Annotated in this window: 43 protein-coding genes and 1 riboswitch (2 of these 44 only partly in view); of the genes, 29 read left to right on the top strand and 14 right to left on the bottom strand. The window is 29.4% G+C overall.

Annotated elements, in window-relative coordinates; translation table 11 throughout:
* Together BR69_RS0102160 and BR69_RS0102155 are read right to left on the bottom strand one after the other, a co-directional pair.
* Window positions 1–564, bottom strand: partial view of a lactonase family protein gene (locus tag BR69_RS0102160; RefSeq protein ID WP_027631710.1) — the 5' portion only. 486 nt of this gene lie to the left of the window's left edge; 564 of the gene's 1050 nt are visible here — the first part of the coding sequence; the start codon lies at window positions 562–564; its stop codon lies beyond the left edge, outside the window.
* 110 nt (window positions 565–674) lie between these two features.
* Window positions 675–1400, bottom strand: coding sequence for a lysophospholipid acyltransferase family protein (locus BR69_RS0102155; protein WP_027631709.1), 726 nt, complete (start codon window positions 1398–1400; stop codon window positions 675–677).
* Window positions 1401–1884: 484 nt separating this feature from the next.
* Between BR69_RS0102155 and BR69_RS0102150 the strand changes: the two genes are divergently transcribed.
* The 3 genes from BR69_RS0102150 to BR69_RS0102140 all read left to right on the top strand — a co-directional run bounded on the left by BR69_RS0102150 (window position 1885) and on the right by BR69_RS0102140 (window position 6179).
* Window positions 1885–2343, top strand: a complete 459-nt coding sequence (locus BR69_RS0102150; protein WP_027631708.1) for a MarR family winged helix-turn-helix transcriptional regulator — start codon at window positions 1885–1887, stop codon at window positions 2341–2343.
* Between the two features lie 237 nt (window positions 2344–2580).
* Complete coding sequence (locus BR69_RS0102145; RefSeq protein WP_027631707.1) at window positions 2581–4308, top strand: ABC transporter ATP-binding protein; 1728 nt, start codon at window positions 2581–2583, stop codon at window positions 4306–4308.
* Window positions 4305–6179 (top strand): ABC transporter ATP-binding protein, encoded by a 1875-nt coding sequence (locus BR69_RS0102140; protein ID WP_027631706.1) that lies wholly within the window; start codon window positions 4305–4307, stop codon window positions 6177–6179. The genes BR69_RS0102145 and BR69_RS0102140 overlap by 4 nt, the downstream gene beginning before the upstream one ends.
* A gap of 286 nt (window positions 6180–6465) precedes the next feature.
* Here BR69_RS0102140 and BR69_RS0102135 read toward each other — a convergent pair whose 3' ends face one another.
* The 3 genes from BR69_RS0102135 to BR69_RS0102125 form a co-directional block, all read right to left on the bottom strand.
* Window positions 6466–7041: a hypothetical protein gene (locus tag BR69_RS0102135; protein WP_027631705.1), complete on the bottom strand. Its 576-nt coding sequence runs from the start codon at window positions 7039–7041 to the stop codon at window positions 6466–6468.
* A 35-nt stretch (window positions 7042–7076) separates the two neighbouring features.
* Window positions 7077–7679 (bottom strand): hypothetical protein, encoded by a 603-nt coding sequence (locus BR69_RS0102130; RefSeq protein ID WP_027631704.1) that lies wholly within the window; start codon window positions 7677–7679, stop codon window positions 7077–7079.
* 61 nt (window positions 7680–7740) lie between these two features.
* Window positions 7741–9081, bottom strand: coding sequence for an aminotransferase-like domain-containing protein (locus BR69_RS0102125; RefSeq protein ID WP_027631703.1), 1341 nt, complete (start codon window positions 9079–9081; stop codon window positions 7741–7743).
* Window positions 9082–9523: 442 nt separating this feature from the next.
* On the opposite strand from BR69_RS0102125, the gene BR69_RS0102120 reads away from it, so the two are divergent.
* Window positions 9524–10864 carry a 6-phospho-beta-glucosidase gene (locus BR69_RS0102120; protein WP_027631702.1) on the top strand — a complete coding sequence of 447 codons (1341 nt, stop codon included), beginning with the start codon at window positions 9524–9526 and terminating at the stop codon, window positions 10862–10864.
* A 330-nt stretch (window positions 10865–11194) separates the two neighbouring features.
* Here BR69_RS0102120 and BR69_RS19705 read toward each other — a convergent pair whose 3' ends face one another.
* On the bottom strand, window positions 11195–11671 hold the full coding sequence (locus BR69_RS19705; RefSeq protein WP_034849093.1) for a threonine/serine exporter family protein: 477 nt from the start codon (window positions 11669–11671) through the stop codon (window positions 11195–11197).
* Between the two features lie 2 nt (window positions 11672–11673).
* Entirely contained in the window at window positions 11674–12441 is a 768-nt protein-coding gene (locus BR69_RS0102110; protein ID WP_027631701.1) for a threonine/serine exporter family protein, read from the bottom strand.
* A 307-nt stretch (window positions 12442–12748) separates the two neighbouring features.
* Here BR69_RS0102110 and BR69_RS0102105 point away from each other — a divergent pair, with 307 nt between their 5' ends.
* Both BR69_RS0102105 and BR69_RS0102100 read left to right on the top strand, forming a co-directional pair.
* Window positions 12749–13294, top strand: a complete 546-nt coding sequence (locus BR69_RS0102105; protein WP_034849090.1) for an HD domain-containing protein — start codon at window positions 12749–12751, stop codon at window positions 13292–13294.
* Between the two features lie 434 nt (window positions 13295–13728).
* Window positions 13729–13935 (top strand): hypothetical protein, encoded by a 207-nt coding sequence (locus tag BR69_RS0102100; RefSeq protein ID WP_027631699.1) that lies wholly within the window; start codon window positions 13729–13731, stop codon window positions 13933–13935.
* 67 nt (window positions 13936–14002) lie between these two features.
* Here BR69_RS0102100 and BR69_RS0102095 read toward each other — a convergent pair whose 3' ends face one another.
* Complete coding sequence (locus BR69_RS0102095) at window positions 14003–14947, bottom strand: ABC transporter substrate-binding protein (protein WP_027631698.1); 945 nt, start codon at window positions 14945–14947, stop codon at window positions 14003–14005.
* 137 nt (window positions 14948–15084) lie between these two features.
* Between BR69_RS0102095 and BR69_RS0102090 the strand changes: the two genes are divergently transcribed.
* The 6 genes from BR69_RS0102090 to BR69_RS0102065 all read left to right on the top strand — a co-directional run bounded on the left by BR69_RS0102090 (window position 15085) and on the right by BR69_RS0102065 (window position 21854).
* On the top strand, window positions 15085–16089 hold the full coding sequence (locus BR69_RS0102090) for a FecCD family ABC transporter permease (RefSeq protein ID WP_027631697.1): 1005 nt from the start codon (window positions 15085–15087) through the stop codon (window positions 16087–16089).
* Window positions 16089–17117, top strand: coding sequence for a FecCD family ABC transporter permease (locus tag BR69_RS0102085; RefSeq protein ID WP_027631696.1), 1029 nt, complete (start codon window positions 16089–16091; stop codon window positions 17115–17117). Before BR69_RS0102090 ends, BR69_RS0102085 begins: the two co-directional genes overlap by 1 nt.
* The gene (locus BR69_RS0102080) at window positions 17117–17887 is read left to right on the top strand and encodes an ABC transporter ATP-binding protein (RefSeq protein WP_027631695.1); all 771 of its coding nucleotides are present in this window, start codon (window positions 17117–17119) and stop codon (window positions 17885–17887) included. Before BR69_RS0102085 ends, BR69_RS0102080 begins: the two co-directional genes overlap by 1 nt.
* 360 nt (window positions 17888–18247) lie before the next feature.
* A complete protein-coding gene (locus BR69_RS0102075; RefSeq protein ID WP_027631694.1) occupies window positions 18248–19870 on the top strand; it encodes a SulP family inorganic anion transporter in 1623 nt (540 codons plus the stop codon).
* A 179-nt stretch (window positions 19871–20049) separates the two neighbouring features.
* Complete coding sequence (locus BR69_RS19700; RefSeq protein WP_051623448.1) at window positions 20050–20907, top strand: N-acetylmuramoyl-L-alanine amidase; 858 nt, start codon at window positions 20050–20052, stop codon at window positions 20905–20907.
* Between the two features lie 545 nt (window positions 20908–21452).
* Entirely contained in the window at window positions 21453–21854 is a 402-nt protein-coding gene (locus BR69_RS0102065; RefSeq protein ID WP_242840637.1) for a DUF2500 domain-containing protein, read from the top strand.
* 158 nt (window positions 21855–22012) lie between these two features.
* On the opposite strand, the gene BR69_RS0102060 is transcribed toward BR69_RS0102065, so the two are convergent.
* Complete coding sequence (locus BR69_RS0102060; RefSeq protein ID WP_027631692.1) at window positions 22013–23092, bottom strand: YecA family protein; 1080 nt, start codon at window positions 23090–23092, stop codon at window positions 22013–22015.
* Between the two features lie 522 nt (window positions 23093–23614).
* On the opposite strand from BR69_RS0102060, the gene BR69_RS0102055 reads away from it, so the two are divergent.
* From BR69_RS0102055 to kdpC, 5 genes are all read left to right on the top strand, one after another.
* Window positions 23615–23992, top strand: a complete 378-nt coding sequence (locus BR69_RS0102055) for a RidA family protein (RefSeq protein ID WP_027631691.1) — start codon at window positions 23615–23617, stop codon at window positions 23990–23992.
* Between the two features lie 529 nt (window positions 23993–24521).
* Complete coding sequence (kdpF, locus tag BR69_RS22425; RefSeq protein ID WP_084315201.1) at window positions 24522–24599, top strand: K(+)-transporting ATPase subunit F; 78 nt, start codon at window positions 24522–24524, stop codon at window positions 24597–24599.
* 27 nt (window positions 24600–24626) lie between these two features.
* On the top strand, window positions 24627–26279 hold the full coding sequence (gene kdpA, locus BR69_RS0102050) for a potassium-transporting ATPase subunit KdpA (RefSeq protein WP_027631690.1): 1653 nt from the start codon (window positions 24627–24629) through the stop codon (window positions 26277–26279).
* A gap of 16 nt (window positions 26280–26295) precedes the next feature.
* Window positions 26296–28347, top strand: a complete 2052-nt coding sequence (gene kdpB, locus BR69_RS0102045) for a potassium-transporting ATPase subunit KdpB (RefSeq protein WP_027631689.1) — start codon at window positions 26296–26298, stop codon at window positions 28345–28347.
* A gap of 12 nt (window positions 28348–28359) precedes the next feature.
* On the top strand, window positions 28360–28959 hold the full coding sequence (gene kdpC / locus BR69_RS0102040) for a potassium-transporting ATPase subunit KdpC (protein ID WP_027631688.1): 600 nt from the start codon (window positions 28360–28362) through the stop codon (window positions 28957–28959).
* A 305-nt stretch (window positions 28960–29264) separates the two neighbouring features.
* On the opposite strand, the gene BR69_RS0102035 is transcribed toward kdpC, so the two are convergent.
* The 3 genes from BR69_RS0102035 to BR69_RS0102025 form a co-directional block, all read right to left on the bottom strand.
* The gene (locus BR69_RS0102035) at window positions 29265–30398 is read right to left on the bottom strand and encodes a universal stress protein (protein WP_027631687.1); all 1134 of its coding nucleotides are present in this window, start codon (window positions 30396–30398) and stop codon (window positions 29265–29267) included.
* 454 nt (window positions 30399–30852) lie between these two features.
* A complete protein-coding gene (locus BR69_RS0102030; RefSeq protein ID WP_027631686.1) occupies window positions 30853–31113 on the bottom strand; it encodes a hypothetical protein in 261 nt (86 codons plus the stop codon).
* 5 nt (window positions 31114–31118) lie between these two features.
* Complete coding sequence (locus tag BR69_RS0102025; protein WP_051623447.1) at window positions 31119–32990, bottom strand: LTA synthase family protein; 1872 nt, start codon at window positions 32988–32990, stop codon at window positions 31119–31121.
* Between the two features lie 840 nt (window positions 32991–33830).
* Here BR69_RS0102025 and BR69_RS0102020 point away from each other — a divergent pair.
* The 8 genes from BR69_RS0102020 (at window position 33831) to BR69_RS0101980 (ending at window position 43961) form a co-directional block, all read left to right on the top strand.
* On the top strand, window positions 33831–34745 hold the full coding sequence (locus BR69_RS0102020) for a glycoside hydrolase family 73 protein (RefSeq protein ID WP_034849087.1): 915 nt from the start codon (window positions 33831–33833) through the stop codon (window positions 34743–34745).
* Between the two features lie 494 nt (window positions 34746–35239).
* Complete coding sequence (locus tag BR69_RS0102015; RefSeq protein WP_027631683.1) at window positions 35240–35461, top strand: DUF3006 domain-containing protein; 222 nt, start codon at window positions 35240–35242, stop codon at window positions 35459–35461.
* Window positions 35454–36014 carry a signal peptidase I gene (gene lepB / locus BR69_RS0102010; RefSeq protein ID WP_034849084.1) on the top strand — a complete coding sequence of 187 codons (561 nt, stop codon included), beginning with the start codon at window positions 35454–35456 and terminating at the stop codon, window positions 36012–36014. The genes BR69_RS0102015 and lepB overlap by 8 nt, the downstream gene beginning before the upstream one ends.
* A gap of 14 nt (window positions 36015–36028) precedes the next feature.
* Window positions 36029–37411, top strand: a complete 1383-nt coding sequence (gene pepV / locus BR69_RS0102005) for a dipeptidase PepV (protein ID WP_034849082.1) — start codon at window positions 36029–36031, stop codon at window positions 37409–37411.
* Between the two features lie 143 nt (window positions 37412–37554).
* Window positions 37555–39423 (top strand): ATP-dependent zinc metalloprotease FtsH, encoded by a 1869-nt coding sequence (gene ftsH / locus BR69_RS19695; RefSeq protein WP_034849193.1) that lies wholly within the window; start codon window positions 37555–37557, stop codon window positions 39421–39423.
* A gap of 329 nt (window positions 39424–39752) precedes the next feature.
* Entirely contained in the window at window positions 39753–41891 is a 2139-nt protein-coding gene (locus BR69_RS0101995; RefSeq protein WP_027631680.1) for a HelD family protein, read from the top strand.
* Window positions 41892–42153: 262 nt separating this feature from the next.
* Window positions 42154–42753 carry a GNAT family N-acetyltransferase gene (locus BR69_RS0101990; RefSeq protein ID WP_207640746.1) on the top strand — a complete coding sequence of 200 codons (600 nt, stop codon included), beginning with the start codon at window positions 42154–42156 and terminating at the stop codon, window positions 42751–42753.
* Between the two features lie 341 nt (window positions 42754–43094).
* Window positions 43095–43961, top strand: coding sequence for a polysaccharide deacetylase family protein (locus tag BR69_RS0101980; RefSeq protein WP_051623446.1), 867 nt, complete (start codon window positions 43095–43097; stop codon window positions 43959–43961).
* Between the two features lie 250 nt (window positions 43962–44211).
* Here BR69_RS0101980 and BR69_RS0101975 read toward each other — a convergent pair whose 3' ends face one another.
* Window positions 44212–45291 (bottom strand): PRK06851 family protein, encoded by a 1080-nt coding sequence (locus BR69_RS0101975; protein WP_027631677.1) that lies wholly within the window; start codon window positions 45289–45291, stop codon window positions 44212–44214.
* Window positions 45292–45710: 419 nt separating this feature from the next.
* Between BR69_RS0101975 and BR69_RS0101970 the strand changes: the two genes are divergently transcribed.
* Window positions 45711–47540, top strand: a complete 1830-nt coding sequence (locus BR69_RS0101970; RefSeq protein ID WP_034849074.1) for an LTA synthase family protein — start codon at window positions 45711–45713, stop codon at window positions 47538–47540.
* Window positions 47541–47766: 226 nt separating this feature from the next.
* On the opposite strand, the gene BR69_RS0101965 is transcribed toward BR69_RS0101970, so the two are convergent.
* Window positions 47767–48945, bottom strand: coding sequence for a cation diffusion facilitator family transporter (locus BR69_RS0101965; RefSeq protein ID WP_027631675.1), 1179 nt, complete (start codon window positions 48943–48945; stop codon window positions 47767–47769).
* Between the two features lie 376 nt (window positions 48946–49321).
* Window positions 49322–49567, top strand: a riboswitch (Lysine riboswitch).
* Between the two features lie 148 nt (window positions 49568–49715).
* Between BR69_RS0101965 and lysA the strand changes: the two genes are divergently transcribed.
* The 3 genes from lysA to BR69_RS0101950 all read left to right on the top strand — a co-directional run.
* Complete coding sequence (gene lysA / locus BR69_RS0101960) at window positions 49716–51020, top strand: diaminopimelate decarboxylase (RefSeq protein WP_027631674.1); 1305 nt, start codon at window positions 49716–49718, stop codon at window positions 51018–51020.
* Between the two features lie 146 nt (window positions 51021–51166).
* Window positions 51167–52468 (top strand): M18 family aminopeptidase, encoded by a 1302-nt coding sequence (locus BR69_RS0101955; protein ID WP_027631673.1) that lies wholly within the window; start codon window positions 51167–51169, stop codon window positions 52466–52468.
* 231 nt (window positions 52469–52699) lie between these two features.
* A protein-coding gene (locus tag BR69_RS0101950) for a glycoside hydrolase family 94 protein (protein WP_027631672.1) crosses the window boundary here: on the top strand, window positions 52700–57671 show its 5' portion. 3599 nt of this gene lie beyond the right edge of the window; the window shows 4972 of its 8571 coding nt (coding positions 1–4972); the start codon lies at window positions 52700–52702; the stop codon falls past the right edge of the window.

Raw genomic sequence — 57671 nt, 5'->3', positions numbered from 1 at the left:
AACTGATACAAGATCACCTATTTTTCCATCTGTAAATCTATAGGTAATTAGTTTGTCTAAGCCAAGATCCACAGAGAAGATATAATTTCCATCATTACTTATACTAGAATAATGAACATGAGAAGTAGAATTATAAATAATGTTATGATTTTTTATAGAGCTTTCATTACTTATACATCCATTCTCATTTAAATTAAATAATTCTAAGGTACCCCTATGATAATTAGAACATATTATATTTTTTTTATTATTATCTAAGAAAATATGACAGGGAGGGGCACCTAAAGAGATATTATTATTTAAGCTTCTTAGAGAATAATCATTAGTCTTTAAAGAAAAGGATGCTATGCCGCCTTTAATATTCTCAGAAGATTTAGAGTCTTTCATTACAGAGTAAAGAAGTTTCTTATCATCACTTAGTGCTAAATAAGTGGGATTTTCTATTTTATATGCTAAAGATATCTCTTTAAATTTAAGAGATTGTATATCTATTAACACCTTATAAATACCCTTACTTTCTCCTTTAGTATAGGTACCAATAAAACATGTTATATATTTTTCCATAAGGAATACCTCCAGATTAATAAAACTTTAAACTATTGAAAAGATTGATTTTAGTATAGGAAAACCACTGTAATACTTCTATTATTACAGTGGTAGACTTGTTTTTATAATTAATTGATTTTAGGTAATTTACTTTTGATGATTTCTTTAACCTTATTAGGAAGTAAGGTTTCATCTTCCTTAGTTAAATCTTTAGTTTCTACCATAGGATGAATATATACATTAACTTCTCCTGGTTTTATCTTATTGCCATTGGCCTCCATTAGTTTATAAGATCCATCTATGGTTACTGGAACTATAGGAACCTTAGATTTTGTTGCAAGTTTAAAACTTCCTGCCTTAAAGTCCCCTATATTATCTCCTTTGCTTCTTGTTCCCTCAGGAAAAATTACTAAGGAATAACCAGATTTTAAAATTTTAACCCCATCTATAATTGCAGATGCAGATTTTCTAAGATTATTTCTGTCCATAAATATACAATTCATATATTCCATCCAAGTTTTAAGAATAGGAACCTTTTGCATTTCAATTTTAGAAATATATCCTTTAGGTTTATCAATATAACTCATAAATATTGCAATATCAAAATTACTTTGATGATTACTTACAAAGAGTACGGGAATGTCTTTTGGTATATTCTCTGCACCAAAAACATTTATTTTTGCTCCACTGAGTTTTATATGAGACATGGCCCATTTTGATGTTACTTTATGTACATACTCTTCCTTTTCCTTAGTAAGCCCTTTTTTATCCAAGGATTTTACCTTATATATACCAGGGATTTTTCCAATAAGGCTTGTAGCAAAATGAGTATACCATGCTATAGTTCTTAACATAAAATATTTACCTCCACAAACTATTAACTCCATTATATTTAAAAGTATATTACAAACCTTGGTAATATTAAAGTATATTTTAGTATTAACCTGGTAGTCATATAAATTTGTACTATATGTTTATAAAATATAATCATAAAATATAAAAAAATTGTAACAAAAGTAATTAAGAAAAGGATTAAGAATAGGTTTTCATTTATAGAATTATGGAAGAATACAAATAGGAGTTTTAAATAAAATATAAGTTATAAAATGAACAAAAGAAAAATAGAAAATATAATTAGGCGACTAACTAATTACTATAGCATATCTAATAATATGAACCATATTCATATTAATCTAATTCTCTATAAGTCAACATATATGTTAATAAAATAATAGTTAAAACTTTATTAATAAAACTAGAGAGGGACCATATTGACTATAATAATTTTAAGATGGTATTATATTTTTAGTTAGCTGACTAATTAAATGAGGTGAGGAAATGGAATTTTATAATTCAGATTCTTTGTACTATATTTTTGGAGAGGTTATAAAACTGCATTATTATAGAGCTCATAAATCCCTTGAAAAGGTAGGGCTTTATCCAGGGCAGCCTCAACTTTTATTTTCTTTATTAAAAAAAGATGGTCAAAGTCAAAAAGAATTATCAGGAAAATTGAAAGTAAAACCAGCCACCATTACAGTGATGATTAAGAGAATGGAAAAGGCAGGACTTATTTATAGAAAATCCGATGAAGAAGATCAAAGGATATCGAGAGTTTATTTAACGGATAAGGGGAAAGAAGTTTCTGGAGAAGTTAAGGAGTTATTTAAAACTATAAATAAAGAATGTTTTAGTAACTTTACTGATGAGGAGCAAGTTATACTTCGTAGATTACTACTTCAAATAAAGGAAAATTTAAAAATAGGATTAGAAGATGAAAAGTCTAATAAACTTTAGTTGTTTTTCTTAAAAGTATTTATGATGTAAAAGTAAAAATTATAGTTTAAGGAATTCCTATATACCTGGGTAATTATATTAAAGCTAAAATTTTATTAAGATTTAATATAAGAAAAGCTCATAATGAGAATAATAAGATTTAATGTCTTATTAGAAAGTATGGTTTTAAAACTTATGGATATGGGATAAATAAGAAAGATTATATGAAGTAAACAATAAATAGAAAGGAAGATGACCATGGGAAAGCTATTTAAACACTTAAAAGATTATTGGTATCTTATAGTTGCTATATTGGTATTAGCGTTTTTTCAAGCAATAGCAGAACTAAATTTACCTAATCTTATGTCAAACATAGTTGATACAGGAATAGTAAAGGGTGATGTGAACTATATATTAAAAATTGGAGGATACATGCTTCTAGTAGCACTAGGGGGAACTATATGTGCTGTATTTGTAAGTTTCCTTGCATCTAAGGTTGCATTAGGATTTTCAAGAGATCTTCGTGAGAAGGTGTTTAAGAAGGTGGAAAGTTTTTCATTAAATGAATTTGATGAACTTGGAACTTCTTCTCTTATAACAAGAACCACTAATGATATAAACCAGGTTCAACAGGTAATGGTAATGCTTCTTCGTATAGCGTTATTTGCCCCTATAATGTTTATTGGAGCAATGATAATGGCCCTTTCAAAGGATGTTTCACTGTCATCTGCATTTTTAATTTCAATACCTTTACTTTTAATATTAATTGGAGTCATAGGTAAGATGGGGCTTCCTCTATTTAAGAGTATACAGAAGAAAATAGATAGCTTAAATAAGGTAGTCAGAGAAGGTCTTATAGGAATTAGAGTAGTTCGTGCTTTTAATCGTACTGAATATGAAGAAAAACGATTTGATGATGCAAGTAAAGATTTGATGGAGACTTCCATAAAGGTTAATAAAATAATGGCAGTTATGATGCCAATGATGATGCTTATATTTAACTTTATGTCTATAGCTATAATATGGTTTGGGGCGAAAAGAGTAGATGCAGCAGCTATGCAAGTTGGAGATTTAATGGCCTTTCTTCAATATGCTATGCAGGTTATGATGGCAGTAGTTATGGTTTCAATTATATTTATAATGATACCTCGTGCTTCAGCTTCAGCAGAAAGAATTAATGAGGTTTTAAACTTAGAACCTGTAATTGTTGATAATGAAAGCACTAAAACTGCTAATGAGAAAAGAGGATATTTAGAATTTAGGAATGTAGCTTTTAGGTATAAAGGAGCAGAAGAGCCGGTACTAAGTAATATATCTTTTAGTACAAAACCAGGAGAAACTACAGCTATAATTGGTAGTACTGGATCAGGTAAGACTGCCTTAGTTAATCTTATACCTAGGTTTTATGATATAGAAGGTGGAGAAATTCTTATAAATGGAGTAGATATAAGAACTATGTCTCAAGAGGATCTTAGACATAAAATAGGAGTAGTTCCTCAAAAGGCAGTACTTTTTTCTGGAACCATAAAGGATAATATAAGATATGGAAAAGAAGATGCTACAGATGAGGATATTATCCATGCAGCAGAAATAGCTCAAGCTACAGAGTTTATTTCAAATATGAAAGATGGATATGATTCAGAGATAACCCAGGGAGGAAGTAATGTATCTGGTGGACAAAAACAACGTTTATCAATAGCGAGGGCTATAGTTAGAAAACCAGAAATATATATATTTGATGATAGTTTTTCAGCTCTTGACTTTAAGACTGACGCTAAGCTTCGTGGAGCTTTAAAGGCTGAAACAAAGAACTCCTCAGTTATAATAGTCGCTCAGAGAGTTAGTACTGTAATGGATGCAGATAGAATAATAGTTTTAGATGAAGGAAAAATCGCTGGCATGGGAACACATAAGGAACTTTTAGAAGAATGTAGTGTTTATAAAGAAATTGTGGCATCTCAGCTTTCAGAGGAGGAGATAGCATGAGTTTAGGAGAAAAAAAGGGATCATCAGGACATGGAAAAGGACCTATGGGACCAGGGGCAGGAGCTATGCCTGTTCAAAAAGCTAAGGATTTTAAAGGCAGTGGGAAGAGATTATTAAAGTATATAGGAAAGTATAGAGTTAGACTATTTCTAGTCCTTGTTACAGCTATAATAAGTACCATATTTAGTATTGTAAGTCCTAAGATAATGGGTAAAGCAACTACAAAACTTTTTGAAGGATTAGTTGCTAAATTCATGAATGTTCCGGGAGCTACCATTGATTTTGATTATATATGGCAGATAGTTATAATCCTTATAGGGTTATATATTGTAAGTTCAGCTTTTAGTTATATTCAGCAATATATAATGGCAGGAGTATCTCAGAAAACTGTTTATGATATGCGTAAAGAGGCTGAGAATAAGCTTGGACGTATGCCACTTAAGTATTTTGATTCAAATCCTCATGGGGATACCTTAAGTAGGTTTACTAATGATATGGATAATATAAGTGCAACACTTCAGCAAAGTATGACTCAGCTTATAACTTCTGTGGTAACTATAATTGGAATCCTTATAATGATGCTAACTATAAGTCCACTTATGACATTAATTGCTTTAGTTGTACTGCCAGTAGCTATATTTTTGATTAGACCTATACTTAAAAAATCACAGAAGCATTTTGCAAATCAACAAAAATATTTAGGTGATTTAAATGGTCATATTGAGGAAATTTACACAGGACACAATATTGTAAAAGCCTTTGGCCAAGAAGACAAAGCTATAAAGGAATTTAAAGAGGTAAATGAGAAACTTTATAACGTAGGATGGAAGGCTCAATTTATCTCAGGGCTTATAATGCCTTTAATGAGCTTTATAAATAATATGGGATATGTAGCAGTATGTGTAACTGGTGGATATTTAGCAACTAAAGGAAGGATTAGCGTTGGAGATATTCAGGCATTTATACAATATATGAGACAATTCTCTCAGCCTATAAACCAAACAGCTAATATTGCCAATATTATTCAGTCTACAGTAGCATCAGCAGAACGTGTTTTTGAAATCTTAGATGAAGAGGAAGAAATACCAGATAGTGAAGATGCAGTGATACTTGAAAATCCAAAGGGTGAGGTTAAGTTTAACCATGTTAATTTTGGATATAAAGAGGGTGTTACTCTTATAGAGGATATGAATATAGATGTTAAGAAGGGGCAAACCATTGCCATAGTTGGACCTACAGGAGCAGGTAAAACAACTCTTATAAATTTATTAATGAGATTTTATGAAATTAATAGTGGAGAAATAACTATTGATGGAGTAGATATAAGAGATATGAAAAGAGATCACCTTCGTCATATGTTTGGTATGGTACTTCAAGATACATGGTCCTTTAATGGAACCATAAGGGATAATATAGGATATGGTAGGGATGGAGCTACTGATGAAGAAATCGTAGAAGCTGCAAAGGCTGCTCATGCGGATCATTTTATAAGAACTCTTCCAGAAGGATATGATACCATATTAAATGAAGAAGCTTCAAATATTTCTCAGGGACAAAAACAGCTATTAACTATAGCAAGGGCAATCCTTAAAGATCCATCTATATTAATTCTTGATGAGGCAACAAGTAGTGTTGATACAAGAACAGAGGTTTATATACAAAAGGCCATGGATAATTTAATGAAGGGTAGAACTAGTTTTGTAATAGCACATAGACTGTCCACAATTCGTCACGCAGACTTAATTCTTGTAATGAATAAAGGAAGCGTAATAGAGCAGGGAAATCATAAAGAACTTATGAGTAAAGGTGGTTTCTATGCAGATCTTTATAATAGCCAATTTTCTAAAGGAAATATAGAAGAGGCAATTTAAATAGAAGAAATCTTCCTTAAGATGGTGTGTTCTTTCCACCATCTTAAGGTTAGATAAGCTCATCTAGGATTGTGGCAACTGTTATCTCCCACCTTTTAGAGGATGAGGGTGTTACAGATTATATCCATCAGATAAAATTAAAATTAAGCTGAAGTTTTTGCTCCAGCTTAATTTATTTAAAACAATTTAATTAGTCTTAATTTTTATATAGCTATAAAGGAATAGATATTATTTGGATTATAAAATATATAAGGTACTATAAATTTATTTTAAGTTTATAGTACCTTTATATATTATTACAGTAAAATTGAATGTTTTGAGCTGCTAAATCTAAGTTTATAGGATCACTTAATGCAAAGGAATTATTACCAAAGAACAATGCAGGATCATTTTCAAGGGCATGGAGTATTAAAACTATATAAAAGCTAAGAGGACTTATTGCTATGGTTTCACTGTAAGCTGGTAATATGGCATTAGTGTTTCCAAGGACAAGGATTAAGTAAGGGGTAGAATTTGAAATAAAGTTAGGCTCACTTTGTAGTAATTTATGAATAATATTATTATATTCACTATTAGGATGAAGGGTTGAGTTTTCATCATAGGGAATTGAACCCTTTTGAATTTCATCTATAAATAAGCCAATAAGAAAATTAGTTTTACTAATTTGCATGTTTATAACTATAGAAGGAGGAGGGGGTTCATTAGAGGTAGGGGTATTTGATGTACTATTTAGAAAATAGTACAACCTATTAAAATTACGATAAATTATTTTTCCGTCCTTTATAAAAGGATTAGGATTATTTAAAAACTCACTTAAGGAAGGTATTTTACCACCTTCATAAGGATCTATAAAATTTGACATGGAAAATCACCACCTAAAGTAAATAATTAAACTCCCTATTCTTCCCCAGCACTAAGGTTTGTACCTGTAAGTGGTTGATAAAACTTTAGTAGTTCAATTACACCAGTCTCTCTTGAAAGCCTACTTAATACAAAGATTCCATTGGAGGTCTCTACAGCATTAGCCTCAAGTTTATGTAGGGCAAGAACTATAAAAAAATTTAATGGAGTAATATTTATAACTTGAGTATAAATAGGAAGAACAGCAGCTGCATTACCATAAACGAAGGTTAAATTAGGTATTGTCTCCATAGTCCTTGGGACATTTTCTTGAAGAGTGTTATGAATAAACTCATTAACTTCTTCACTAGGATGAAAAGTTTCATTCTCATTATAACTACGCTTTCCCCTTTGAATTTCATTTATTATTAATCCTATAATAAAGGTATTTAGACTTATCTCTAAGTTTATAAATGTGGTAGATAAAATTTCTAAATTATCAGTGGTAGTGGTAGAGGAATCAGCAGATGAAGTATCTCTACTAATAGAAGTTGTGGTGATATAACAAAATATTTTATTAGATATATCCTTTTGACCAGTAGTTCTTCTATTAATATTAGGATTAAATGGCCCAAAGTCTGCACGATTAAAGAAACCCATAATAGCCCCTTCCTTATATAGCTTATACCTTTATGATATGCCATAAAAAGTAAAAAGTGAATTATTTTACCGTGGAACTTAAATGATCAATTATTATATCCATACCTTTTTCTATGTCTTCACTATTAGATTTAGCTATGCTAATTCTTACCCCATTTTTTTTATTCTCAAAATAGCAAGAGTCTGTAGAAGATAAAATGACTCCCTTAGATTTTAATGATTTTATAAAGTCAGTATTTTTAATTTTAGTAGGGAGCTCTATATAAGAGTAAAATCCACCTTCTCCACCTAAAGTTTCTATGGAAAGAGAATTAAGTTTAGATAATTTATTATTAAGTACCTTATTACGTTTTATATATTCCTTAGTCAATATATTTATATGCTTCTTTAACAAGTTACTTTTTAAATAAATCTCAAGTGTGGCTTGGGAAACTAAAGAAGCTGAGAAGTAAGAGGAGTAATAAGAAAATTTTCTATATTGATTAAAGGTTGAAAGAAGACTATCGGGCATAACAGTTATACCTATCCTTATCCAAGGAAGAAGTTTAGAAAAACTTTTTAAATATATATGATGGCTATAGTCACCAAAAGAAAATATAGGATCATACTTAGGATCAGTAACAATATCTCCAAAATAATCATCCTCTACTATGTAAACATCATATTTAGATGCAAGATAAGCTATGGACTTTATATAATCTTTTTCATAGGTAGTACCTAAGGGGTTATGAAACCTTGGTACGGTATAGAAAAACTTAATTTTTTCATTTTTAAATATATGTTCTAGCATATTAAGATCAATTCCCTTAGAGGCTCTATCAATACTCATAGAATTTATATCAAAGAACTTTAAATATTGTAGAAAATATTTATAAGTAGGATTTTCAACAAGAACTATATCCTTATTATTTGGAAAGGGCATTGGAGATAATATACTAAGAAGCTGTTGAATACCAAGGTTTAAAAATATATTATTAGGTTTAGTAAATACATGAAATTTGCTAAGATAGCTTGGAATTAGATTTCTAAGGGAGTCAACTCCATAGGTGTTATCATTTAGGGAATTATTGCTATATATATCAACTGCTATATCTAGACTATGTTTAAGGTCAGGAATATTCATATCACCTATATTAGGATTACCTGTAGAAAAATCAATAAATGGAGAATTAGTAGTATTTTTAACTAGGGTATTTTCTAGAACATAATATCCACTTTGAGGGATTGAGTATATTATGTGATTATTTTTTAAGGTTTCTAAGGCTTTTACCACAGTACTTTTACTGCAGTTATATTTGGCAGCTAAAAATCTTATGGAGGGAAGTTTTTTATTAGATTTATAGGTGTTATTTATTATACTCTTTTCTATGTCATCCATAATTTTTTTATATATAAGACTCATGGTATATCACTTCCTTAATTAGTTAAATAATTTTATATATGAATTCACTTTATAGTTTTTTTACATAAACACTTAACTTACCCATTAAAATATAATTGATTTGTTTTGCTTTAGCCAGATGTATAAATTAATTTTAAGACTTAAAATCCTATAATATTCTTATTTCCATAACATATAGTCTTAAGAGAATCGAATATTAGAACTATATGTTTAAGAAGAAAAAAGTTAAACAGTCAAATAGAAATATATATAATAGATAGGTCTCAATAGTACTATTATAGGATATAAAAGAGAAATGTACTAGTACAGTTCATGTTTTAAAATTTGAGTAAAAAAACACCTCTGTATATAATTAAGTCATAGATTAAGAAAAGGTTTTAATAAATGATTAAATATTAGAATGTTTTAAGATTACACTGTTTATATAAAGGAGGATTTAGTTATGAAGGGATTAAAAATTGTAACTATAGGTGGAGGATCAAGTTATACACCAGAGCTTGTGGAAGGTTTTATAAAAAGATATGATGAGCTTCCAGTTAGAGAACTTTGGCTTGTGGATATAAAAGAAGGAGAAGAAAAGCTTAATATAGTTGGAGACCTAGCAAAAAGAATGGTAAAAAAAGCTGGAGTTCCTATGGAAATACACACTACTTTAAATAGACGTGAGGCCTTAAAGGATGCTGATTTCGTAACTACTCAACTTAGAGTTGGTCTTTTAAATGCAAGGATAAAGGATGAGAGGATACCTTTAAGCCATGGATTAATTGGGCAAGAAACCAATGGAGCTGGGGGAATGTTCAAGGCTCTTAGAACTATACCAGTTATTTTAGATATAGATAAAGATATGGCAGAACTTTGTCCGAATGCTTGGCTTATAAACTTCACTAATCCAGCAGGAATGGTTACAGAAGCACTTTTAAGACATGGAAATAATAAAAAGATAATAGGACTTTGTAATGTGCCAATAGGAATGGAAATGGCAGTTGCAAAACTTTTAGATGTGGATCATAGCAGAATAAGAATAGATTTTGCAGGACTTAACCATATGGTATTTGGAAACAACATTTACAAAGATGGAATAAACGTTACAGAAGAGGTTATAAATAAAATAGCTAATGGAGAAATGGGAGGAGTAGTTAAGAATATTAAAGACTTTGATTGGATGCCAGAATTTATCAAAGGACTTAATATAATGCCTTGTCCTTATCATAGATATTACTTCCAAACAAAAGAAATGTTAGAAGATGAATTAAAGGAATTCTCCAAGGGAGAAACAAGGGCAGAGGTAGTTAAAAGATTAGAGGATGATTTATTTGAATTATACAAGGATGAAAACCTTAATGTTAAGCCACCTCAATTAGAAAAAAGAGGAGGAGCTTATTATAGTGATGCAGCATGTAGACTTATAAGCTCTATGTATAATGATAAAAAAGATATTCAACCAGTTAATACTAGAAACAATGGAGCTATTAAAGGAATAGATGAAAATTCAGCTGTAGAAATTAGCTGTATAATAACTAAAGATGGTCCAAAGCCTATACAAGTAGGAGAAATGAATGTTCAGGTTAATGGATTAGTTCAACAAATTAAGTCATTTGAAAGATTAGTTATAGAAGCAGCTGTTACAGGAGACTATAACAAGGCGTTAGTAGCTCTTACTATAAATCCTTTGATACCATCAGATAAAATGGCTAAAATAGTTTTAGATGAATTATTAGTTGCCCATGAAGATTATCTTCCACAATTTAAAGAGGTAATAGAAAAATTAAAAAAGGAAAAATAATATAAGATAAAAACTAAAGTAACTTATTTTAATAGAGTATATAAGTTGTATATAAAGAAAAGCACTAAGAGGGTAATTAAATTTACATACCACCTTAGTGCTTTTTTATTTTTAGATATAGGATTAAAAGCTTTTATAGTGTTTTAGCATAAACTCTTAACTTATTTATTAAAAATATACTTAGTTTCTCTTTCTTTGGATAGATGTATAAATTAAGTTTAAAACTTAAAATCCTATATATAGATTTAATATTCAAACCTAAAATACTATAAATATATTTGTATATTACATATAAATGCTAAAAAATTTTATTGTTAAAACTTTCTAGTACTATTTATTTTTAAAATCCATTAAAAGCTTTTTAAGCTTTGTAGCTCTTATAAGCTTTTTAGCAGAGAAAAATATTTTAAGCAAAGTAGATACAACAATTATTCCAAAGGCTAAACTCCCTGCACAAGCTAAGGTATCCATGGTCATATAAAGAGCTGTACTTGCATTACCATCCACAGCTTCATACATGGTATAATACATGGCACCACCTGGTACTAAAGGTATAAGTGCAGATATTATAAATGTTGTAACAGGAGCTTTATACACCCTGGCACAGGTCTCAGAGTATACACTTATTATTAAAGAGGAGATAAACATGGAAGTAACTTTAGTAAGTCCATGGCCTAGAAAAAATTTATAAGAAAGCCATCCAAGGGCTCCTCCTATGGAGGCTATAATAAGATTTTTTCCACGAATATTAAATATTATAGCTATTGCTAAAGTACCTACAGCAGCTGCTAGAGTTTCTATGAACATAATTATATACCCCCAAAAATATTTATCCATATGGTAAATACAAAACCAGTACCCACAGCTATAGATATAGCAATAAGGAAGGCTTCAGCAGCCCTAGTTAATCCAGAGAGTAAGTCCCCAGATATTGTATCTCTTATGGCATTCGTTATTACAAGGCCAGGAACTAAAAGCATTATAGAACCTATGGTTACCTTATCTACATGATCCCCAAGGCCTAAGTTTACAGATACTATGGCTAAAAAAGCTCCAAGAGCGCCACTTAAGGCATTCATGAAAAAACCATTTATGGATAATAAGCCCCCAACATATCCCAATATACTTACAAATATACCTATGAAAAAGGTGCATATAAAATCTTTTAGATTACTTCCAAATAATACGGAAAAGCATGCAGCAGCCACAGCCCCTGATAATGTCCTTACAAGACCACTATATCCCTTTGTATTACTAATGATCTTTAATTCATCACTTACCTCATCTATTGAATAATTTTTACTTTGAAGAGATCTTGATAAGTTATTTACTTTAGCTACCTTTTCAAGATCCCAAGTTCTTTTTTCTACTCTTTTTACCACAGTATTAGTGGGAAGATTAGATACTTGAGTTGAAATTACTATGCCTCTAGGAATAACTAAAGATTGAATATTATGTAGTCCATAAGCACTACATATTTTACACATGGTTTCTTCAACTCTATAGGTTTCTCCGCCACTTTCAAGCATTATTTCCCCAGCATAGGCAGCAAGGTGAAGAATTTTATCTACATCCATAGCTAAGCCCCCTTATTCTTATGTTTTATGTTTATAATAAGATAATAAACATAAAGAATATAAAAGTTCAAGAAAAATATTTTAAATAAAGTAAAATTATTAAAATATATATGAATTCATAATTTTAATTTCATTTTTCGTAAATAATACTTATGGTATTAACTAATTTTAAGTGAGGATTTATAGACAATTAATAAGAATTTTCCATAAATAAGTGTTATAATTATAAAGGTAGAAATATTAAACCAAGGATAAAATATTTTAAAGTTTAATTAGTTAATTTTTCTAGAATAAGGATGGTGACATTATGGACAGAGGAAATTACATGGTTACATATACAGGAACAAAGTTTTATCCCTTAGATCCTAGAAAGGAAGAGATAAAGGATAAGGATATAAGTCATTCTTTATCTATGCTTTGTAGAGGAAATGGGCACTATAAGCATTTTTATAGTGTAGCTCAACACTCTATATATTGTGCAAGGGAGGCAAAATCTTTAGGATTTTCAAAAAGAGTTCAACTAGCTTGCCTTCTTCATGATGGATCAGAGGCTTATATATCTGATATTACAAGACCGGTAAAGGCTTATTTAGATTCCTATAGAGAGATAGAAGATAAACTTCAAAGTTTAATATATAGGTCCTATGGCTTAGAACTTACAAAGGAAGAACTAAGTGAAATGGCCAAGGTTGATGATATAATTCTTAGCTACGAACTTAAAAATTTATTAACTACAGAAAGCATGCTTAAAACTCAGGATGATGTATCTACAAACTATGATTTAAGTTTAAGAGATATGAAAGATGTGGAAGAAGAGTTTTTAAGACTACTTAAAGAATTAACAGCAGAATAATTATAAAATTAAAATCTCCTTTTAGATTGTAAGAGGCATTAATACTCTTCTTAACTTTCTAGAAGGAGTTTTTTATTTTTTAACAATAGTTATAATACTTTAATAATAAATAAAGAACTAATATTATATTTTAAGTTTAATAGATTTGTTTAGTGATTTCTTTAATCCATGAGTTAATATGTTAAAAGTTATATATAAATAAAAATTAAATTATTATGAAAAAAATTCTAAAACCTTTATTTTAAGGAGTACTATCATCTAATTGTATAGGTTATTATTTTTCCTTAAGGACAAAATAATATAGAAAGATATAATCTTTTTAATTAAATTAATCTTAAATATCCCTAAAGCTTTATAGTTCTTAGTTTTATTCTTAATATAATAAAAGATTAGAATTATAAAGTCTTAATATTAATAATTGAGGAGTGATTTACATGCCATGGAAACAAGGGAAAGTAACCTTAGATGATGGAAGTACTTATAAAGCAGATTTCTTAATTAATGAAAATAATCAAGTTCTAAATATGAAAGTATATAAAGATGGTAAGGTGCTTAAAGAAATAGATGCTGGAGCCTTCGCAGGGAAGCTAGGAAAAGAACCAGATGAAGTATATCCATATAAAATTCACTTAGAAGGTTAAAATCTAAAATCCCTCTTAAAAGAAATTTTTAAGAGGGATTTTTCTATTAACAAGGAGTATTAAACTTTTATATTTTACCTTCTTTTAAAAGAGCTTCTAAATCATCAAGCATTATATTTGCAGCTTTTATACCACCTGCTGTATTCCAAGTAGTATCATTTACCTTAAATGCTTTATTATTTTTAACTGCACTTAGAGAATTAAATAATGGATCTTCCACCCATTCTTTTTCTCTAGCAAGTCCTTTACCATCACCAATTTCATATGTAAAGTAGAACATTACATCTCCATCAGCTTCCTTTAATCTTTCTTTACCAATTTCATTAACAAATTCTGAGCTTTGCTGAGACTCAGGTCTTGCAAATCCAATCTCTCTAAGAATAGTTCCAGCGAAGGTATCTCCAAGATAAATTCTAGTTTTTCCAGCCATAAATCTAACAAGAGATATTTTAGTGTCTAACTTATCCTTATAAGTTTCTTTAATAGAATTTATTCTATTATCGAAGTCTTTTATAAGCTTATCACCTTCAGCTTCCTTATCTAAGACCTTGGAGTAGAATTTAAAGTTATTTTTCCATTCTCCTCTTAAAGTGTCTGATAATACAGTTGGAGCTATAGAAGTTAATTGCTCATATATCTTTTCATGTCTCATTTTATTTCCTATTATTAAGTCAGGTTTTAAGGCAGCAACAGCCTCTACATTTACACTGGTTTCTTTACCAAGAGGCTTAACCCCTTCTAATTCATTCTTAGTATGATCATACCAGTCACCAGAGAATCCAGTTACAGCCCCTGCTGGCTTAACGCCAAGGGCAAGAAGTGCTTCCGTTCCTTCGTTAGTTAAAATAACTACTTTCTTAGGATCTTTAGGAACATCAGTTTTACCCATAGAATGTTCTATAGATATTGTTTTACTGTTATCAGGTTTATCTGAGGTCTTACCTGAACATCCCATAAGTAAACCAGTAGTCATTACCGTTGCTAAGATAGCAGATACTACTTTTTTTGTCATAAAATATAACCTCCTGTAGTGGTTTATACAAATTTGTTAGTTTATGTAGATTTATTAACAAAAATATGATACCATAAATGAATGAGTTTATCAATTGTTAATAATAATTATTTTCATTTGTTTTGGAGGAAATAGCTATGAATAAATTTTTGAAAAGTAATAGAAATAAGGCTATTGCTCTTTTCTTATTACTAATGGTGGTTTTAATATTATGTTACTTAAGTATTACCAAGGGATTTATTAAAACCTCATATAATATGATTTTAGAAGCCTATAGAAATTTTGACAATTCACAGGACCATATAATTATAAGAAATTCAAGGGTACCAAGAACTTTAAATGCTCTTTTAGTTGGAGGAGCATTAGGAGTTGCAGGATTATTAACTCAAGGTATAACAAGAAATAAGCTAGCATCACCTAGTATATTAGGTATTAATTCAGGAGCGGTGTTTACTCTAGTTCTGGCTATAACCTTCATACCAGATATATCTACTTTAGGCCTTGTATGGGTATCATTTTCAGGAGCATTAATTGCTGCTACTTTAGTATATATATTATCTGGAGGTCTTGGAGGAGATATAAATCCTATGGATTTAACCTTAGGAGGAACAGCACTATCTGCATTACTATTTTCTTTAACCCAAGGAATCCTATATAAAAACGATACCGCTTTAGAGGAAGTTATTTATTGGACCACAGGAGCTGTGGAAGGAAAAAAATTAGAGATTATAGTTAAGTTTATTCCTATTATAGTAATTGTAATAATTTTAACTTTAATCATAGGAAAAAAGCTTAATGTGTTTTCTTTAGGTGAGGAGATGGCAAGGTCTTTAGGAATGAAAACATTGTATCTAAAGATGGTTATTATAGTAATAATATCTGTACTTTCAGGTATATCTGTAGCATTAGCGGGTCCTATAGCCTTTGTTGGTCTTGTAACCCCTCATATAGTAAAGAAGCTTATAGGGACAGACTATAGATGGCTTATACCATTTTCTATATTAACAGGTTCTTCAATATTATTAATGGCAGATATACTGTCAAGATTTATAATATATCCAAAGGAGGTTCCAGTTGGAGCATTAACTGCACTAATAGGTGGACCATTCTTTATATATGTGGCTAAAAGGAGGGATAATTAGTGATTAATATAAGTAAGAAAACTCTTAAACTAAGTGGTATTTTACTAGTTATAACTTTATTAATAATGCTACTATCCCTAGGAGTGGGGGAGGTAATGGTAAGCCCCCTAGAAGTCTTTAAGAGTATAATAGGTGCAGATAAAGGTTTTTCCTCTGTTTTAGTTAGAAATATAAGATTACCAAGGGTGTTAGTGGCTTTCTTTGTAGGGTCATCCCTAGCCTTAGCTGGAGCTATATTACAAGGGGTGGTTAAAAACCCTTTAGCATCTCCTAATATATTAGGAATAGTAGATGGAGGAGCAGTAGGAGCATTAGTATTTTTAACTATATTTACAGATCCTAAAAATAATTCTCTAAAAACTTCCATATTATATATGCCAGTATTCACTTTTGTATTTTCTTTTTTAGCTTTAATATTTATATATTTTATTGCAGGAAAATCTTCTTCAACAAATAAGCTTATTATAATAGGAATAGGGGTTTCTGCTATCTTTAAAGCTTTAACTAATATTCTTATTGTAAATGGACCAGTGGTATTTATAAAGGAAGCTAGCACTTGGATAACTGGAAGTATATATGGAGCTAATTGGACTCATGCCTTATTAATTTCAATATGGTTTACCCTATTTGTTTTAATAACTGTAATATTTATAAAAGATTTAAATTTACATCAACTAGATGATGAAGTTATAACAATCCTTGGAAATAATGTGGGGAAAAGTAGATTGATTCTTTTAAGTATTTCTGCAGCCTTAACTGCTGGAGCAGTAAGTATTGGAGGAGGAATATCTTTTGTGGGGTTAATAGCACCTCATATAGCTAGAAGACTAGTAGATTCAAAATTTGAAAATATAATTCCACTGTCTATATTTATAGGAGGAATTATAACATTACTAGCTGATTTTGCTTCTAAATGGTTATTTTATCCACAGGATCTACCCATAGGTATATTTACAGCAGTCATAGGGGCACCTTACTTTATATATCTTTTAGTTAAAAATAGAAAGTACTCAAAGGGGAGAGCATAATGATAAAATCAAATAACTTAAAATTATGTTATGGTGAAAAAACTATATTAAATGATATTAATTTAGAGATAGAACAGGGGAAAATTACAGCTTTAATTGGTGCCAATGGATGCGGAAAGTCTACTTTAATTAAGTCTATGGCAAGGATACTTACTCCTAAGAATGGAAATGTACTTATGGAGGAAAAGGATATATTTAAAATGTCTTCAAAAGATGTAGCAAAGATTCTAGCAATGCTTCCCCAAAGTAGCTCTGCACCAGAAGACTTAACCATATATGATTTAGTAAAGCAAGGAAGATATCCTTATCATAATTTATTGTCATTTTGGAGTAAGAAGGATGAGGAGATAGTAGAAGAGTCCCTTAAGAAAATGGGACTTATAAATGAAAAAGATGAGAAGTTAGGTAACCTTTCTGGTGGACAAAGACAAAGAGCGTGGATTGCTTTAGCTTTAGCCCAAGATACAGAAATTATACTTTTAGACGAACCTACAAATCATTTGGATATAAAATATCAGTTAGAAATTTTAAACCTATTAAAGGATTTAAATGAAAAGGAAGAGAGGACTATAGTCATGGTTCTTCATGATATAAATCATGCATTGAAATATGCCCATAATATAATAGCATTAAAAGATGGTGAGATATTTGCAAAAGGTCATAAGGATAGTATTGTAGATGAGAACCTTATAAAAGAAGTATTTGATGTAAAATGCAGACTTATTGATTCACCAGTAGATAAATGTAAGATGTGTGTTCCTTTTTTATAGAAACCCTAAGCCCTATACCAATAGGATTATTGGTATAGGGCTATTTTTATAAATATTTAAGTTTTAATTTTTTAGTAATAGTATAGAACTATGTTTATTGGCTTTAAATAATTCTTTTTTAATAATAGATTAAACACTAATTTAATTTATTATTTTTTAACCAATCTGTTATTGCTAAGGCTAACTTTTTCAATTCATCAACATTTAAAGTATTTATATCCTGATTTAGCTTATGATCTAAAGATATTTTAGATTGAGTCCAAGGCAATCTATATTAATAATGAAAGTTAAAAATTTGACGAACATATTAATAAAATGTATGCTTTTCTAGGGGATAAAATTAATTTAGGAGTGATTACAATGAAACCAAAGTTATTAAAAATCTTTGAAAGAAGGGAGTTTACAAAGGAAAACATCTTAAAAGATATAGTTGCAGGGATAATAGTTGCCATTATAGCACTGCCATTATCAGTGGCTCTTGGAATTTCTTCAGGAGTATCACCAGAGAAAGGCCTTATAACGGCCATAATTGCAGGATTTATTATTTCATTTTTAGGTGGTAGCAGGGTACAGATAGGTGGACCTACAGGAGCCTTTGTGGTTATTGTCTATGGTATTATTGAAAACTATGGCATAGAAGGGCTTATAATCTCCACAATTATGGCTGGAGTTATACTTGTTATCTTTGGCGTTTTAAAGCTTGGAAGCATAATAAAATTTGTACCCTATCCTATAACAGTAGGATTTACTTCAGGAATAGCAATAACTCTTCTTTCAACTCAAATAAAAGATTTTTTAGGATTAAATATTACAAAGGTTCCAGCAGAATTTATTCCAAAGTGGACTGAATATATAAAGCATATGGATACCTTTAGCTTGGCTAGTTTTTTAGTAGGGATTGGTTCTTTAATCATAATGATTATTTGGCCTAAAATAAATAAAACCATACCTGGATCTTTAGTTGCTTTAATTATAGCTACCTTAGTAGTTAACATATTTAACTTACCAGTTGATACAATAGGAAGTAGATACAATGAAATATCTGCATCTATTCCCATGCCTTCAATACCTAATATAAATCTTAGTACCATAAAACATTTAATTAATCCCGCTATGACCATTGCTATATTAGCTGCCATAGAGTCCTTGCTTTCAGCTGTAGTAGCTGATGGGATGATAGGAGGAAAGCATGATTCTAATATGGAGCTTATAGCTCAAGGAATTGGTAATATAGCTTCAGGACTATTTGGAGGAATACCAGCTACAGGAGCCATAGCAAGAACTGCTGCCAATGTGAAAAATGGGGGTAGAAGTCCTATTTCAGGGATTGTACATGCAATAACTTTATTTTTAATTATGATATTATTTATGCCTCTTGCAAAGCTTATACCAATGACTACCTTGGCTGCTATATTAATAATAGTTTCTTATAATATGGGGGAGTGGAAGACTTTTTATTCTCTCTTAAAAGCACCTAAAAGTGATGTAATAATTCTATTATTAACCTTCTTTTTAACTGTAATATTTGATTTAGTTGTAGCAATTGAAATTGGTATGATTTTAGCCATGTTCTTATTTATGAAGAGGGTAGCAGATACAACTAAAATAAAAAATATGTCCATAAATGAATATAATAATGATGAAAATATAAGGGAAGAGGTCTTAGGGGAAAATATACTATTATATGAAATAAGTGGGCCATTTTTCTTTGGAGTGGTTAATAGGTTTATGGAAGTGATGAAGGAGATAAGTTCTCACCATGAAATTCTTATAATTGATATGAGAAACTCTAATGCTATAGACTCAACAGCTCTAGATGCCTTAGAAAAAGTAAATAGAACATGTAAAAAGAATAACGTTAAGTTATTACTTGTAGGAATACAGGAACAGCCTAAGAAGGTTTTAAAGTCTATGGGGTTTATAGATTTAATAGGAAAGAATGCTGTGTTTAGCAGCAAAAAAGAAGCTTTAGCATCATTATAATAAAAATAAGAAACCTAGCATTAATTAAGTTTTACTATAAACATTAAGATATTAGCAATTATCTTTTAATAATAACCTAAAATAAATTTGATAAAAAACAACAAATATTATATGATATTATATATGAATTACCATTAAATGCTTATTTTGTTGGGAAAATTTTATTTTAGGAGGTAATTGTGAAAAAAATACAAATAAAAATCTTAACAGCAGCTGTAGCTGCCACTGCATTAATACCTAATATAACTGTAGAGGCAAGAACAAATAATAGACAAGTATCATCTATTAATGAAGGAATAAGTTATGGGGCTAATATAAACGGCATAAGAATAAAGAAGGAACTTATAAATAAAAATTATTCTAAAGGAGTTTATACTTCACCTTCATATATAGTTATTCATGATACTGACAACAGAGCTACAGGAGCAAATGCAAAAGCAAATAGAGATTATTTTGCAAATCACAATCATGCTAAAGCTTCAGCCCATTATGTGGTTGATGAAAGTAACATTGTACAAGCCCTAGAAGATAATTGGCTTGGATGGCATGCGGGGGAGAGGAATAATCCTTTAGTTGGTAATAGAAACTCTATAGCTATAGAGCTTTGTGTAAACAAGGATAATGATTTTAATAAAACTCTTAAAAATGGGATAGAACTTACTAAATACCTAATGGAAAAGTACAATATACCAGCAGAAAATGTTATAAGACACCATGATGTAACAGGAAAGATTTGCCCAAGAATAATGATGAGAGACTATCCAGGAACTTGGACCTATTTTAAAGCATCAATATCTAATGGGACTTATAATGCAAAAGAAAATTCCGTGAAAAATTCTGATGGAAGAATAAGAAGTGTAGATACTAATGTTAATATTAGAAAAGGACCATCATTAAATAATTCTGTTCAAGGATATGCCTTAAGTGGACAAAAGGTTAAGGTTGTTTCTAAGAACGATGGGTGGTATAAGGTACAATACAATACTTATTCAGGTATAAGAACAGGATATATTAGTGAGGACTTTGTGGTTATTTAGGAACTTAAGAATATGTAAAGTTAATAGTATTAGTAACATATTTTCTAAGGTTTATTATATATAAGTAGATTTATTACTATTCTAAGGTTAATTTATATGGGATAGTAGTTTTGTAAAGAAATATTGATAAAAACATAAGGATAAGGTAAACACCTTCCATATTTAATTTGAATATGGAAGGTGTTTATTTACTATAGACATATACATTAAAATATAAACCTATACAAAAGTTTCTACTGTTAGTGAAGAAAACTTTTGTATAGGTTTATGTTAAATCATGGATATACATAGGAGAATAGTTTATTTTTCTTATATGATTTAAGCAGATAATAGGCTTAAAAAGAAATTATAAGGTAGGGTTATTACTTAATAGGTCCATTATTAGAATAATAGTGACTCCTATATTAGTATCTTAAGGGAGGAACTAAGATGGAACATTAGGCTTTTAAGGTATATAGAAAATTATATTTAAGCATAGATAATAAGAACTATAGAGAGAGAAGGGGATATAATATAATAAGAATTAATATATTAGGAGATATGTTATGAATAGCGTAGAAATGTTTAACAATATCTTTAATTTTGGAATGGGTGTAACTATGTTTAATTTTATCTTTACTATATTTTTTTTAGTTTTTCTTATAATTCTTCTTATAGCTATAGTTAAAGGGGTTAAGCAGTGGACTTATAATAACAATCAACCTGTATTAATAGTATATGGAAGGGTAGTTTCAAAAAGGTTAAGTGTAAATCATGGAACTCATCATAGTGGGGAGATAAATAATACCAGTACTTCAACTAATTATTATGTGACCTTTCAAGTAGAAAGTGGAGATAGAATAGAGTTTTCAATTAAGGGTATAGAGTATGGACTTTTATCTGAAGGAGACTATGGAAAATTAAAATTTCAAGGGACAAGATACTTAGGATTTGAAAGAGAAAGTTAAGAAAGTTAAGAAATTTATATTATAATAAAATAAGACTTTATTACTAAAAAATGGTTAACTTAGTAATAAAGTCTTATTTTTGTATATAAGTTATATAACAAATAATTTAATATAATTATTTACTTAAGTAACAATTAAAAAATCTTTATAGAAGTACTCTAATTGCCACAACATTTCTTGTATTTTTTACCACTACCACAAGGACAAGGATCATTTCTACCTATCTTATTTGATAAAGCCATGGTAGGAGTTGATGATATATTATATATATCATTGTTACTATATCCTTTTAAAACCCATAGGGAAGAATTATTCATTAAGTCCTTTATATATGGAGTAAGTAGAACCATTTCCCCTTCATTTTTAAAGTGAAGGTATGTATTAAGATAGTTTAATATAGTTGGGAGATTAAAACTATTCTTAACCCAAATTATACATCTATTTACCACATTCTCAATATCTTTTTCACATAATTCTAGATTAGAGCATAAATAAGTATAGAATTTATTTTCGTAATAATTCCAAGCATTCTTTCCTTCTTCACTAGAAATTAAAATTTCATTTATATCTAAAGGTTTATAAGAAATAGAAGATTTTTTTTCTTGCTCATTCCATAAGGACTCAATATTAAATATTCCACTATGGCATAACAAATCTTCTCTAATTTTTAAATCATCATATCTTTTAGCATAATTAGTTAAAAATATTTTTAATGAATCTTTGTCCAAATTCATACCAAGATTTACAGTTAATATGTTAATCATATGATCAAAACTTATAATACCATAATGATAAAGACATCCTTTAATTAAAGTTAAAGTTTTATTATTAAGTAGTATTACTTCTTCATTATTAGAATCAGCTAAAATGTCTTTAATAATTGATAAGTAGTCGCTAGGTATAACTAGAGAGTTTTTATCATTTATTAAAGATGGGAAGGCTAAACCAAGAGTTTTTAAAGCCTTTAATATATTTGTGTTATTTTCATCATAATAATATATACCTTCATTACATAGAGCCTCTTTAATTAAGCATAATTCTTCGGTATTTAAACAATTTAAGAAGATATTTTTTAGGTTGTCCTTAATATATTCTGAAATCTTTTTTGCAAGATCAGCTTTTTTTAAGGAGCTTGCACCTTGAATTGAATAATACCTTCTTGTTTCATCAAGTTCATTTTTAGTATAAGATACTAATATTTCTGTACTTAGGTTTTTTCCTTTAAAATCTTTAAACAATGACCTTAGCTCCTTTTCAATTTTTTCAAATTTGTTCCATCACCGTTACAAAAAAATATCACTTAATAAGTTTAATTCATATTAGGGATATTTTCAACCTTGATTTAAGGTTATTCCAATAATTGTAAAATGATTAAACTATGTTATATTGAAAAAGCTCTATTTTCTATAAAAATAAGATATTAATAGTAGTTTTTTTAGAATTAACATGATTTTCAAAGAGATTTGTTTAATTGTACAATATTCTTTAGGAAATATGTTAACTTTTACAAAATTATCATATATTCTATTGTAAAAAAACCTTAGGTGGTATTATAATTGTAATGAGGCAATTATAAGAAAATAACTGTTACCATAGGATTTTATAGCATAGGTAAATATAAACTGAATTTATATTTAGTTGTATTATGGGATTTAAGCCTTACTATGAACTAAAATATTCTAGGGGAAATAGTAATGTTTTTTTAGAGCCTAGTATTAAATATAGATAAATAATACATACATTACAGGGGGTATTGTAACATGGAAAAATTAGTAATATCAACAAAAAATGCACCAGGAGCTATAGGACCATATTCTCAAGCTATAAAAATAGGTGAGTTAGTTTACACTTCAGGTCAACTTCCAGTAGATCCAGAAACAGGAGCTTTTTCTGATGATGTAAAAGAGCAAGCTAGACAATCTTTAGCAAACGTTAAGGCTATATTAGAAGAGGCTGGAACAACTATGAATAAGGTAGTTAAGACTACAGTATTCATAAAGGATATGAATGATTTTGCTGCAATAAATGAGGTCTATGCTCAATTCTTCGCAGAGCCATTCCCAGCAAGAAGCTGTGTAGAGGTTGCTAGATTACCTAAGGATGTTAAGGTTGAAATAGAAGTAATAGCTTTAGCATAATATAATATGTAAAATGCATCTATGAATATCATAGATGCATTTTTTATATTTATCTGATGGCTATAAGCTTTAACACCCACATCCTCTTATATAAATTAAACTTACTTATCAAAAAATATTAGGAGCTTAAACTAGTAGTTTTACTTCTTTAAAAATTAGATAGGTTAATATATGAAAATCACTATAAATTCAATAAGAGTTTATAGTGATTTTTATTATTAGAACATAAATAAATTTAATTATGAAAAATATGAGCTAATTCTATAAGGATTAAACTTCTGAAACTGCATATAAAACGCTTACTAAGCTTAATTCATAGAAATATAATTCTACTTCAAAATAAATATAAGTCAACTTAGAAACCTTAAGGAAAACAAAGAATCTTTTCGATTCAATGGGAATAAAATCAATAGTTTATTTTAATAATGATTAATAGGGAGATTAACATTCTAATTAATAATTAGCTGAATTTTAAATTTCTTCCTAAGGATACTATAATCATATTAGTCATCAGAAGGGAGGGGATTTAATGATTTTTATAGGAATTCTGGTGCTTTTAATATTAGGGTATTTATTCTATGCACTAATATATCCAGAAAGGTTTTAAATGTGGATTTAGGGAGGATTATTTATTATGAATGTACTACAAATGGGAATTGTAATTGGGATGTTTATAGCCTTAAGTGTAATTTGTGGAAGATATATATACAAAGTTATATTTTTTAAGGAAAGTAAATTAGATAAAGTTTTTAAGTATATTGAAGAGCCTATATATAGAATTTTAAAAATAGATATTAATGAAAAAAGTACATGGAAAAAGTATGGGTGTCTTATTTTAGTATCTAATATTGTAATGATGGTTTTATGTTATTTAATTTTAAGAGGACAAAATTATTTAATGGGAAATCCTAATGGAGTAGGGGCTCTTCCTAGAGATTTATCAATAAATACAGTGGTTAGTTTTATGACTAATACAAATCTTCAGGATTATGCAGGTGAAACTGCATTGTCTAACCTATCTCAAATGTTAGTTATAACTTTTTTAATGTTTACTTCAGCAGCTACAGGTTTTAGTGTTGCAGGGGCTTTTATGAGAGCTATAGCTAGGGATGAAAGAGGAATAGGGAACTTTTTTGTGGATATGACAAGAGTAATAGTTAGAATACTAATACCTTTCTCAGTAGTTGTATCCCTATTATTAATCACCCAAGGAGTGCCTCAAACACTTAAGGGAGCAGAAGTTATAAATACTTTAGAAAATAAAAAACAGGTTATTGCATTAGGACCAGTAGCTTCACTAGAAGCAATTAAGCATATAGGAACTAATGGAGGAGGATTCTTCAGTGGTAACTCAGCTCACCCTTTTGAAAATCCAACTCCACTAAGTAATGTGATTGAAATGCTATCAATGATGCTTATACCAGGTAGCTTTGTATATGCCTTAGGGCTAGGACTTAAAAATAAAAAACAGGGATGGACATTGTTTATAGCCTTATTAGTGTTATTTATAGGTGGACTAGCTGTGTGTTATATAAGTGAAAGCTCTTATGGATTAGTTGGGAACATGGAAGGAAAAGAGCTTAGATTTGGAATAACAGGATCATCCTTATTTACTGCAGTAACTACAGCATTCACTACAGGGTCTGTTAACAATATGCATGATTCTTTAACTCCACTTGGTGGAATGGTCGCCATGTTTAATATGATGCTTAATGTGGTATTTGGAGGTAAGGGAGTAGGATTTATGGGAACCATAATGTATGCAATAATAACTGTATTTATTTGTGGGCTTATGGTTGGAAGAACTCCAGAATTTTTAGGTAAAAAGATAGAGGCAAAGGAAATTAAATTATTATCCTTAGCTCTTCTTATACACCCTATATTAATCCTTATACCATCAGCCTTAGCTTTAAATATACCTCAGGGAGCAGAAAGTATAAGTAATGGCTCTTATCATGGAATATCTCAGGTTGTATATCAATTTGCATCAAGTGCTGCTAATAATGGCTCAGGATTTGAGGGCCTAGTTGATAATACTTTATTTTGGAATCTATCTACTTCAGTAGTAATGTTCTTAGGAAGGTATTTATCTATGATAATACTTCTTGCAGTGGCTGCATCTATGGCTAAGAAAAAGACCTTAAGAGAAACTGATGGAACTTTTAGAACTGATAATGGAACCTTTGGGGTAATATTTATTGGAATAATTTTAATAGTGGGAGCATTAACATTTTTACCAGTACTAGCTTTAGGACCTATTGCAGAACACTTAAGCTTAGGACTATAGAAAGGAGTTAAGTATTATGAGAGAAAAATCTAGTAGTTTTATTTCAAATGATATATTAAAAAATGCAATAGTAGAATCTTTTAAAAAATTGAATCCTAAATCTATGGTTAAGAATCCTGTAATGTTTATAGTTGAAATATGTTTTTTATTAACCCTTGGATTAAGTTTATATCCAGAAGCTTTTACTAAGGTTAATGAGGTTTCAAGAGGTTATAACATTATAGTTTCTATAATATTATTTTTAACAGTACTTTTTAGTAATTTTGCAGAAGCTGTGGCAGAAGGAAGAGGTAAGGCTCAAGCTGAAAGTATGAAGAAGACGAGAAAGGATACTAAAGCAAAGCTTTTAAATAGTGATGGAACCTTTACTATAGTAAGTTCCAGTGAGGTTAGAAAAGGAGATATTGTATTAGCGGAGGTAGGAGATATCATCCCTAATGATGGGGAGGTAATAGAAGGACTTGCATCTGTAGATGAGTCTGCAATAACAGGTGAATCTGCTCCAGTTATGAAGGAAGCAGGAGGGGATTTTAGCTCTGTTACTGGAGGAACAAGGGTGGTAAGTGATCACTTAAAAATTAGAATAACAGCAGTACCAGGAGAATCTTTTTTAGATAAGATGATAACCTTAGTTGAAGGGGCTAAAAGACAGAAAACTCCTAATGAATTAGCTTTAAGTACATTACTTGTAAGTTTAACTATAATCTTTGTAATTGTTATAGCTACACTATATCCTATAGCCTTATATTTAAATATAGAAATTTCCATATCAACCTTAGTAGCATTGCTTGTGTGCTTAATTCCAACAACTATTGGAGGGTTATTATCAGCCATAGGAATTGCAGGGATGGATAGGGTTACAAGATTCAATGTTATAGCTATGTCTGGTAAAGCAGTAGAAGCTTGTGGTGACGTAGATACTATGATATTAGATAAGACAGGAACAATAACCTATGGAAATAGAATGGCTAATGAATTCTATGAAGTTAGTTGCCATAGCAAAGAAGATATATCTAGGTATGCATTAATATCTTCCTTAAAGGATGAAACTCCTGAGGGAAGATCTGTGGTAGAACTATGTAATAAAAGAAATATTATTAATAAAGAAGACTATGAAGATAGTGAATTTATAGAGTTTACAGCTCAAACAAAAATGAGTGGTCTTAATCTTAAAAATGGAATTAAGATAAGAAAGGGAGCAGCAGAGGCTGTAAAAGCTTTTGTAAGAAATCTTGGAGGAAATGTGCCAGAGGATTTAGATAATATAGTTAATAATATATCTAAACTTGGAGGAACTCCTTTAGCAGTAGCAGTTGACAAGGATATTTATGGAGTTATATATCTTAAGGACACAGTGAAACCAGGGTTAGTTGAAAGGTTTGAAAGATTAAGAAGTATGGGTATTAAAACCATAATGTGTACAGGAGATAATCCTCTTACAGCAGAGACTATAGCAAGGGAAGCTGGGGTAGATGACTTTATAGCTGAATGTACTCCAGAAGATAAGATAGATGTTATAAAAAAGGAGCAGATAGAAGGAAAAATAGTTGCAATGACAGGAGATGGAACTAACGATGCTCCAGCCCTTGCCCAGGCAGATGTTGGAATAGCAATGAACAGTGGTACAGTATCAGCAAAAGAAGCAGCAAATATGGTGGATTTAGATTCAGATCCAACTAAAATATTAGAGGTGGTAGAAATAGGAAAACAACTTCTAATAACAAGAGGAGCTTTAACTACCTTTAGTATATCAAATGATATAGCAAAATATTTTGCCATAATACCAGCTATATTTGCAGCAGCTATTCCTAACATGAGTTTACTCAATATTATGGGATTAAAAACACCAAATAGTGCCATAGTATCTGCTTTAATATTTAATGCCTTAATAATACCAGCCCTTATACCTTTGGCTATGAAAGGGGTTAAGTATGTTCCTATGAAGGCAGAAAAACTTCTTATAAAGAACCTTCTTGTATATGGAGTTGGTGGAATTATAGTTCCTTTCCTTGGAATAAAGGTAATAGATATGATGGTTTATCCTATACTTAAGATATTAAATGTTTAGGAGGATAGTAGTATGAAAAAGATTTTACAGTGTTTAAAGTTTACAGTTATATTAATGATTATATGTGGAATATTATATCCTCTATTGGTAACTGGAATAGGACAAGTATTCTTAGGTAATAAATCTAATGGAGGTTTTATAACTGCTGGAGGAGAGAAAGTAGGTTCAGAAAATATAGGACAAGAGTTCACAGAAGATAAATTTTTCAAAGGAAGGGTTTCATCAGTGGGATATAACACAGGAGAGAATGTAGATGAGAAAACTGTGGCATCAGGATCAGAGAATTTAGCTCCTTCTAATGAGAAGTTAAAGAAAAGAATGGATAAAACTTTAGAAGAAATTTTAAAAGAAAACCCTACAATATCTAAGGAAGAGGTTCCAATAGACTTAATAACTAGTAGTGGCTCAGGACTGGATCCACATATATCCCTTAAGGGTGCAGAGATTCAAATTGATAGAGTAAGCACTGCATCAGGTATCTCAAAAGAGAAGCTAAAATCATTTATAGATAAGGTAAAGGAAGGGAAAACTTTAGGAGTTTTAGGAGAGGAAAGAGTGAATGTATTAAAACTTAATATAGAAGTTGCCAAAGAATTAAACCTTATAAGTTAATTTTATAATATTTAAAGACTTTATGATTCTTAGATTTAGAGATTATTTTATATAATATTTAAGGATTATAAATTTCAAGGTTTTAAGGTGAAATGTGAGTTAATGAAAAAACTAAAAACCTAGAAAAAATTAAAAGGCAGTGAATTAAAGAAAATTAATTATAATGATGAGAATAGCTTAAATAGCACAGTTAATTAAATTAGATAGTAAGAAAAAAATATATAAATCCTTTGAGGAGAATTATACTGCAAAACATCTTTAGCCTATATAATATTTAATTAAATATTATATAGGCTATTTTTTATTTACTGAGGAATTATATGAATTTCAGCTTCTTTAACTTCTTTTAGTAATTTATAGACTGTGGAGCCTCTTATGATGGTTTGAATTTTAGATCTATTAGGATGTCCAATTATAATTTGAGTTACATACCTAGAGGAAGCGAAGTTTACTAGTTCATTAGAAACACTTTTTCCTTTAAGTGTTATGGTTTCGGCTCCAAGGTCTTTTGCAAGGATTATATTTTCATTTAAAGATTTAATATCCTTAGAGGAGGGTTTAGGAGCAAGGAAATGAGTACAATCTACATTTACAACCATCCATTGACATTTATATGTTTTAGCTCGTCTTGCCCCTCTTCTTATAAGTCTTTTACAGGCGGGGTTAGAGCTTATACAAACCATAATTCTCTCACAGGTATGCCAGGTTTCTTTAATTCCATGTTGCTTTTTATATTTCTCAAGTTCCTCATCTACTTCTTCTGCTGTCTGGCGAAGGGTTAGCTCCCTAAGGGCATTAAGATTTCCTTTTCTAAAGAAGTTTTTAAGAGCTCTTAAGGCAACATCTCTTTTATATATATCTCCTTGCTTAAGTCTAGCTCTTAGAGCATCTGGACTTATATCAATAACTTCTACCTCGGCAGCATTTTCTATAAGTCTATCAGGTACAGTTTCTCTTATTTTAACACCAGTTATTTTTTCAACAATATCATTAAGACTTTCAAGATGCTGTATATTTAAGGTGGTAACTACATTAATTCCAGCGTCTAAAAGAGTTTCCACATCCTCATATCTCTTTTTGTTAATAGACCCAGGTATATTAGTATGAGGGAGCTCATCTACAAGAATGGTATCTGGTTTTAATGAAATGGCAGCCTCTAAATCAAATTCTTCTAAAAGTTTTCCATTATAATTTATTTTTTTTCTAGGAAGCACTGGTAGGTTTTGAATCTGATATTGGGTTTCTAATCTTCCATGGGTCTCTACAAAGCCTACCAATATATTTTCTTTCTTATTAAAACGTCTATTAGCTTCACTTAACATGGAGTAAGTTTTCCCTACTCCAGGAGCATAACCTAGAAATATTTTTAAATGACCTTTATACTCCTTTTTTACCTTTTCAAGTGCTTCCTCAGGGGTTAGTCTTTTATCTAAATTCAAAGAAATCACATCCTTAATAGTAGATTTTAAAGTTATATTTGTATGGAATCTTACAATTGTATTACTTGTTTGTGATAGGGAAAACATAGGTATTATAAAGTGCTTATTTAAATATATAAATTAGATTTAGTTATAAAGTTATATAAATAGAGTTAACTTAACCTCTTGTGCTAGTTAAATTTAAGTCTATGACTTGTAGCTCCTTGATTTCAGAAATCTATGATTTAAAAGGGGAAATTTTTGCTACTTTAAAACTTAATTATCACACAGATTAACGTAGAGATAATTAAGTTACAGTTACCTAGGGTTAACTTTAGCATGAAACTGTAAATACTTAAATAAGGATGAAGGATAAGCTTTTATTCCATAAAAGCTGTAATTCTAGAAAAAAAAGAACTACAAGAATAAAGGATTAAAAACCTTTAATATTCTTGTAGTTTCTTTGTTTGACTTATTAAAGAAAGTTACTTACAAATAAATCTGTTCCTTCTTTTACCATATAGTTAAAGGATAGTCCAAGAATAAATGCTAATATAGTAAACATTGAGCATTTAATAATCGCCTTATTTAAGGGAATATCTGAATTTATAGTTTTAAGAGACTTTCTTAAAAAAACTATAAATATAATCCAAGGAACAATACTTTCTATAGAAAATATTGGAACAAGTATTAAGAGTAAAGTAAAGATTATATTAGCTAAAACCTTATTATTCATTACATCTACTCCTTTTTAAAATAATTAGCACGAATAAGTTTATCACTTAAATCTATAGCCTTAAGCATTTCATTTTGTTCTTCAGGACTCATGTTGTTACTTTTTATTCTTCTTGTATCAAGAACTGTAAAATCTTTTTTAGTGTTTAGGAGATTTCTACCTATAGAAGTATGGGCATAATCTTCCTTCTCAGCTCCAAATAAGTAAGCAAGAGTTGGAAGAGTATCAACTTGTCCACCTAATGTTTCAATGGTCTTACCATTAAGATCCTTAGAGTATATTATAAGAGGGACTCTTAAATCATTTCCTTGGAACCAAGGCTCTCCATTTTTTATATTTTTAACTTCATCACCAAAGAATTTATTAACACCTTCATGATCACCATAGATTACTACTACAGTATTATCAAGTATTCCTTTTTTATCTAGTTCATCTAAAAATAATCCTATATGCTTATCAGTATAATTGGCAGCTTGCATAAATTTACCTACCATATGATTATTTAGTTCATTAGGAAGATTAAGCTCTTTATCTTTTTCAGGAAGACTAAAAGGAGTATGGCTTGTCAATGTTATAGAAAAATTAAAAAATGGCTGAGGTTGTTTTTCTATAACTCCTGAAAGCTGCTTTAAAAAGCTTTCGTCACTTAGTCCAAGTCCTATCATATCATCTTGATTAAACTTACTAGAGTCCATACACTCATCAAAGCCTATGGATTTTAAAGATTGAAGCCAATTCCAGTAAGAACCCTTATCAGGATGAGCAGCTAAGGTTTTATATCCCATTCTCTTCATTATATTAGGAAGAGAATTTTCATAAGTATTAGTAGGATATCTAAAGAAGGTAGCTCCACTTCTTACAGGAAGAACTGAGGTATTAGTGATAAGCTCTCCATCAGAGGTTGTACCATTATGAGTTTGCTCATGAAAGTTATTAAAGTAGAAACTATTTTTAATAATTTTATTTAAGGTAGGGGTAATCTCTTGCCCATTAATACTTTGTCCAATTACAAAGTTTTCAAGGGATTCAACTTGAAGCACTAAAAGATTTTTACCCTTAAACATACCTTTATACTCATTATCAGGTAAGTCCTCATTTTTATTTTTAATCCAATTTTCAGCTTCCTTTTTCTCATCATTTGTTAATATATAAGGCTTACTCTCCTTATAAAAATCATAAAGATCATATATATGATATCCTATAGGAGTTAAATTAGTCATGGTTTGATTTTGAGCCCAAGCTTTTCTAAATAAAAATTGATTTTCGTAGGCTCTTTGATATATATCAATTTTATAATGAGCATAGGTTAAATATATAATGGGTACTAGAAATAATAATAAAAATCCTTTTAAATCTCTTTTAAAATTCTTGTAAGCTTCTAAATTTTTTATACTAAGAAATATTATAAGGAATATATCAATTACAAATAGTATGTCCACAGGTCTTGCCATGGCAAAAACACTTTCTCCTAGATTATCTAGATTAGAAGTGTAACTTAACATATGATAGTTTAAAAAAGAGTGGTTACTTCTGTAGTACCATATATCTCCTATATATATTATGGTCACTAGTATATTTAAAACAGTATAGCTCCAAAGGTGAGCCTTTTTACTAAATAAATAGCTAAAGGATAAGAATATGCTTATAAAAGCAAAATAAGCAATAAATGGAGGGGCAGAAAATAGTACTGCTTTAAAGTTTACACTTACAGCCTTATCATCAGATATAAGTAGTAAAAATATTATTGTTTTTATAAGTAAGGCTATAAAGGTATATTTTAAAATTTTGTCTGCCTTTATACGTTGTAAGGAATCTTTTATTTTATGCCAAAAAGAAGAGGTTACCTTACTAGTATTTGTGTTTAAGTTTGTTTGCATTAAATTATAACCTCCTAAAGATTAAATTCTTATAAAGTTCTAACTTCCTTAAATGAAATTAAAGTATTAACATAATATATGTTATCAATTTAAGCTTATATATACAATAAAGTCATATATAAGTTAATGTTTTTTTAAGAATTCTTAAGAAATCTTAAAAAATATCTATGTATATTACAAATTTAAACTTTTACTAGCGAATTTAAGAATTATAAGAGGAAATTTATATTAAGGATAGATAAAAGAATTATAAATTTTTCTGGAGTTTCACCATATGGGTAGAATATATATTTTAATTAAGATAATATTTTAGGTAGGATATAAGTATTAAAAAATCATATTATAAAAGTTTTTTTGAATAAAATATTTTTTATTTAAAAAAATTTAAATCAATATCTTTATTAAGCTTAAGATTACTAATGTAGGTTTTACAAATTTACTGGTTTGAATAAGTGCAAGTTCTATATGACTTAATATTGAGTAACTTAAAAAGTACTATAATAATAAGTTAAATGATTTTAAGGATAAATGCAACATAAAACAAAAGACAACTTTGGGACAAGGAACCAGATTATTACCTTTTAAAATATATTTATATGCTATTTTAAATAAAGTTGTGATTATTTACTAAAGCTTTAATATTAATAAACTTTACTAAATTTACTATTAAAAATTAAATTGCATAGAGAGGAGAACCTGTTATAATATATCCATAAAGCAAATAGAAATTAATTGATATTTTAATATACTAGTTTAATTAGCATAAAGTTTTCAATTATATAAGTCAGTGTTAATGTTATATTCATAAGGAAATAAAATTTATATTACTTGGAGGGGTATATGAGACCATACGTAACTAAGAAGAAAAATAATTTTTTTAAAATAGCATTTTTGCTAATAAGTGCGGCTATAGCTATTGGTATTATAAGCTTAGCTATAAACATCTTTAAGCCTAAAAAGGAAGAACTTAGGGTTAAAAACCTTAATAAAGGAATATTTGTTAGGATTACAGATTATGTAAGTAAGCCGCATAAACAAATCAGTTGGACAGAGGTAGCAGCTGTTACGGCAGCCCCTAAGAATGGAGATTTAGAAGGGATATCTGAGGCTGATGTAGAAAAAGTTGCTGGGAAGTTTTTAAAAACAAAGGGAGGCAGTGAGGCTTTAAATTCCTTTGATGATGTATTGAGTGATTTAAATTATGATGATAAGACTAAGGCTTTGGCTAAGAAGTTCTTAGGACAAATAGAAAAGACTTCTGCTGTAAATGGAGATGAACATATCAATTTTATACAGGACATAAAGGAAGATGCCATAAATACATATAAAAAGTATGATATTCTACCATCTATTACAATAGCTCAGGTTATACTTGAAACAGGATGGGGAAAATCTAATTTAACTTCAAAGGCTAATAATTATTTTGGTATAAAGGCAGATAAAGCATGGAAGGGCAAGAAAGTAACAATGGAAACAAAAGAATTTCATGATAAGGAAATAAAGGATGAGTTTAGGTACTATGAGACAAGATTAGATTCCTTTATAGATCATGGTGCTTTTTTAAGAAATAATGAAAGATATACGAAGGCAGGGCTTTTTAATACTGGTCACTACATAGATCAGGCTAAAGCTTTAGAAAAGGCAGGTTATAGTACTGTTCAAGATCAGGCAGGAAATAAGACATATGCAAAATTATTATCTGATATTATTATAGATAATAATCTTATGCTAATAGATTCAGAAGCTCAAAGATAGGACAAGTATATAAAAAGGTTTTATAAAAAAAGATGTTTTGTAAAGATAAAATATAGTTTTAATAAAAATATTTTAAGTTATTGTTAATGAGGAATCTTAAATAAATTATTTATTCAATTATAATGGAAAGTATAATATGATTTAGTATATTATACTTTAGCAATACTGAATTGAGTAAGTAAGGGTTTAAGAGGCCTCATTATTTTTATATAAAACAATAAAGTACATATAATTAAAAAAAATATGAACTATGTTCATACAAAATTTGTTTGTTATAATTTTATTATTAATATAGAATATATAAAAAATTTAAATTTAGTTATTATTATATGTTTTATATGTATATACTTTTAAAGAAGGTTAAATTGAAGAGAATTTATAAATTTACTACTTGTGGTTAAGAAAAAAGTATTATGATATACTATAAATTGGATGTATAACATGGAAGGAGGTATTTAACTTTACTTTAATGTATAAAGTTAAAGCAATTATTTATGGAAAAATTAATAATAGATAGAGTAGAAAGAAATATAGTAGTTTGCGAAAAGGACGATGGAGATATGGTTAACATAGATATTTCCATTATAGAAGGAAATGTTAAAGAGGGAAAAGTACTTACAAAAACTCTTAATGGATTTAAGGTAGATGAAGAGTCTACTAAAAGTAGAGAAGAATATATTAATGGATTAATGGAAGGTATGTGGGAAGATGAGTAATCTAAGTAGTAGTTCTGATAAAAATGCTATAGTTTCTTTAATTAAGGATTGGATAATACCTATAGTTGCTGCTGTAATAATTTCACTTTTAATAAATAAATTTTTGTTATTTAAGGTTTATATACCATCAGAATCAATGTATCCTGAATTAACTGAGGGAGATCATTTATTTGTAACTAAAATATATAATTATAGCAAAATCAAAAGGGGAGACATATTAGTATTTGACTTTGAAGAGGGCAAAAAGAACAATGTAAAGGAAGAATTACTAATAAAAAGAGTTATAGGGCTTCCAGGAGAGAACGTAGAAGTAAAGAATGATGGGAAAGTTTTTATAAATGGAGAGGAATTAAATGAACCTTATGTGAAGAACCCTAGTAATCAAACAGGAAGTTTCACAATTCCAAAGGGAAAATATTTATTTTTAGGAGACAATAGGGCAAATTCTAATGATGCAAGATCTTGGCAGAATCCATATATTGATGAAAAAGATATAAGGGGTAAAGCGAGAGTTAGAGTTTATCCTTTTAATAGATTAGGAATTTTAAAATAGGGGAGGTAAGCTTTATGATAAGCAAAAAAATTGATGAGTTAAAAGAACAGTTAATAGAATCTACCCAGGAAATAATAAAGATAAGAAGCCTTGAAGGAGAGGGAAAAGAAGGCATGCCTTTTGGTGAAGAGGTAAACAATGCTCTTTTATGTGCCCTTAAAATATCAGAGGACTTAGGTTTTAAAACAAAAAACATAGATGGTTATGCAGGATATGCAGAGTATGGTGATGGAGAAGAGTACGTAGCTGCTGTTGGTCACTTAGACGTAGTTCCAGAAGGAGAGGGATGGACATATAATCCTTATGGAGCTGAAATACATGATGGAAAAATCTATGGTAGAGGAACCACTGATGATAAGGGACCTATAATGGCAGCACTTTATGGTCTTAAGGCTATAAAGGAGTTAAATCTTCCTTTATCAAAGAGAATAAGAATAATATTTGGAACTAATGAGGAAACAGGCAGTAATGATCTTCCTTATTATTTAAAAAAGGAAAAGCCACCTGTTTTAGGATTTACTCCTGATGCTGAATATCCAATAATATACGCAGAAAAGGGAATTCTTCACTTTACCTTAAGTAAAACTTTTGCCCTAAAGGATGGAGAAATTATAATAAAGAGCATAAAGGCTGGAGAGAGACCTAATATAGTTCCTAGTTTATGTGAGGCTTTAGTTACTGGTAAGAGTATTGAATATTTTAAAGTGAAATTAGAAGAGTTTAATAAAGAAGGCCATTATAATATAGACTTAGAGTCTAGTGATAATGGAGTTAAAATAAAATCTTATGGAGTTTCAGCTCATGGATCTACTCCTCAGCTAGGTAAAAATGCAATAATGCATATGATAATGTTCTTAAATACTTTAGATATTAAGGGAGATTTAAAAGAGCTTTTAAACTTCTTGTCAGAAACTATAGGCACAGAGGTAAATGGGGAAAGTTTTGGAGTTGGTTATGAAGATGAACCATCAGGAAAATTAACTTTAAATGTTGGTATAATAGATTTATGTGAGGATAAGGCAGACTTTAGAATAGATATAAGATATCCAGTTACTATTAATAATGAAGAATTAATAAAAAAATTAGAAGCTACTGCAGGAAGTGTTAAGGCAGAAATTAAGGATCTAGACTTAGATGAGCCTTTATATTTCTCAAAGGATCATGAACTTATAAAGAAGCTTCAAATTGCCTATAAAGAAATAACAGGAAATGAAGGGGAGCCTATAGCTATAGGAGGAGGAACTTATGCTAAAAGTATGCCAAACACAGTAGCATTTGGCCCTATATTCCCAGGAAAGCCAGATGTTATTCATAAACCAGATGAGCATATAGAGGTAGAAGATTTAATTGCTAATGCTAAGGTATATGGAAGAGCATTATACGAAATGGCAAAATAATTTAATATAGAACTATAAGGGAAATAAGTCCCTTGTAGTTCTATACATCAAAAGAAAAAATCAATAAAGCTATTATTTAATTCACATAATAGTTTATATAGTTTTACTTGAAAGGAGCTAATGCCAGAAGGCAGACAGACATTATGTTTAAAGATAATAAATTTAAATACAGAATATTTTATTTAATTGGGGTAATTGCCGTAGTACTAACAGTAAATTATGGAGTTACTAATTATTCAACTAAAAGAATAACCTACAATGAATTTCTAACTTTACTTGATCAAAAAAAGGTTAAATCAGTAGATATACAAAGAGATAAACTTTCTATAAAACCAATAGATGATAGCGTTTATGGAGGAAAGAATCTTTATACAGGAAATGTAAAAGATCCTAATTTAGTAGAAATTCTTAGAAAAGCTAATGTAGATTTTAATGCAGAAATACCTAATAATGATCCATTTATGGGATTATTGTTATATTGGGTAGGACCTATTCTTATATTTATGGTCTTAGGACGACTTATATTTGGTAAGTTAGATAAGAAGATGGGCGGAGGAGTAATGTCCTTTGGCAAAAATGTAGGTAAAATATATGCAGAAAATGAAACAGGAAAAACCTTTAAAGATGTAGCAGGACAAGAGGAAGCTAAAGAATCTCTAGTAGAGATTGTAGATTTTCTTCATAATCCTCAAAAATACAGCGAGATAGGGGCAAGACTTCCTAAGGGAGCACTTCTTGTTGGACCTCCAGGAACAGGAAAAACCCTCCTTGCAAAGGCTGTGGCAGGAGAAGCTAAGGTTCCATTTTTCTCTATGTCAGGTTCAGACTTTGTGGAAATGTTTGTTGGTATGGGAGCAGCTAGAATTCGTGATTTGTTTAGACAGGCAGAAGAAAAGGCTCCTTGTATAATATTTATAGATGAAATTGATGCTATTGGTAAAAGTAGAGATGGAGCATTACAGGGAAATGATGAAAGAGAGCAAACCTTAAATCAGCTTTTATCTGAGATGGATGGGTTTGATTCCTCGAAGGGAGTTGTAATACTTGCAGCTACTAATAGACCAGAAATTCTTGATAAGGCTTTACTTAGACCAGGTCGTTTTGATAGACGTGTAATAGTTGATAGACCAGATTTAATTGGAAGAGAAGCTATACTTAAGGTTCATGCTAAGGGAGTTAAGCTTTCAGAGGATGTAGATTTAAACTCCATAGCTAAATCAACCCCAGGTGCAGTAGGAGCAGATCTTGCTAATATGGTAAATGAGGGAGCATTAAGAGCTGTAAAGAATAAGAGGAAATTTGTAATACAAGAAGACTTAGAGGAAGCAGTTGAAGTTGTAATTGCAGGTAAAGAGAAGAAGGATAGAATTATGTCTTCTAAAGAAAAGAGAATAGTAGCCTTCCATGAGGTAGGTCATGCACTAACAGCAGCCTTACTTAAAAATGCAGATCCAGTACATAAGATAACCATTGTACCGAGAACAATGGGAGCTTTAGGATATACTATGCAACTTCCAACAGAGGAGAAATATCTTGTATCTAAGGAAGAAATGTTAGATCAAATAGTAGTAATGCTTGGAGGAAGAGCCGCAGAGGAAGTAGAATTTAATCAGATATCTACAGGAGCATCTAATGATATAGAAAGAGCTACTCAAAGTGCTAGAAGCATGGTAACCGTATATGGTATGAGTGAGAAGTTTGATATGATGGCTTTAGAATCAGTAAGAAATAAGTATTTAGATGGAAGACCTGTTATGAACTGTAGTGAAAAAACAGGAACAGCTGTAGATATGGAAACTTTAAGCATTATAAGAACTTGCCATGAAAGAGCCATAGACATTTTAAATGAGAATAAGGATCTATTAATTGAAATATCAGAAAGGTTAATAGAGAATGAAACCTTAATGGGTGAAGAGTTTATGGATATCATAAGAAAAAGAAGACCAGATTTTGTGGAAGAGGAAGTGGCTTCAGAAAAAATAGAAAATGAAGAAAATAATATTGTAGAATAGAAAAAAGCTAGCGTTCTTTTAGAATGCTAGCTTTTTTATTATATATGTAAGACAATTATATTTATAGTTTTAAAGAAGTACTTATAGTTTTAATTTTAAATAAATCATATAAAAATAAGTTATAATTAAATAATGTACATTTACTATATGTATATTATAACAAAAAATGGTTCAAAGTGCAAATAAGGAAGTGCACTATAAGAATTATAAAATTTAATTAAAGCATAGGATTTTTATAGAATATCTATTATAATGAATGTTTGGGTTTTAGATTTATTAAATAAAAATGATATAATATAAATTACCATTATAGAAAGGTAGGTAGGTATATGGATAAAGATAAATTTTTAGATGCAAATAGTAGTGAGTATGACCTACAGTGGGAGCAATTTAAGTTAAAAGAAACTATTAATATAATAAATGAAGAAATTTTAAAAGGAATTAGTAAAAGAAAAACCTTGGTAAATGAGATTCTAAATTATAGAAAAAAGTTTATTGAGGATTATAAAGATGATGAAGATCAAGTTATTGAATACTTTGATCATGAAAGATATGTTCAGGAAGAATCCTTTAAGACCATAGATAGAAAGTTAAAAGAACTTAATACATTAAAATATTCACCATACTTTGGTAGAATAACTTTTGAAGATAAAGAGTTTAAAGATGTAGAGAAATACTATATAGGTAGATTTGGAGTAACTCCAGAAGGTTATGATGAGCCTTTAATAATAGATTGGAGAGCTCCAGTTGCATCATTATTTTATGCAGGGACCCTAGGAGAACATTATTATAGCGCTCCTGGCGGAAAAATAGAAGTAGACCTTCAAGGGAGAAGACAATATATAATAAAGAAGGGTGACCTTCAAGGATTTTTTGACTCAGATGTGGATGTAAAAGATGAAATACTTCAAATGGTTTTAAGCTCTAATTCTAGTGATAAGCTTAAAGATATTGTTATGACAATACAAAAGGAGCAGGATGAGATAATAAGAAATGAAAGACTTTCTATAACTGTGGTAAACGGGGTAGCTGGAAGTGGTAAAACTACTATAGCCCTTCATAGAATAGCGTATCTTTTATATAATTATAGAAATCAATTAGAGGATAAAACTCTTATATTAGGACCTAACTCTATATTTATGGAGTATATAGCTAGTGTTTTACCATCCCTTGGAGAAGGAAATAGCGTTAAGCAAAGGACATTTAGGGAATTTGCTATGCAATTTATAGAGGATGATAAGGAAATACTTCCTTTTACTTATGAAATAGAGCAGGTATTAAAGGGTGATGAGGAGTTTTTAAAAGAGATAAAATATAAAGGGTCAGAAAGCTTTTTAACTGATTTAGATAGATTAATAGATGATTTAAATAAGAACTATTTTAAAGTGGAGTCTCTTTTATTTAATAATAAAGTTCTAGTGGATAAAGAAGAAATCTTATCAATGTTTAATAAGGACTTTAAGAATATGCCTCTATTTAGAAGAAGTGCTAAGATAAAGAGGATACTTTTTAATAAAATAAGATATAGAAGAGATGATATATTTAGGGAAATAGAAGCTAAATACAAAAAAATAAAAGAAGAAATGCCAAAGGATAAATTAGTTATAGAAGAAAATAATATAAACTTTAGAAGAAAAATAGAAATAAGAAATCTTTTAAGGGAAGTTTTAAATGCTAAAGATTCTTTAAGATATTTAGACGGAGAAAAAGTAGAGCTTATATATAATAGATTTAATAATAATAAAATTTTATTAAATGATGATTTAGGAGCTATATTATACCTTAAGATTAATCTTCAAGGGTTAAAGGTTAAGGAAGAACTAAAGCATGTAGTTATAGATGAGGCTCAGGATTATTCTATACTTCAGTTTATGGTTATAAAGAATTTAACAGGCTGTAGTTCATTTACCATAGTTGGAGACGTAAATCAGAGACTAATAAAGAAAGATATAGAATCTCCTATGATGAACCTTAATAAAGTATTTCCTAAGGATAGTATTAAGATGTTTTCCTTAAATAAGAGTTATAGATCCACTAAGGAGATTATGGAATATGCTAATAAGTTTATAACAGGAGATAATATAGTTCCACTAGTTAGAAATGGAGATAAGGTTTATGAAGAAGAAGTGAACTCTATTGATGATTTAGTGGTGAATATAAAAAATACCTTAGAGGATATGGAAGAAGAGGGATTAGAAAGCCTAGCAGTTATATGTAGAAATAAGGATCAAATAAATAAAATAGCCCCTATTCTTAAAGAGAAAATTAATATAAAGGTTTTAGATAACGAGGATATTATATATAGGGGAGGAAATGTTTTAATACCTAGCTACTTTGCTAAAGGCCTTGAATTTGATGGAGTTATAATAGTAGATGAGGAAGAGAGTAAAGGTGAGGATTTAGTTAAATACGTAATGTGTACTAGAGCTCTTCATAGACTATACTATTATAAGATGAATTTTAAATAGAATAATATATTTGAAACAAAGACTTTATTACCGTGTAAGTTTACATAGTAATAAAGTCTTTACTTTTATACTAATATGATTTTATTGCAGAAGAAAAATATATTAATAGTTTGAAGGGTAAAATTAAAACTATTATGTAGATTCTTTAGCCATAAAATATGTATAATACAATTAGAGGGTTATATGGTAAATAATACATGGAGTGAAGTTAATACATGAATTAAGATGAGAATAAAAGTTAGAGATATTAGGGGTGAATGTATTGAATAGTATTAAAATAAGACTTGAAAAAGATAAAGATTATAGGGAAGTAGAAGAATTAACAAGGGAGGCATTTTGGAGAAAGGAAAGAGTTGAAAAGCTTGGAGTTGGATGTATAGAGCATTATATGGTTCATTGCTTACGTAAAATAGATGGAATAAAAGAACTTGATTTTGTGGCAGAAATAGATGGTAAAATTGTTGGTCATGTAATATATAGCAGAGCATATATTTTACAATGTAATAATGAAAAAAAAGAGGTGATTAATTTTGGACCATTAAGTGTGTTACCAGAATATCAAAAGCAAGGAATAGGTAGTGCACTTATGAAGTATTCTATTGAATGTGCAAAAGAACTGGGGTATGGTGCCATGTTATTTTTTGGACATCCTACCTATTATCCAAGATTTGGTTTTGTTGAAGCGAAGGAGTTTGGAATAACAACAGCCTGGGGTGCTAATTTCCCTGCATTTATGGCAATGGAATTAAAGAAAGGCTATTTAGAAGGAGTAAATGGTAGATATATTGAATCTAAAATTTATGATGAAGAATTGAATAAAGAAAAGGCAAAGAAATATGATGAAAATTTTTATTTAAAGTAATGAAATATATAAGTGATATGCTTAATTTTAAAAGAGGACAAGTTTTATATACTTGTCTTTTTTTTATGTCATTATTAGCAATAATAGTTTTAAATGTAGTGTATATGGATGTTTTAATAAGGGGTTATATGATTAATTATATAGATTTTCTCAGTAACATAGGGAATAAATAAAAAGTTAAAGGAAACAATAAAAAAGGCAATGAAGCATAATAAAATATATGGTTATTATGTTTCTTATTTTTATCTTAAAATATAAAAGAAGTATATATATTTACTTTTTATAGTTATATAATAATTAATTGGAAACATAAAAATTATATAACTGGAAAGGAAGAAATTATGAAAAAGATATTAGGTATATTATTAGGAATCATAATTATAAGCATTAATATTATAACATTATCCTCTTGTAATAAACATAAGGAGGACAACGTTAAGACTCATAATAGTTTCTCTGAAAATCATAAAGAAACCATTATTAAAGAAGAAATGAAAGAAGAAGAAAAGAAGTTTTCAAATGAGGGGATGGACGTATCTATAGTTCAAGATATAATTCATAGAAGATATAAAAATCATGGGGAGAAGATAGCTTTTTTAACCTTTGATGATGGACCTTCTACTAATATAACTCCTAAAGTATTAGATGTGCTTAAGGAAAATAATATAAAGGCCACTTTTTTCCTATGTGGAAAAAAGATTAAGGAACAAGAAGTCTCTAAAGAAATTATAAAAAGAATATTAGAAGAAGGGCACTCTATAGGAAACCATAGCTATTCTCATGACTATTATAAACTTTATCCTAAGGAGAACACCAATATTGATGCCTTCATGAACGAAGTAAATGAAACTAACAATTTAATCAAAGAGGCAGTAGGAAGTGAATTTAAAACTAGGCTTATAAGAATGCCTAACGGAGAGATGACAAGAAGACATAATAAGGACAAAAATATAGATAAACTTATGGAAAAACTTAAGGAAATAGATATGTATAGTGTTGATTGGAATGCACTAACAGGGGATGAAGAGGGGAAGAAAAATAAAAGTAAAGGTGAACTTTTACAATACCTAAAGAAAACAAGTAAGGATAAGGATAACTTAGTTATACTTATGCATGACGCTGGACACAGAAAGAATAGCTTAGAAGCTCTTCCAGAGGTTATCGCTTATTTAAAATCAGAGGGGTATGAATTTTCATCTATGAAATAAGAGAGGAAAATATTATAAGTTAATATATATGACATAAACTATTCTATGGTGATTATTAAATAATAAAAAGTTTAAAAGCAAGAACAAAATTATATAGTTTAAAATAAATAGGAGTGAAAATTCCTTCACTCCTAGGGCAGTAGATATTTGTAATACCAAAAATAGCTACTGCTTTTTATTATATAAATTATTATTTTTATAGTAAATTAATGGTTCAAGAACGCTTATCTCAGATTTAGATTCTGTTTACTTAAGCATAGTTTTCTATTTTTTTTATTAAATTATCTGTAATGATTTGAACCTTATGAAAGTCTATATTAGGAACATAGTAGGTCTCTAATTTATCATGAAGGGTTTTAGCTTCTCTTATAGAAGATAGTGCCTTACCTATTAGGAAATAAAATTGATTTTTATCAAAATCTATTTCTTCCTTATCTTCTTTACTATAAGGGGAGAGTAGAGCATCCATATTAATTTTAGTGGAACTTTCAGTGGACATTGAGTTTATTTCATTACTTGAGAATATGGCTAAAGAAAGAGTAGGAATAGCTATGTTCTCAATTCTTTCAGGGATAAATGGATCATGATAGTATTCTACATATAACCCTCTTTTAAGTGCTTCATCTCCTAAGAATTTTAAAACTTCAGTCTTACCAGTACCAGGAGCTCCCTTTAGTACATAAGATTTTTCATAAGACTTTCTATGATCCTCTTTAAAAGAAACTATACCATTTGGCGTAAATGCTGTTAGGAACAAATGGCGTTCACTTCCACTTCCTTGAATACTTATATTGTTAAAAATTTCATTTTTCAAGTTTTCTTTTATTAAATTTATTTTATCTTTATTTTTATAATTTAAGTTATAATTTGTCCAATCTTCATGAATATTTCTTGCAGCTCCTAAAAATCTATATGATCTTTTAAATTTAGAACTAATTGAGGTACAGGTGTCTATTATATCATTTTTAACTTTAGAAAAACCCTCTTCTCTCCAACAATCTCCTAAATTTATAACCTCATCTATAGCTCCAGGATATACTGGATCCATTGTATGAGGAGCAGTGGCATCTAATATAGCAACCTTAAGTTCTTTTATTACCACACCATCTATAGAATTATTATCAGAAGAGCAGTGATGAAACTCAACTTCATACCCTTTTTCTGAGAAATGATTTCCTATGGTTTTCATTAAAGTAGATTTACCAGTACCAGGACCACCTTTTAAACATATAATTCTTTTGGCTGTTTTAAGTTCAAGTATATATCTAAAGTGAGAGTAAAATCCAATAGAAGTGTTTCCTCCAAGGAAAAAATGTTTTATATCATTCATGCTATATCTCCTTTCTACTTACTCAATATATAATATGTTTTACATTTATTATAAGTTACTAATATTTCTTCCATATATACCAGTTATACTTACGGTGCTCTTTAGAGTAAGAAAAATATTTTTGTAGAACATAAAGTATAGAAGGAATCTTCCTTCAGATGATGTTATTTCCACCATCTGAAGGTTAGATAAGCTCATCTAGGGTTGTGGCAACTGTGTTATTCCACACCTTTTAGAGGATGGGGGTGTTACAGCTTCTATCCATCAGATAAATGTAAGGCTTCAGGTAAAATTATTATTGACTTATTACAAGATTATAATTAAAGATTAAAGTTTTCTTAATATTAGTGGGTTTGTTATATATGATAATAAAAATATGTTATAATTTCATAGTGAAAATCAATGAAGGAAGGTTGTTTATGAGAAATTTTAAATTTAAACAATGGTTTAAAAAACTAGATAAGTTATTTTTCTTATTTGGAATATTTATATGGCTAAAATCCTTATTATTTCTTGCATTACTTCATGGCAAGGATTCAGCTACATTAAATATTTCAAGAATGTATTTTTCCCCACCTCCAACCCTTTCTCACATATTATTTATAGTAATAATTATGAGTTTTGGATTTTTATTTTATGGTAGGGGAAGGATAGCTTATTACATAAGTATTAATTTGTTATTTTCCTTACTTCTTATAGGAGATTTAATTTACTTTAGAGCCTATGGTGGATTTTTAACCTTTAGCCAAGTTATGGTTCCAGCATCATTTAATCCATCTAATAAAGCTCTTTTAAGCTATTTACATTTTATTGATATATTATTCTTTTTAGATATAATTTTAGGAATAGTGTACTTTATTAAAAGAAGTCATGTTTATAAGGGAACCTTTAAAAATATAAAAAAGAATATATTAGCTTTTGTTATGATATTTTCTTTATCTACAGGAGCTATATATTTAGAGCATTATCTTATAGATGTTAAGGATGTTACTAAAGGAAGTATGTTATTCTTTAAGGTATGTTGGGCACAGTTTCAAACTATGTCTAATATGTCCCCAGCAGGATATCATATATATGACATTTATCTTCAATTCGCAGATAATAAAACAAAGAATCTTACAAGTGAAGAAAAGGATAATATAGACCAATGGTTTAAGGATAAAAAGGAAGATGTAGAGGATAATGAACTTAAAGGAAAGTTAAAGGGGAAAAATCTTATATTCCTCCAAATAGAGTCTTTGGAGAATTTTGTTATAGGAGATAAGGCCTTTGGAGAAGAAATTACTCCTAACATAAATAAAATATTAAATAACAGTTTGTATTTTAATAATATATATGAGCAGGTTAATAACGGAACAAGTTCTGATGGAGATCTTCTATCTGTAACATCTGTTATTCCAGTAAGAGAAGGAAGTACAGTATATAGGTATCCTAATAATACTTATAATTCTCTTCCGAGTATGCTAAATGACATGGGTTATAATACTATATCTACTCACCCAGAAAAGGCATATAATTGGAATTGGAGACCTAATCATAGATCCTTTGGCTTTAAAAAGTCTTGGGATATAAATGATTATGTTATAGATGAAGAAATAGGACCAGGGCTTTCTGATGGATCATTTTATAGACAAGTTATGGAAAAATTAGATAAGGAAAAAAGTCCATTTTTCTTACATGCAGTTACCTTAACTAGTCATGGACCTTTTGATGTACCAAAGAAGGAAAGACTATTAAATTTACCTAAAGAATTTGATGAAAGCATAATGGGATCTTATTTTCAAAGTATAAATTATGTGGATAGGCAAATAGGAAATCTTATTAATATGCTTAAGGAAAGAGATATGTTAAAGGACACAGTCCTTGTTATATATGGAGATCATACTGGAGTTCACAAGTTTTATCAAGATAAGTTAAATAACATAAATGGTATGGAGGATAGATGGAAGGAAAAAGATTTAAAAGTTCCGTTTATAATATATAATCCAGAACTTAATGGAGAAACTCGTGATATAATAGGTGGTCAGGTTGATATGATGCCTACTGTTGCATATGTTATGGGAATACCAGAAGAAAAGTTCCAAAATACTGCTATGGGAAAAGTTCTTGTAAAGTCTAAGAAAAACTTCACCGTACTTAATTATGGGGAAATAGTTGGAACCCCATCTTCTAAAAAAGAGGAAGAGCATATGAAAAATTCTATTTCTATTGGAAATAAGATTTTAGAGAGTAATTATTTTAAAAAATAATATACTTAAAATTAATGTAGTATATAAGTAAAATTATTTTATAAATAATGATATAGGGTTTTAACTTTAAAGTTAATTTATCCATCTGGCTAAATCAAGACAAGTCAATGGTATTTTTAATGGATAAGTTAATTGATTATATTAAAACTCTATAACTAAATTTAGTTTAAATCATTTATTACTGAAATATATAAGAAAAGGCATAAAAGTTAAACTTTTATGCCTTTTAATGTAGGTAATCCTCATCTATAGTTATTATGCAATTATAGTTTGGATATATTTCCTTTACCATGGAGGTTATTTCTTCTATAAGTTCTCTATCACTCATGGTTCTTTTCTTCCTATTTGAGTCAACTACCACATCGAAGATTAGATTCTTTTTCTCACCTTTTCCAACAACTCTAAAGTCATGCATAGATTTTATAAGAGTATGCTGATTTAATATTCTAAGAAGCTGATTTTCAGTTTCTATAACTTCTTTGTCGTCTACATTTATAGGATCCATGTGTATAACAAGATATAATTTAAGTTTTTTAGAGACTTCTTTTTCAGCCTTATCAATTACTTCATGGATAGTTATTATAGAAAGATTAGAGGGTACTTCAGCGTGGATTGAAGCCATAATCCTACCAGGCCCATAGTTATGAATTATTAAATCATGAACCCCTATTATATGTTCATAGCTTAGAACCTCATCTTTTATGTTTTTAACAAGAACAGGGTCAGGAGCTTCTCCAAGAAGGGGATTCAAAGTATCTTTAACTAAGGTGTATCCAGAGTAAAGAATCATAAGAGAAACAATTACTCCTATATAACCATCTATAGGGAAGGTTGTAAACTTTGAAGATATTAATGATATTGCAACACAGCTAGAAGTTATAACATCACCTAAAGCATCAAAGGAAGCTGCCTTTAAGGCCGATGAATCTATTTTATTTCCTATAACACTATTAAATCTAGAAAGCCATATTTTAAAGACTATAGATATAAGGATTAGTATAAAAGGAATAAGTTCAAAAGTTACAGCAGTTGGATTTAAAATTCTCTCTATGGAGGATTTAGTAAATTGAAGTCCAACTATTATAACCATAAAAGAAACTATCAGTGCAGAAATATATTCAAGTCTTCCATGACCAAAGGGATGTTCCTTATCTGGAGGCATGGTAGATAATTTGAAGCCTAATATGGTTATTAAAGAAGAAGCAGCGTCAGATAAATTATTAAAAGCATCTGCTGTAACAGCAATACTTCCAACGATTAGACCTACAAAAAGTTTTACGAAAAACAGCAAAAGATTAACTATTATTCCAATTATACCAGCTAAAAAGCCATATTTAGTTCTAGTTTTTTCATTAGAAACATTAGTATCCTTTATAAAAATTTTTATAATTAAATTAGATAGCATAAAGCCCTCCTTTTATATATTTTGAGTTTAATAAGAAGTGATAAATTTCCTACTAAACTTAAAGCTTACCTAGTAAATATTATATTTAATCTTTTATGATTTTATATTCAAAAATATAGTAAGTATTAATAAGATTAACATAAGATTTAAGTAATAATTTTATTATATATCTTAGAATTATAGTATATGTTTAAAATATATAAACAAATCATTTTAATAAATGATTTGTTACTACTGGGCATTGAATTATTATAACATATCACTAATATAGTTCCAATATTATCCGAGGATAAATGAATAATTCCATAAAAACTGTTGACATAAGTAATGGAATATCATAATATAGTATTAAAATTAAAGAGTATTATAAGTTGTTACCTAGGGTAGAGGCGCTTTAACTAAGAGTATCTTTAAGGAGTAGGCATACTTTGAATTGAAGAGAAGGGAGTTAAAGCCGAAGGATTAATTTTGCAAAGGTTAGTCCTGGGATTATGGAGAATATCCATAATACTGTCACTATAAACCTTAGCTTTAAATAAGAACTTTAATTAGTCTAATGTTTGTTAGTCTAACTTAAAACTTATTTTAGCTATAAAGGAAATAGTGTTGAGCTACAGAGGTACACCGTTTATGTTATATTGCTTACGTAAGTGAGAATATGACAAAGGTGTTCCTTTGTCATATTCTTTTTATTTGCTCAAAATTATACAGTAGCTTTGAGTAAATAAATCTTTGGTAACCAATGAGTAAAATAGAAAGGGGTTATTATTATGAACTTACATGGATCAATGAGCATTAGAAATAACAATCTTTATATAGGAGAACTAAACACCTTAGACTTAGCTAGGGAGTTTGGAACACCACTATATGTAATGGATGAGGAGCTTATAAGAAAAAATTGTAGAAGATATTTAAAGGCGATGAAATATCAAAGGGGAAACAAAGTTGCTTATGCAGGAAAGGCCTTTTTAACCATAGCCATGGCACAAATAGTTAAGGAAGAAGGGTTATGTCTTGATGTAGTATCAGGAGGGGAGCTTTACACTGCCTACACTAGTGGATTTCCTATGGAGAAGATTTATTTCCATGGAAATAATAAGACATTAGAAGAGATACACATGGGACTTAAGTATAACGTTGGAACCTTTGTAGTTGATAATTTTACAGAACTTGATAATATAAATAGATTATGCGAAAGTTTAAACACTAAGCAGGATATTATTTTAAGGGTTATTCCAGGGATAGAAGCTCATACTCATGATTATATAAAAACTGGACAGGTAGATTCAAAATTTGGTTTCTCTCTTCTTGAAAATAACTTGTTTAGGTCCATAGAAAAGATTTCTACCTTAGAAAATATAAATTTAAAGGGGTTACATTGTCATATAGGGTCACAAATTTTTGAAATAGAGCCTTATAGGGATTCTGTAAGAATTATGATGAATCTTATAAAAGAAATCAAAGAAAGATTTAATATAGAGCTTAGGGAATTAAACCTTGGAGGAGGATTTGGTATACATTATAGTTCAGAAGATAAGCCAAGGGAAATAGAAGAGTATTGTGAGGCCATATTAGAAGAAGTAGAATCCTATTGTAGTGAGATAGGTTTTAGAGCTCCTAAAATAATTATAGAACCAGGTAGAAGTATAGTAGGGAACAGTGGAATTACACTGTACACAATAGGCGGAGTTAAGGATATTCCTAATATAAAAACCTATGTTTCAGTAGATGGAGGAATGACTGACAATATAAGACCTTCATTATACAGTGCAAAGTATGAGTGCTTAATTGCTAATAAGGCAGAGGACACAACTAAAGGATCAGTTACAATCTCAGGAAAGTGCTGTGAATCTGGGGATGTATTAATAAATGATATTATTCTTCCAAAGGTTCAAACAGGAGACACTCTAGCTGTAATCTCTACAGGAGCTTATTGTTATTCCATGAGTAGTAACTACAATAAGATACCAAAGGCTCCAGTAGTGATGGTAAGATTTAATGAAGCAAAGCTTATTTGTAAAAGAGAATCTTATGAGGATATGCTAAGGAATGAATTAGGACTAAGGGCAATTTAAAGAATGGTTATCTATTATAGAGAATATAAAAGGTTTTTATAATTTAAAATAAATTACTTAGAAATTTTAAGTAACTTTATGAATATACTACCCCCTAGAGTTATGGTACAATTAAATTACGTATCATAATTATAGGGGGTACTTATATGAATAATGAATTACAATTAGCTAATGAATTAATAGATTTTTTATATGAAAGTCCTAGTGCCTTTCATGCAGTGGATAAATTAAAAGCTGTTTTAAATGAAAATGGTTTTAATGAGCTTAAAGAAGAGGACATGTGGGCTTTAAAGGCAGAAGGAAAATATTATGTAACTAAAAATGATTCTGCTTTAGTTGCTTTTGTAGTGGGAAAATCATCTCCAGCAAAGGAAGGGTTTAAGCTTATAGGTGCTCATACAGATTCACCTACATTTAGAATAAAGCCAAATCCAGAAATGGTATCAGAAAATATATATGTTAAGTTAAATACTGAGGTTTATGGTGGACCTATACTAAACACTTGGCTTGATAGACCTTTATCTGTAGCAGGTAGAGTTAGTTTAAGAAGTGATAATCCACTATTCCCTAATAATAGACTTGTAAATATAAATAAGCCAATATTAATAATCCCTAACCTAGCAATACATATGAATAGGGAAGTTAACCAAGGGGTTGAGTTAAATAAGCAAAAACATACTCTTCCTTTATTATCTTTAGTAACAGAGGAATTAGAAAAGGATAAGTATCTTTTAACTACTTTGGCTAAGGAGTTAAATGTAGATATAGAGGATATAATAGACTTTGATTTATTCCTTTATGAATATGAAAAAGGAACAGTAATGGGACTTAATGATGAATTTATATCTATGGGAAGATTAGACGATTTATCTATGATCCATGGTGGAATCAAGGCTCTTATAAATTCTAATGTAAACAAAGCTACTAATGTTATGGTGTGCTTTGATAATGAGGAAATTGGAAGTGCTACAAAACAAGGGGCAGATTCTAATATGCTAGCTAATATATTAGAAAGAATAGTTCTTTCTTTAGGTGGAGATAGACAAGATTTCTTTAGAGCTTTATCAAAGTCATTCTTAATATCAGCAGACCTTGCTCATGCAGCTCATCCAAACTATGGTGAAAAGCATGATCCAGTAAATAGACCTGTTATAAATAAGGGACCAGTTATAAAGATCAATGCAAATCTTGCATATACTACAGATAGTGATTCTGCTGCTGTATATAAAGAAATATGTAAAAGAGCAGGAGTTCCAGTACAAGAATTTGTTAATAGATCTGATGTGAGAGGAGGATCTACCATAGGACCTATATCTTCAACTCATCTTAATATACGTTCTATAGATATTGGAAGTCCAATCCTTGCAATGCATTCTATAAGAGAGTTTGGTGGAGTTAAGGATCATTATTATATTATAAAATCCTTTGAGGAGTTTTATAACTTATAGGATTAAAAACTTTATAGTACTTAAAAATAAGGAGAAGTGATTATCACTTCTCCTTATTTTTATATCTCTATACTTTCTATATAATTTAAATTTAATGTGGTAGCTAAGCTTCACAATAAGTGTAATTTCTACCTTTAGAGTATAAAGTATAAAACATAAGGTTTCAATGGTACATATTTTCGTAAAAGTTGGTAAAAATATAAGATAGTAAACTAGAAAGGAGTGTACCATATGCTTTTTGTTTACATAGGTCTTTTAGGATTATTTATAGCTTTTTTAGGATATTTAATGGTAAGAGAGAGGGAAGGAAATGCTATAAACTTTAAAGGAGAAGAGTTAAAAGATATGAATGTAAAAGAACTTTATGATTTAGGGGAAGAGTTATCTAAAAATGAAGACTTAGGTTATTGTAATAAGAAAAAAAATACTCTTATTGAGAGTGTAAAAAAAACCTATAAAAATATAGTTAAAAATCATCATTATTTAGAATCTCTTTATAAGAATAATGTAAAGCTATCAGGGGGGGCCCAATGGCTTTTAGATAATATCTATCTTATAGAAAAAGAATATAAAAATGTTATTTTAAATATGCCAAATAAATATTATCATAACCTACCATGTAGGGATAATGGAATAGCTAGAATATATACAATTTGTAGTACTTTATTTAATAATAGCCATGGTAATTTAACAAAAGAAGGAGTTAAATCTTTTATAGATGGTTTTACAAAGAATACATCTTTAACCTTAGGAGAACTTTGGGCAATACCCCTTATAATGAGAGTAATAATATTAGAAAGAATTAGATTTATTTCAGAAGAGGTATGTAATTTAGAAAAGGAAAGAATTAATGGGGAGAATCTGTCAAGATATATTATTGTAGCACTTAAGGAGGAAGAGATAAAAGAAGAGATAGATAGGTTTAAAAGAAGAGATGAAAAATTCACCTATACTATGGCAGAAAGCTTTTTAAGAGTTATAAAAGATAGTGGAATTGAAAATGAGGAAGTATATTCTGCAGTAGAAGGAAAATTAGGGATTAAAAGAGGGGAGCTTTATAAGGTAATCAGTAATGTAAAGACTGAAGAGATTAAATTTGAAAGGGAACTAGGAAATGATATTAACTCTTTAAGGTTTATAGATGGTTTCAATTGGAAAAACTTTGTGGAGAGTATAAGTGCTGTTGATAAAATATTAAGAAAGGATCCTAGTAATACATATGTAAATATGGACTTTGAAACTAGGGACTATTATAGACATAAGATAGAAGAACTATCTAAAAGAAGCAAAGTTAGTGAAGAAAAAATCTCAACCATTCTTATAAATCTTGCTACTAGTAAAAAGGGAAGGGAATCTCATATTGGATACTATTTAATTGGAGAAGGGAAGGATGACCTTTATAGTGAGATAAATATTAAAAAGAGCTTTATGGAGAGAGCTTCTTTAAAACAGAAGCTAAGACTTTATAGATTATCTATACTAGCTATGATGGTTTTAATTGGAACATTTTTAGTCCTATTCTTAAAGGATGAGGGCAGAGGATTAGGATCATTTATATTATTAAAAGTATTATTAATAATACCTATAAGTTATATAGGTAAAACCTTTATAAATGTTTTATTTTTAACCTTTATAAAACCTCATTACATTTCAAAATTATCAATGAATGAGGGAATAGATAAAGAAAACGCCACCTTAGTTGTAGTACCAACAATCCTTAATAGTGTGGAAAGAACAAAAAAACTTATGAAAGACTTAGAGATATATTATTTAAGTAACAGAGAAAAAAATATATATTTTGCACTGTGCAGTGATTTTGAAGATAATCATAGTGAAACCTTAGAAGGAGATTCAGAGATTATAAACACAGGATTAAATGTAGCAAGATCTCTTAATTATAAATATGGAGACAAATTTCTTTTTTTACATAGAAAGAGAGTTTTTAATGAGAGAGATAAGATATATATGGGCTGGGAGAGAAAAAGAGGTAAGATTCTAGAGCTTAATAAGCTTTTAAGGGGAGAGAATAATACTACTTACGAGTATGGAACAGAGTTTATAAAATCCCTACCTAAAATAAAATATGTAATAACCTTAGATAGTGATACAAAGGTTCCAATAGGTACTTTTAAGAGGTTAATAGGAGCTATGGCCCATCCTTTAAACTATAATTATGGTATTATGCAGCCTAAGATAGTGGTGGATTTAGAAAATGCATATGCCACAGAGTTTTCAAAACATTATGTAATGGATAAAGGAATTAATATGTATTCTTCTTTATCCTCAGAGATATATGAAGACTTATTTAATCAAGGAACATTTACTGGTAAAGGTATATATTCAGTAGATAAATTTTTAGAAACCTTAGATAATAAGGTAAAAGAAAATACTATGCTTAGTCATGATTTAATAGAAGGTGAACTTTTAAAAACAGCATTTTTAAGTGACACACCTTTAGTAGATGGGTTCCCTATTTATTATCATTCCTATGCTATGAGAAATCATAGATGGATAAGAGGAGATGTGCAAAATATACCTTGGGTCTTTAGAAAAGAAATTAAAGCCTTAAGTAGATATAAGATATTAGATAATATTAGAATGGCTTTAGTATATCCAAGTATATTAATTAGCATATTAGTAGCTCTTTTTGTAAAGCCTTTTTATTTAGAAGGATTTATTGCTTTCTCCTTATTTAGTATATTGACTCCACTTATAGTTAATATATTTAATTTAAAAAATTATGGGGTTATAAAGAAGTTTAAGCAGTGCTTTTTAATGTTTACTTTCTTTATTCATGAAAGTTATTTATCTTTAAATGCTATTATAAAGAGCTCATACAGAATGATTATTTCAAAGAAAAAGCTTCTAGAGTGGCAAAGCGCTTTTTATGTAGAGAATAGTGGGAAGAATAAGCTTGGAGATTATATCAAACTTATGTATCCATCCCTTGTAATAACTTTAGCTATAGCATATTTATGTTATAGGGATTCTCTCTCATTACTATACTTTATGCTTATCCCTATTACACTATGGTTACTTAGCCCCTTTATAGCTTATGGTTTAAGTAGTGAAGGAGAAAATAATAGATTGCAGCATGTAGAGAAAGAAGATGAAGAGTATTTAAGAAAGCTAAGTAGGAGAGTATGGGCTTATTTCGAGGATTTTGTGAATGAGGAAAATAATAGTTTAGGACCTGACAATTACCAGGGAGACCCTATGAAGGGGATAGCTCATAGAACCTCTCCTACCAATATTGCTATGACAATAAGTAGTAACAGCTGTGCCTATGACCTAGGGTATATAGGAATATATAGTTATACCTATAGACTAAGAAAGACCCTACATGCCTTAGAAAATCTTGAGACTCTAAATGGTCATTTTTATAATTGGTATGATACTTTAACCTTAAAACCATTAGAACCTAAATATATATCTACTGTGGATAGCGGAAATCTTTTAAGTTATATATGGCTTACAGAGAAAACCATAGAGGAATATATGAAGAACCCTTTTATTAATTCAAATTATAAAAAAGGGTTAGAAGATACATTAAATCTTGCTATGGAAGAACTAAGTTTAAGTGGATATTTTGAATCTTTCAAAGAGGAACTTAATAGAAATCTTTCCTTATGTGAGTATAAACAGCTTCTTATGGATATAAGAAGTAGATGTAAAGAGGTAGAAAAGATAGAAGGAAAGACCTATTGGGTGGATAAATTAAGGGTAAATGCTACTACATATATAAAGGAATTACAAATAATCGCCCCTTGGACTGACCTATGTAGTATTAAAAATTCACTTTTATCTAGAAGTCTTAAGTCGGCATTATTAAAAACTCCTTTAAAAGATATAGTAGATGAGATTAATAGGATTATTGAAGATAATAAGGAAGAGCTTAGTTATAATAGTGAGCTTAGAATTCTTATAAAAAGAGGTGTAAAATCCTTAGAAAAACTTAAAATTGATATTAATGATATTTTAGACAGGTTAAAAATCATAGGAGATAACATGGACTTTTCTATGCTATACAATAAAGAGAGAGGATTATTTTCTATAGGTTATGATGTTAATAATAAAACATTAAATAATTCTTACTATGATCTTATGGCATCAGAAGCTAGGGTGGCTTCTTATGTAGCTATAACTAAGGGAGATATTAAAGAAGATAATTGGTGGAATTTAGGTAGAACTTTAACCCCTATGGGAAGAGGACGTGGACTTTTATCATGGAGTGGAACCATGTTTGAATATTTAATGCCTCTTATAATACTAAAGAATTATGAGGGATCTCTTTGGGATGAAACTTATAAGGGGGTTGTGGAAGAACAAATTTATTATGGAGAAGTAAAGAAGATACCTTGGGGAATATCTGAAAGTGGATATTTTCATTTTGATAATTCTATGATATATCAATACAGAGCTTTTGGTATACCTAAGGCAGGATTAAAAAGAGGATTAGAGGATGATACTGTAATATCTCCTTACTCCACTATAATGGCTTTGATGGTAGATTATAAAAAGGCTATAAAAAATTTAAAGAATCTAGAAGAAAATAAGGCTTTAGGTCTTTATGGTTTTTATGAAGCTCTTGACTATACAAAAGATAGGGTGGCAAAAGGTAAGGATTTCTCTATAATAAAATCCTTTATGATACATCATGAAGGTATGTCTTTAATGAGTATTGTTAATGTTTTGAATAAGAATATATTTAGAGAAAGATTTCATAGGAAGGAAGAGGTCATAAGTGGAGAACTCCTTCTTCAAGAGAACACCTATAAGGAGATAACATTTTATAAAGAGAGAGTTAAAGAGGAAAAAGTTCATCATAAGGAGTTACCAGAAATAATTATTAGAAATTATAATACTGGAGTCACAGAATTTCCAGAAAGCGTAGTATTATCTAATGGAAGTTATCATACTATGATTACCAATAGTGGAAGTGGATTTAGTAAGGTTAAGGATATGAATCTTTATAGATGGAGCAAGGATTATATAAATGATAATAAGGGTATGTTTATATATCTAAGAGACATGAGCTCTTCTGAATATTGGAGTGCAACCTTCCAACCAACAAAGGTAGAGGTAGATGAGTATAATGTAGATTTTACATTGCACAAAGCAGAGTTTAGGTCTAAGTATAGGGAAATAGATACTAAACTTTCTGTAGCGGTTAGTAATGAAGAGAATATGGAGATTAGAACAT

Origin of the sequence: Clostridium hydrogeniformans DSM 21757 (assembly GCF_000686705.1) — a bacterium.
In the GTDB taxonomy this organism is placed as follows: Bacteria; Bacillota; Clostridia; order Clostridiales; family Clostridiaceae; genus Clostridium_Z; species Clostridium_Z hydrogeniformans.
The sequence above is the reverse complement of the archived record's forward strand: the minus strand, read 5'-3'. Positions and strand labels throughout refer to the sequence as shown.

Excerpts from the sequence above, each read along its gene's own strand:
- BR69_RS0102155 (WP_027631709.1), bottom strand. The coding sequence starts at position 1,400 with ATGTTAAGAACTATAGCATGGTATACTCATTTTGCTACAAGCCTTATT.
- BR69_RS0102150 (WP_027631708.1), top strand. The coding sequence starts at position 1,885 with ATGGAATTTTATAATTCAGATTCTTTGTACTATATTTTTGGAGAGGTT.
- BR69_RS0102145 (WP_027631707.1), top strand. The coding sequence starts at position 2,581 with ATGGGAAAGCTATTTAAACACTTAAAAGATTATTGGTATCTTATAGTT.
- BR69_RS0102140 (WP_027631706.1), top strand. The coding sequence starts at position 4,305 with ATGAGTTTAGGAGAAAAAAAGGGATCATCAGGACATGGAAAAGGACCT.
- BR69_RS0102135 (WP_027631705.1), bottom strand. The coding sequence starts at position 7,041 with ATGTCAAATTTTATAGATCCTTATGAAGGTGGTAAAATACCTTCCTTA.
- BR69_RS0102130 (WP_027631704.1), bottom strand. The coding sequence starts at position 7,679 with ATGGGTTTCTTTAATCGTGCAGACTTTGGGCCATTTAATCCTAATATT.
- BR69_RS0102125 (WP_027631703.1), bottom strand. The coding sequence starts at position 9,081 with ATGAGTCTTATATATAAAAAAATTATGGATGACATAGAAAAGAGTATA.
- BR69_RS0102120 (WP_027631702.1), top strand. The coding sequence starts at position 9,524 with ATGAAGGGATTAAAAATTGTAACTATAGGTGGAGGATCAAGTTATACA.
- BR69_RS19705 (WP_034849093.1), bottom strand. The coding sequence starts at position 11,671 with ATGTTCATAGAAACTCTAGCAGCTGCTGTAGGTACTTTAGCAATAGCT.
- BR69_RS0102110 (WP_027631701.1), bottom strand. The coding sequence starts at position 12,441 with ATGGATGTAGATAAAATTCTTCACCTTGCTGCCTATGCTGGGGAAATA.
- BR69_RS0102105 (WP_034849090.1), top strand. The coding sequence starts at position 12,749 with ATGGACAGAGGAAATTACATGGTTACATATACAGGAACAAAGTTTTAT.
- BR69_RS0102100 (WP_027631699.1), top strand. The coding sequence starts at position 13,729 with ATGCCATGGAAACAAGGGAAAGTAACCTTAGATGATGGAAGTACTTAT.
- BR69_RS0102095 (WP_027631698.1), bottom strand. The coding sequence starts at position 14,947 with ATGACAAAAAAAGTAGTATCTGCTATCTTAGCAACGGTAATGACTACT.
- BR69_RS0102090 (WP_027631697.1), top strand. The coding sequence starts at position 15,085 with ATGAATAAATTTTTGAAAAGTAATAGAAATAAGGCTATTGCTCTTTTC.
- BR69_RS0102080 (WP_027631695.1), top strand. The coding sequence starts at position 17,117 with ATGATAAAATCAAATAACTTAAAATTATGTTATGGTGAAAAAACTATA.
- BR69_RS0102075 (WP_027631694.1), top strand. The coding sequence starts at position 18,248 with ATGAAACCAAAGTTATTAAAAATCTTTGAAAGAAGGGAGTTTACAAAG.
- BR69_RS0102065 (WP_242840637.1), top strand. The coding sequence starts at position 21,453 with ATGAATAGCGTAGAAATGTTTAACAATATCTTTAATTTTGGAATGGGT.
- BR69_RS0102055 (WP_027631691.1), top strand. The coding sequence starts at position 23,615 with ATGGAAAAATTAGTAATATCAACAAAAAATGCACCAGGAGCTATAGGA.
- kdpF (WP_084315201.1), top strand. The coding sequence starts at position 24,522 with ATGATTTTTATAGGAATTCTGGTGCTTTTAATATTAGGGTATTTATTC.
- kdpA (WP_027631690.1), top strand. The coding sequence starts at position 24,627 with ATGAATGTACTACAAATGGGAATTGTAATTGGGATGTTTATAGCCTTA.
- kdpB (WP_027631689.1), top strand. The coding sequence starts at position 26,296 with ATGAGAGAAAAATCTAGTAGTTTTATTTCAAATGATATATTAAAAAAT.
- kdpC (WP_027631688.1), top strand. The coding sequence starts at position 28,360 with ATGAAAAAGATTTTACAGTGTTTAAAGTTTACAGTTATATTAATGATT.
- BR69_RS0102030 (WP_027631686.1), bottom strand. The coding sequence starts at position 31,113 with ATGAATAATAAGGTTTTAGCTAATATAATCTTTACTTTACTCTTAATA.
- BR69_RS0102025 (WP_051623447.1), bottom strand. The coding sequence starts at position 32,990 with ATGCAAACAAACTTAAACACAAATACTAGTAAGGTAACCTCTTCTTTT.
- BR69_RS0102020 (WP_034849087.1), top strand. The coding sequence starts at position 33,831 with ATGAGACCATACGTAACTAAGAAGAAAAATAATTTTTTTAAAATAGCA.
- BR69_RS0102015 (WP_027631683.1), top strand. The coding sequence starts at position 35,240 with ATGGAAAAATTAATAATAGATAGAGTAGAAAGAAATATAGTAGTTTGC.
- lepB (WP_034849084.1), top strand. The coding sequence starts at position 35,454 with ATGAGTAATCTAAGTAGTAGTTCTGATAAAAATGCTATAGTTTCTTTA.
- pepV (WP_034849082.1), top strand. The coding sequence starts at position 36,029 with ATGATAAGCAAAAAAATTGATGAGTTAAAAGAACAGTTAATAGAATCT.
- ftsH (WP_034849193.1), top strand. The coding sequence starts at position 37,555 with ATGTTTAAAGATAATAAATTTAAATACAGAATATTTTATTTAATTGGG.
- BR69_RS0101995 (WP_027631680.1), top strand. The coding sequence starts at position 39,753 with ATGGATAAAGATAAATTTTTAGATGCAAATAGTAGTGAGTATGACCTA.
- BR69_RS0101980 (WP_051623446.1), top strand. The coding sequence starts at position 43,095 with ATGAAAAAGATATTAGGTATATTATTAGGAATCATAATTATAAGCATT.
- BR69_RS0101975 (WP_027631677.1), bottom strand. The coding sequence starts at position 45,291 with ATGAATGATATAAAACATTTTTTCCTTGGAGGAAACACTTCTATTGGA.
- BR69_RS0101970 (WP_034849074.1), top strand. The coding sequence starts at position 45,711 with ATGAGAAATTTTAAATTTAAACAATGGTTTAAAAAACTAGATAAGTTA.
- BR69_RS0101965 (WP_027631675.1), bottom strand. The coding sequence starts at position 48,945 with ATGCTATCTAATTTAATTATAAAAATTTTTATAAAGGATACTAATGTT.
- lysA (WP_027631674.1), top strand. The coding sequence starts at position 49,716 with ATGAACTTACATGGATCAATGAGCATTAGAAATAACAATCTTTATATA.
- BR69_RS0101955 (WP_027631673.1), top strand. The coding sequence starts at position 51,167 with ATGAATAATGAATTACAATTAGCTAATGAATTAATAGATTTTTTATAT.